Annotated in this window: 51 protein-coding genes and 1 riboswitch (2 of these 52 only partly in view); of the genes, 26 read left to right on the plus strand and 25 right to left on the minus strand. The window is 72.1% G+C overall.

The window, feature by feature from the left end; translation table 11 throughout:
* Nucleotides 1-113, plus strand: partial view of a TetR/AcrR family transcriptional regulator gene (locus LIV37_RS28125; RefSeq protein WP_020870474.1) — the 3' portion only. The gene continues 484 nt to the left of window position 1, outside the view; the window shows 113 of its 597 coding nt (coding positions 485-597); its start codon lies beyond the left edge, outside the window; it ends in the stop codon at nt 111-113.
* A 69-nt stretch (nt 114-182) separates the two neighbouring features.
* Nucleotides 183-773: a Uma2 family endonuclease gene (locus LIV37_RS28130; protein ID WP_020870475.1), complete on the plus strand. Its 591-nt coding sequence runs from the start codon at nt 183-185 to the stop codon at nt 771-773.
* Nucleotides 774-866: 93 nt separating this feature from the next.
* Here the strand turns inward: LIV37_RS28130 and LIV37_RS28135 are convergent, their stop codons facing one another.
* Nucleotides 867-1442 carry a TerD family protein gene (locus LIV37_RS28135; protein WP_020870476.1) on the minus strand — a complete coding sequence of 192 codons (576 nt, stop codon included), beginning with the start codon at nt 1440-1442 and terminating at the stop codon, nt 867-869.
* 174 nt (nt 1443-1616) lie between these two features.
* On the opposite strand from LIV37_RS28135, the gene arfB reads away from it, so the two are divergent.
* Nucleotides 1617-2054 (plus strand): alternative ribosome rescue aminoacyl-tRNA hydrolase ArfB, encoded by a 438-nt coding sequence (gene arfB / locus LIV37_RS28140; RefSeq protein ID WP_121824417.1) that lies wholly within the window; start codon nt 1617-1619, stop codon nt 2052-2054.
* Between the two features lie 155 nt (nt 2055-2209).
* On the opposite strand, the gene LIV37_RS28145 is transcribed toward arfB, so the two are convergent.
* The gene (locus LIV37_RS28145; RefSeq protein WP_020870478.1) at nt 2210-2710 is read right to left on the minus strand and encodes a flavin reductase family protein; all 501 of its coding nucleotides are present in this window, start codon (nt 2708-2710) and stop codon (nt 2210-2212) included.
* Nucleotides 2711-3115: 405 nt separating this feature from the next.
* Between LIV37_RS28145 and cdgB the strand changes: the two genes are divergently transcribed.
* Together cdgB and LIV37_RS28155 are read left to right on the plus strand one after the other, a co-directional pair.
* Nucleotides 3116-4807 (plus strand): diguanylate cyclase CdgB, encoded by a 1692-nt coding sequence (cdgB, locus tag LIV37_RS28150; protein WP_020870479.1) that lies wholly within the window; start codon nt 3116-3118, stop codon nt 4805-4807.
* A gap of 186 nt (nt 4808-4993) precedes the next feature.
* Nucleotides 4994-5989: a CBM35 domain-containing protein gene (locus LIV37_RS28155; protein ID WP_020870480.1), complete on the plus strand. Its 996-nt coding sequence runs from the start codon at nt 4994-4996 to the stop codon at nt 5987-5989.
* A gap of 617 nt (nt 5990-6606) precedes the next feature.
* On the opposite strand, the gene LIV37_RS28160 is transcribed toward LIV37_RS28155, so the two are convergent.
* From LIV37_RS28160 to LIV37_RS28170, 3 genes are all read right to left on the minus strand, one after another.
* Entirely contained in the window at nt 6607-7569 is a 963-nt protein-coding gene (locus tag LIV37_RS28160) for a 1-phosphofructokinase family hexose kinase (RefSeq protein WP_020870481.1), read from the minus strand.
* A 285-nt stretch (nt 7570-7854) separates the two neighbouring features.
* Nucleotides 7855-9153 (minus strand): N-acetylglucosamine-6-phosphate deacetylase, encoded by a 1299-nt coding sequence (gene nagA / locus LIV37_RS28165; protein WP_020870482.1) that lies wholly within the window; start codon nt 9151-9153, stop codon nt 7855-7857.
* A complete protein-coding gene (locus LIV37_RS28170) occupies nt 9153-10085 on the minus strand; it encodes an ROK family protein (protein WP_121825226.1) in 933 nt (310 codons plus the stop codon). The genes nagA and LIV37_RS28170 overlap by 1 nt, the downstream gene beginning before the upstream one ends.
* 291 nt (nt 10086-10376) lie before the next feature.
* On the opposite strand from LIV37_RS28170, the gene LIV37_RS28175 reads away from it, so the two are divergent.
* The 3 genes from LIV37_RS28175 to otsB all read left to right on the plus strand — a co-directional run bounded on the left by LIV37_RS28175 (nt 10377) and on the right by otsB (nt 13178).
* Complete coding sequence (locus LIV37_RS28175; RefSeq protein WP_121824415.1) at nt 10377-11660, plus strand: extracellular solute-binding protein; 1284 nt, start codon at nt 10377-10379, stop codon at nt 11658-11660.
* A 218-nt stretch (nt 11661-11878) separates the two neighbouring features.
* The gene (locus LIV37_RS28180; RefSeq protein ID WP_121825225.1) at nt 11879-12097 is read left to right on the plus strand and encodes a DUF3263 domain-containing protein; all 219 of its coding nucleotides are present in this window, start codon (nt 11879-11881) and stop codon (nt 12095-12097) included.
* A gap of 217 nt (nt 12098-12314) precedes the next feature.
* The gene (gene otsB / locus LIV37_RS28185) at nt 12315-13178 is read left to right on the plus strand and encodes a trehalose-phosphatase (RefSeq protein WP_121824414.1); all 864 of its coding nucleotides are present in this window, start codon (nt 12315-12317) and stop codon (nt 13176-13178) included.
* Nucleotides 13179-13230: 52 nt separating this feature from the next.
* On the opposite strand, the gene LIV37_RS28190 is transcribed toward otsB, so the two are convergent.
* A complete protein-coding gene (locus tag LIV37_RS28190; RefSeq protein WP_020870487.1) occupies nt 13231-14739 on the minus strand; it encodes an alpha,alpha-trehalose-phosphate synthase (UDP-forming) in 1509 nt (502 codons plus the stop codon).
* A 256-nt stretch (nt 14740-14995) separates the two neighbouring features.
* The gene (locus LIV37_RS28195; RefSeq protein ID WP_121825224.1) at nt 14996-15943 is read right to left on the minus strand and encodes a glucosyl-3-phosphoglycerate synthase; all 948 of its coding nucleotides are present in this window, start codon (nt 15941-15943) and stop codon (nt 14996-14998) included.
* 214 nt (nt 15944-16157) lie between these two features.
* Nucleotides 16158-16299: riboswitch (SAM riboswitch) on the plus strand.
* Between the two features lie 18 nt (nt 16300-16317).
* Here LIV37_RS28195 and thrC point away from each other — a divergent pair.
* From thrC to groL, 4 genes are all read left to right on the plus strand, one after another.
* Nucleotides 16318-17610 (plus strand): threonine synthase, encoded by a 1293-nt coding sequence (thrC, locus tag LIV37_RS28200; protein WP_121824413.1) that lies wholly within the window; start codon nt 16318-16320, stop codon nt 17608-17610.
* Nucleotides 17607-17885, plus strand: coding sequence for a MoaD/ThiS family protein (locus LIV37_RS28205; protein ID WP_020870490.1), 279 nt, complete (start codon nt 17607-17609; stop codon nt 17883-17885). The genes thrC and LIV37_RS28205 overlap by 4 nt, the downstream gene beginning before the upstream one ends.
* Nucleotides 17886-18293: 408 nt before the next feature.
* Nucleotides 18294-18500: a cold-shock protein gene (locus LIV37_RS28210; RefSeq protein ID WP_009716982.1), complete on the plus strand. Its 207-nt coding sequence runs from the start codon at nt 18294-18296 to the stop codon at nt 18498-18500.
* Between the two features lie 360 nt (nt 18501-18860).
* Entirely contained in the window at nt 18861-20486 is a 1626-nt protein-coding gene (gene groL, locus LIV37_RS28215; protein ID WP_020870491.1) for a chaperonin GroEL, read from the plus strand.
* 280 nt (nt 20487-20766) lie between these two features.
* Here the strand turns inward: groL and murQ are convergent, their stop codons facing one another.
* Nucleotides 20767-21699, minus strand: coding sequence for an N-acetylmuramic acid 6-phosphate etherase (murQ, locus tag LIV37_RS28220; protein WP_020870492.1), 933 nt, complete (start codon nt 21697-21699; stop codon nt 20767-20769).
* Nucleotides 21700-21824: 125 nt separating this feature from the next.
* Nucleotides 21825-22799, minus strand: a complete 975-nt coding sequence (locus LIV37_RS28225; protein WP_373920661.1) for a MurR/RpiR family transcriptional regulator — start codon at nt 22797-22799, stop codon at nt 21825-21827.
* 175 nt (nt 22800-22974) lie between these two features.
* Between LIV37_RS28225 and LIV37_RS28230 the strand changes: the two genes are divergently transcribed.
* Both LIV37_RS28230 and LIV37_RS28235 read left to right on the plus strand, forming a co-directional pair.
* Nucleotides 22975-23331 carry a hypothetical protein gene (locus LIV37_RS28230; RefSeq protein WP_020870494.1) on the plus strand — a complete coding sequence of 119 codons (357 nt, stop codon included), beginning with the start codon at nt 22975-22977 and terminating at the stop codon, nt 23329-23331.
* Complete coding sequence (locus tag LIV37_RS28235) at nt 23331-23603, plus strand: DUF4031 domain-containing protein (protein ID WP_020870495.1); 273 nt, start codon at nt 23331-23333, stop codon at nt 23601-23603. Before LIV37_RS28230 ends, LIV37_RS28235 begins: the two co-directional genes overlap by 1 nt.
* A gap of 58 nt (nt 23604-23661) precedes the next feature.
* On the opposite strand, the gene LIV37_RS28240 is transcribed toward LIV37_RS28235, so the two are convergent.
* On the minus strand, nt 23662-24321 hold the full coding sequence (locus LIV37_RS28240) for a response regulator (protein WP_020870496.1): 660 nt from the start codon (nt 24319-24321) through the stop codon (nt 23662-23664).
* Nucleotides 24322-24726: 405 nt separating this feature from the next.
* Between LIV37_RS28240 and LIV37_RS28245 the strand changes: the two genes are divergently transcribed.
* On the plus strand, nt 24727-25065 hold the full coding sequence (locus LIV37_RS28245; RefSeq protein ID WP_020870497.1) for a DUF3040 domain-containing protein: 339 nt from the start codon (nt 24727-24729) through the stop codon (nt 25063-25065).
* 240 nt (nt 25066-25305) lie between these two features.
* The gene (locus tag LIV37_RS28250) at nt 25306-26649 is read left to right on the plus strand and encodes a cation:proton antiporter (protein WP_020870498.1); all 1344 of its coding nucleotides are present in this window, start codon (nt 25306-25308) and stop codon (nt 26647-26649) included.
* 269 nt (nt 26650-26918) lie between these two features.
* Here LIV37_RS28250 and LIV37_RS28255 read toward each other — a convergent pair whose 3' ends face one another.
* On the minus strand, nt 26919-28361 hold the full coding sequence (locus LIV37_RS28255; RefSeq protein ID WP_243146152.1) for a Cmx/CmrA family chloramphenicol efflux MFS transporter: 1443 nt from the start codon (nt 28359-28361) through the stop codon (nt 26919-26921).
* A 228-nt stretch (nt 28362-28589) separates the two neighbouring features.
* On the opposite strand from LIV37_RS28255, the gene LIV37_RS28260 reads away from it, so the two are divergent.
* Nucleotides 28590-30092, plus strand: a complete 1503-nt coding sequence (locus tag LIV37_RS28260; protein WP_243146288.1) for an HNH endonuclease signature motif containing protein — start codon at nt 28590-28592, stop codon at nt 30090-30092.
* Here LIV37_RS28260 and LIV37_RS28265 read toward each other — a convergent pair.
* A complete protein-coding gene (locus tag LIV37_RS28265; RefSeq protein WP_020870501.1) occupies nt 30086-30412 on the minus strand; it encodes a hypothetical protein in 327 nt (108 codons plus the stop codon). The genes LIV37_RS28260 and LIV37_RS28265 overlap by 7 nt on opposite strands.
* Nucleotides 30413-30584: 172 nt before the next feature.
* Here LIV37_RS28265 and LIV37_RS28270 point away from each other — a divergent pair, with 172 nt between their 5' ends.
* Both LIV37_RS28270 and LIV37_RS28275 read left to right on the plus strand, forming a co-directional pair.
* Complete coding sequence (locus LIV37_RS28270) at nt 30585-31415, plus strand: helix-turn-helix domain-containing protein (protein WP_020870502.1); 831 nt, start codon at nt 30585-30587, stop codon at nt 31413-31415.
* Nucleotides 31412-31636 carry a DUF397 domain-containing protein gene (locus tag LIV37_RS28275; RefSeq protein WP_020870503.1) on the plus strand — a complete coding sequence of 75 codons (225 nt, stop codon included), beginning with the start codon at nt 31412-31414 and terminating at the stop codon, nt 31634-31636. The genes LIV37_RS28270 and LIV37_RS28275 overlap by 4 nt, the downstream gene beginning before the upstream one ends.
* 149 nt (nt 31637-31785) lie before the next feature.
* Here LIV37_RS28275 and LIV37_RS28280 read toward each other — a convergent pair whose 3' ends face one another.
* A complete protein-coding gene (locus LIV37_RS28280) occupies nt 31786-32457 on the minus strand; it encodes an HD domain-containing protein (RefSeq protein ID WP_020870504.1) in 672 nt (223 codons plus the stop codon).
* A 144-nt stretch (nt 32458-32601) separates the two neighbouring features.
* Here LIV37_RS28280 and LIV37_RS28285 point away from each other — a divergent pair, with 144 nt between their 5' ends.
* A complete protein-coding gene (locus LIV37_RS28285) occupies nt 32602-33324 on the plus strand; it encodes a copper homeostasis protein CutC (RefSeq protein WP_121824411.1) in 723 nt (240 codons plus the stop codon).
* 154 nt (nt 33325-33478) lie between these two features.
* On the opposite strand, the gene LIV37_RS28290 is transcribed toward LIV37_RS28285, so the two are convergent.
* The 3 genes from LIV37_RS28290 to LIV37_RS28300 all read right to left on the minus strand — a co-directional run bounded on the left by LIV37_RS28290 (nt 33479) and on the right by LIV37_RS28300 (nt 38354).
* Entirely contained in the window at nt 33479-35671 is a 2193-nt protein-coding gene (locus LIV37_RS28290; protein WP_020870506.1) for a HelD family protein, read from the minus strand.
* Nucleotides 35672-35974: 303 nt separating this feature from the next.
* On the minus strand, nt 35975-36511 hold the full coding sequence (locus tag LIV37_RS28295; protein WP_020870507.1) for a hypothetical protein: 537 nt from the start codon (nt 36509-36511) through the stop codon (nt 35975-35977).
* A gap of 193 nt (nt 36512-36704) precedes the next feature.
* The gene (locus LIV37_RS28300) at nt 36705-38354 is read right to left on the minus strand and encodes a DNA repair helicase XPB (protein WP_020870508.1); all 1650 of its coding nucleotides are present in this window, start codon (nt 38352-38354) and stop codon (nt 36705-36707) included.
* Between the two features lie 538 nt (nt 38355-38892).
* Between LIV37_RS28300 and LIV37_RS52150 the strand changes: the two genes are divergently transcribed.
* The gene (locus tag LIV37_RS52150) at nt 38893-39741 is read left to right on the plus strand and encodes a VanZ family protein (protein ID WP_020870509.1); all 849 of its coding nucleotides are present in this window, start codon (nt 38893-38895) and stop codon (nt 39739-39741) included.
* A 93-nt stretch (nt 39742-39834) separates the two neighbouring features.
* On the opposite strand, the gene LIV37_RS28310 is transcribed toward LIV37_RS52150, so the two are convergent.
* Nucleotides 39835-42876 carry a helicase C-terminal domain-containing protein gene (locus LIV37_RS28310; RefSeq protein ID WP_252505808.1) on the minus strand — a complete coding sequence of 1014 codons (3042 nt, stop codon included), beginning with the start codon at nt 42874-42876 and terminating at the stop codon, nt 39835-39837.
* 318 nt (nt 42877-43194) lie between these two features.
* Here LIV37_RS28310 and LIV37_RS28315 point away from each other — a divergent pair, with 318 nt between their 5' ends.
* Nucleotides 43195-44481 carry a hypothetical protein gene (locus LIV37_RS28315; RefSeq protein WP_020870511.1) on the plus strand — a complete coding sequence of 429 codons (1287 nt, stop codon included), beginning with the start codon at nt 43195-43197 and terminating at the stop codon, nt 44479-44481.
* 25 nt (nt 44482-44506) lie between these two features.
* Here the strand turns inward: LIV37_RS28315 and LIV37_RS28320 are convergent, their stop codons facing one another.
* From LIV37_RS28320 to LIV37_RS28330, 3 genes are read right to left on the minus strand one after another with little or no spacing between them, the layout of a single operon-like run.
* Nucleotides 44507-45439 (minus strand): ABC transporter ATP-binding protein, encoded by a 933-nt coding sequence (locus LIV37_RS28320; protein ID WP_373920662.1) that lies wholly within the window; start codon nt 45437-45439, stop codon nt 44507-44509.
* The gene (locus LIV37_RS28325; RefSeq protein ID WP_020870513.1) at nt 45436-46581 is read right to left on the minus strand and encodes a FecCD family ABC transporter permease; all 1146 of its coding nucleotides are present in this window, start codon (nt 46579-46581) and stop codon (nt 45436-45438) included. The genes LIV37_RS28320 and LIV37_RS28325 overlap by 4 nt, the downstream gene beginning before the upstream one ends.
* Complete coding sequence (locus LIV37_RS28330; protein ID WP_020870514.1) at nt 46578-47702, minus strand: FecCD family ABC transporter permease; 1125 nt, start codon at nt 47700-47702, stop codon at nt 46578-46580. The genes LIV37_RS28325 and LIV37_RS28330 overlap by 4 nt, the downstream gene beginning before the upstream one ends.
* A gap of 66 nt (nt 47703-47768) precedes the next feature.
* On the opposite strand from LIV37_RS28330, the gene LIV37_RS28335 reads away from it, so the two are divergent.
* Entirely contained in the window at nt 47769-48410 is a 642-nt protein-coding gene (locus LIV37_RS28335; protein ID WP_020870515.1) for an HAD family hydrolase, read from the plus strand.
* Nucleotides 48411-48668: 258 nt separating this feature from the next.
* On the opposite strand, the gene LIV37_RS28340 is transcribed toward LIV37_RS28335, so the two are convergent.
* The gene (locus tag LIV37_RS28340) at nt 48669-48977 is read right to left on the minus strand and encodes a hypothetical protein (RefSeq protein ID WP_020870516.1); all 309 of its coding nucleotides are present in this window, start codon (nt 48975-48977) and stop codon (nt 48669-48671) included.
* 168 nt (nt 48978-49145) lie between these two features.
* On the opposite strand from LIV37_RS28340, the gene LIV37_RS51815 reads away from it, so the two are divergent.
* Nucleotides 49146-49529, plus strand: a complete 384-nt coding sequence (locus LIV37_RS51815) for a cold-shock protein (protein WP_014177506.1) — start codon at nt 49146-49148, stop codon at nt 49527-49529.
* A 189-nt stretch (nt 49530-49718) separates the two neighbouring features.
* Here the strand turns inward: LIV37_RS51815 and LIV37_RS28350 are convergent, their stop codons facing one another.
* The 4 genes from LIV37_RS28350 to LIV37_RS28365 all read right to left on the minus strand — a co-directional run bounded on the left by LIV37_RS28350 (nt 49719) and on the right by LIV37_RS28365 (nt 53983).
* Nucleotides 49719-50585 carry a 1,4-dihydroxy-6-naphtoate synthase gene (locus tag LIV37_RS28350; protein ID WP_121825218.1) on the minus strand — a complete coding sequence of 289 codons (867 nt, stop codon included), beginning with the start codon at nt 50583-50585 and terminating at the stop codon, nt 49719-49721.
* 20 nt (nt 50586-50605) lie between these two features.
* Nucleotides 50606-51433, minus strand: coding sequence for a futalosine hydrolase (gene mqnB / locus LIV37_RS28355; RefSeq protein ID WP_020870518.1), 828 nt, complete (start codon nt 51431-51433; stop codon nt 50606-50608).
* Between the two features lie 295 nt (nt 51434-51728).
* Nucleotides 51729-52235 carry a hypothetical protein gene (locus LIV37_RS28360; protein WP_020870519.1) on the minus strand — a complete coding sequence of 169 codons (507 nt, stop codon included), beginning with the start codon at nt 52233-52235 and terminating at the stop codon, nt 51729-51731.
* Nucleotides 52236-52408: 173 nt separating this feature from the next.
* A complete protein-coding gene (locus tag LIV37_RS28365; protein WP_121825217.1) occupies nt 52409-53983 on the minus strand; it encodes an MFS transporter in 1575 nt (524 codons plus the stop codon).
* Nucleotides 53984-54403: 420 nt separating this feature from the next.
* Between LIV37_RS28365 and LIV37_RS28370 the strand changes: the two genes are divergently transcribed.
* The gene (locus LIV37_RS28370; RefSeq protein WP_020870521.1) at nt 54404-55309 is read left to right on the plus strand and encodes a DUF3027 domain-containing protein; all 906 of its coding nucleotides are present in this window, start codon (nt 54404-54406) and stop codon (nt 55307-55309) included.
* An 822-nt stretch (nt 55310-56131) separates the two neighbouring features.
* A protein-coding gene (locus LIV37_RS28375; protein WP_214663870.1) for a sacsin N-terminal ATP-binding-like domain-containing protein crosses the window boundary here: on the plus strand, nt 56132-57119 show its 5' end (the start). It continues 2657 nt past the right edge of the window; only the first 988 of its 3645 coding nucleotides appear in the window; it begins with the start codon at nt 56132-56134; its stop codon lies off the right edge, out of view.

Consider the following 57119-nt stretch of genomic DNA (forward strand, 5'->3'; position numbering starts at 1 on the left):
CCACCGCCGCCCCCGACGACCCGCCCAAGACCCACACCCGCCGCAAGCAGGCCCTGGCCCAGGCGGTCTCGGGCGCCTTCCGGGCAAGCGCTGATCGTCATCCGGAAGGGTGACAACGGGACCAACCGCCCGAGGCGGCTCGCCTACGCTGGAAGCATCGCTCCGTACGAAGGAGGTCCACCGTGGCACTGACGGCCCCCGAGCGCGAGGCGCGCACGGACAGTGGCGAGAGCACCGCTTCATCGGTCGAGGAAGCCTTCGTGGCGTTGAGCGCGGCAGCCCCCGAGGGATGGCGCGTGGAACTGATCGAAGGGGAAATCCACGTGGTGCCTCCCGCTAATGGTGAGCACGAAGAGATTGTGTCGGAAGTGACGGGGCAGGTGCGCGACCACAGGAAGGACCTGGGGCGCTACACCGGCATCGGGCTCCGCGTTCCGGATGCGTCACCAACCGGCAAGGTCGTTCCTGATTTCGTCATCGCGCCCAAGGGAAGCTTCGGCGACTCGCTGGAGTACCACGATCCGGAAGCGGTGATGCTCGTCGGCGAGGTCACGTCACATTCGACCGCCGACAACGATCGGGGCCCCAAGCTCCGCGGTTACGCGACGGCGGGCATTCCGTTCTACCTGCTGATCGACCGGGAGCGGAACCAGGCCGTCCTGCACTCCCTGCCCGCGGGGAAGAGGTACACCCGCAAGGTCGAGGTCGACATCTCCCAGCCGCTGTCGCTGCCCGAACCCCTCGGGTTCGACCTGGACACCAGCGAGTTCTGACCCCGTTCCCCTTTAAGGGGGGCATGGCCGTGGACACGGCGAGGGCCGCCCCGGGTGCGGGGCGGCCCTCGGTGGTGGTGCGCTGGTGGAACCTCAGACGTTGACGCCGAAGTCCTTGGCGATGCCCACCAGGCCGGAGGCGTAGCCCTGGCCCACGGCGCGGAACTTCCACTCCGCCCCGTTGCGGTACAGCTCGCCGAAGACCATGGCGGTCTCGGTGGCGGCGTCCTCGCTCAGGTCGTAGCGGGCGATCTCGGTGCCGCCGGCCTGGTTGATGATGCGGATGAACGCGTTCCGCACCTGGCCGAAGTTCTGGCTACGGGACTCGGCCTCGTAGATCGAGACCGGGAAGACGATCTTCTCCACGTCGGCCGGCAGAGCGGCCAGGTTGACGTTGATCTGCTCGTCGTCGCCCTCGCCCTGGCCGGTGACGTTGTCACCGGTGTGGACGATGGTCTGGTCCGGCGTGGACTTGTTGTTGAAGAACACGAAGTGCTGGTCGGAGTAGACCTTGCCCTGCGTGTTGACGGCGATGGCGCTCGCGTCGAGGTCGAAGTCGGTGCCCGTGGTGGTGCGGACGTCCCAGCCGAGGCCGACCGTGACGGCGGTCAGGCCCGGTGCCTCCTTGGTGAGCGAGACGTTGCCGCCCTTGGACAGGCTTACAGCCATGGGGAGTCCCTTTCGTGGTCTCGATGGTCCGAGGCGACGGGCGAAGCCGTCGTCACCCTCCACAACGCCATGAATGGCCCGACAGGTTCCAGCTCTCTTTACTTTCTTTGCCAAACCCTGATGTCCGGGTACGACGAGATAACAAGATGACGCCGCCGGGGTCGGCAGGCGACCATGGGGGACATGCCCGCGCCCTATGTCATCCGAGGTTCGGTCTTCTTGCCGGAGGCCGAGTTGATGTGGCGTTTCTCGCGGTCCTCCGGACCCGGCGGACAACACGTCAACACCAGTGACAGCCAGGTCGAGCTGCGCTTCGACCTCGCCCGCACCGAGGCGCTGCCGCCCGTATGGAAGGAGCGCGCCCTGGAGCGGCTGGCGGGCCGGCTGGTGGACGGGGTGGTGACCGTACGGGCCTCCGAGCACCGTTCGCAGTGGCGCAACCGCGAGACGGCCGCCGTAAGGCTCGCGTCACTGCTCGCGGAGGCGACCGCGCCACCGCCCAAGCCGCGCCGCCCCACCCGGATCCCCCGGGGCATCAACGAGCGGCGGCTGCGCGAGAAGAAGCAGCGGAGCGACGTCAAGCGGGGCCGCACGGGGCGGGGCTGGACATAGCCCGTCCGGCCGCCCGGGCCGACAGGGCCGACGAGACCCACCGGGCCGACGAGACCCACCGGGCCGACGGGACCCACCGGGCCGACGGGGCCGCCCGCCCGGACCGCCCGCACCGCCCGGTCGCCGTTCCCCGGTCGCCACGCTTTCGGCGCCCCTCACCCCAGTGTCCGGTAGCGCCCCCTGAAGTGCGTCAGCGGCCCGCCCTCCGCGGCCGGTGCCGCCGCGGCGAGCACCCGGGCCACCACGAGCGTGTGGTCCCCGGCCGTCACCCGCTGCTCGGTGCGGCACTCCAGCGTCGCCAGCGCGCCCACCGCGAGCGGGGCGTCCGTATGCTCGCCCCGCACCACGGACATGTCCTCGAACAGCAATCTGTCGCTGATGCGCCCCTTCATGGCGAATCGTCCCGCGATGTGCCGCTGACCTTCCGACAGGACCGATACCGCCCAGTGGGGCTGTCGCTCGAGGAGCTCGTCCATCCGGGACCCGTTGCGAACGCTCACCATCACCAGGGGCGGGTCAAGTGACACTGACATGAACGCGGTGGCCGTCATACCGACGTCCTCGCCGCTCGGCCCCTCCTCCGGGTCGTGCGCGGTCACCAGCACCACACCCGCGGTGAACCGCGACAGCGCGATGCGGAACTCGTCCTCGCTCACCCCACCAGCATGGGGGACGGCGGGCTCGGCTGGGCTGGAAGGAGTCGTCGGGAACACCCTTCGACGCTAACCGCCCCCGGCCGGTCCCCGCATCGGGCCGGGGGACCACTCCGGGCGTAGGCCGCGGGCCGTAAGCCCGGTGCCGGGCCGGGGGGTGTCCGGGCTTCCCGGGCGGCCGCCTTGCATGGCCAGGCGCCGTCGTTCCGGGATTTGCGATCACAAAAACTAGGAGCGCTCCCACCCGCCCTGTTGAAGAGGTGAACACGGTCTGTGACATGAGTCACAGCAGGCAGTAATTGTTGACCCTGTGTACCGAGTGGGCAGCTCGCTGTGATTCAGTGGCCGTGGCAATCGGACGACAAGACGCCAGGAGTTTGCTGTCGAGGTCTCGGGGGAGTGCGATCGATGGAGACCGAGTCGGAGCCGTACATCCGCCTTGCGACACTGCGGCAGCTGCACCAGGTGGTCGCCGATCTGAACACCGCCCGCAGCCTCGCCGACACGCTTCAGGCCGTCGCCGACGGTGTCATCGCCGGGCTCGGCTTCGAGCTGTCGGCCGTCAACCTCGTCCGCCCCGACGGTGACCTCGTCGTCGCCGCGGTCGGCGGCAGCGCCGGGGCCGAGGCGCTGATGGCCGGGCGGGTCGGCTCCCGCTGCTCCTGGGAGCGCCGGCTGTCCATGGGCGAGCGCTGGGGCGATCTGCGCTTCATCCCGTACAGCGAGGGCTGGGTCCTCGACGACGACGACGTCCCGCAGTGGCACACCCCAGGGCCCGCGCCCCGCTTCCCCGACGAATGGCATCCGATGGACCGCCTGTTCGCCCCGCTCTACGCGGCGGGCGCCTCCGGCGGCGAGCTCATAGGCGTGCTGTCCGTCGACAAACCGCGCAACGGCCGCCACCCCGGCGCCTGGGGCCGCGAGGCCCTCCAGATGTACGCCTTCCACGCCGCCGTCGCGATCGGCAACGCCCGGCTGCGCGGCAACATGCAGCGCGCCCTGCTGCGCCTGGAGCGCGAGCAGCAGGCGCTGCGCGCCAGCGAGGAGTCCTTCCGGCAGGCGTTCGAATACGCGCCCAGCGGCATGGCCATCGCCGAGATGGGCGGCGATCAGCACGGCCGGCTGCTGCGAACCAACGACGCCCTGTGCCGGCTGCTGGGCCGCCCCGCCTCCGCGATGCGCCGCTTCTCCTTCTCCGACCTGGTCCACCCCGAGGACATCGGCACCCTGCTGCGCACCTCCGCCGAGGGCGGCCGCGCCGAGCTGCGGCTGGCCCGCCGCGACGGTTCGTACGTCTGGGTCTCGTTGCGCAACTCGGTGGTGGCCGACGCCGCCGACGGCCCGCGCTTCCTGCTCACCCATGTCGAGGACATCGAGGAGCGCAAGCGCCATGAGCTGCAGCTCGCCCACCGCGCCAGCCATGACTCCCTGACCGGCCTGCCCAACAGCGCCGAGCTGCGCGCCCGGCTCGCCGCCCGGCTGTGCGCCACCCCGCCCCGGCCGGGCGGAGGGTACGAGGACGGGACCGCGTCGGACGGCGGTGTCCCGGGCGCCGGTGGGGTCTATGTGGACGCGGCGGGGCATCTGCACGGCTTCGACGAGTTCGAGTTCTTCGGCACCCCGCCGCCGGTCGAGACCGCCCCGTTCGACGGCCATGTGCACACCGTCCCGCCCAACGAGGACTCCGACATCGACGACGGCCACAAGGGGCTCGCGGTGCTCTTCTGCGACCTCGACGGCTTCAAGTCCATCAACGACCGGTTCGGGCACCACGCGGGCGACGCCGTGCTCATCGAGGTCGCCCGCCGGCTGACCAACGGAGTGCGGGAAGGGGACACCGTCGCCCGCCTCGGCGGTGACGAATTCGTCGTCCTCGCCGACGGCCTCGGCCAGGCCGACGCGGCTGACCTGGCGGTACGGCTGCGGAACGCGATCACTCCGCCCATCCGGGTGGACGGCAGGGCCGTCCGGGTCGGTGCCAGCTTCGGTATCGGCTGGGCAGGCTGCGGAATGTCGGCCGAAGAGGTGCTGCACTCCGCTGACCAGCGGATGTACATCGAGAAGCGGTCCCGCTCCAAGGAGCGCCGCCGGGCGGGATGAGGTAGGGAGGCGGTCGGTCGCGGTAGGCTGCGCCGATGCGGCCCTGCCGCCGACAGTGAACCGATCATGAATATTGGCCATCCGGACAGCACACGCCCTGTTGAGGCCCTCTCGACCCTGATATGAGCTGTCGTGGCGCGTTCTGATCCCGCGCCGATGGCCATATGCATAGGGGAGTGACGAGGGATGACGGCCGGCAACAACGGCTCGGGCACACCGGAGAACGACGATCCGTTCGCCTACCTGTATCGCTCGGAGGGCGATCAAGGGAACGAGGGCGGTCAGTCGGGCCAGCCGGGTGCCGCCCCCCGCACCGGCGGCTATGGCTACCCGGGCCCGGCCCAGCCAGGGGTTCCCCGCACCTCGTACAACCAGGTCCGCGCGGTGGGTGAGCGCAACTACGGCCAACAGATCCCGAACCAGCAGCCGCAGCAGGGGTACGGCCAGCAGGGCGGCCACGGCCGGCAGAACGCCCACTACGCCGCCCCCGAGACCCTGCCCGGCGGCGCACCCCGCCAGCCCGGTGCGGACGCCCCGCGCGGCGGCCATGGCGGAGGCGGCCGTGGCCCCAACAACAAGGGGCTGCTCATCGGCGCCATCGCGGTGGTCGCGGTGGTCCTCGTGGGCATCGGCGTTGCCATGATCACCAACGGTGACGACAACAAGGACGACCAGGCCGACCCGACCGGCCAGCCCACGGCGGGCTCCAGCGTCCGGCCCCGCGAGCCCTCCGGGCCCGCCAAGGGCCCGGGCGACGAGAAGCTGCCCACCGAGGACGCCGCGAAGATGAAGCTGACCGGCGGCGCGGCCGCCGCGAGCGACATCAAGGGCGCCAAGGCCGCGGGCGGCACCTACGTCGGCGGGCTCAACACCCCGGGCTCGTCCGCGACCTGGAACCTGGACGTGGCCAAGGCGAAGTCCTACCGGCTGTACGTCACCTACGGCGTGCCCGGCGAGGACCAGAGCATGTCGCTGACGATCAACGGCAAGAAGGAGACGCGGCCGCTCAACATGAAGAACTTCTCGGGCGCGCCGAAGGGTGACTACGAGAAGGGCTGGACCGAGACCTGGTCGATCGTCCAGCTCACCAAGGGCACCAACACGATCACCTTGTCGTGTGACCCCGGCGACAAGTGCGACGCCAACATCGATCAGATGTGGCTCGCCAAGGCCAAGGGCTAGCCTAGGGCTGGCCAGGGCTAAGGGCTGGCCAGGGGCAAGGGTTAGCCAGGGGCAAGGGTTAGCCAGGGGCAACGGTTAGCCAAGGCCAAGGGCTGGCCAGGGCCAGGTGGTGTCCGGCGGATCGTGACGCCTGCGGCGGGCTGCTTTCCCCTACCCGCCCCTTCCCGCAACTGGGGCTCCGCCCCAGACCCCGGGGTCCGGGGCGGAGCCCCTGCCACGTGGAGCTTCGGCCGCGTGGAGCTTCGGCCGCGCGGAGCTCCGGCCATGCGGAGCCCCCGCCGCGCGGAGTTCCTGCCGCGTGGAGCTCCTGCCGCGTGGAACTCCGGCCATGCGGAGCCCCCGCCGCGTGGAGTTCCTGCCGCGTGGAACTCCGGCCATGCGGAGCCCCCGCCGCGTGGAGTTCCTGCCGCGTGGAACTCCGGCCATGCGGAGCCCCCGCCGCGTGGAGCCCCCGCCGCGCGAAGCCCCCGCCACGTGGCGGCGCCGCGTATCGATGCCGGAGGGAAGGGCGGGAGGGGGAGGTATCGATACGCGGCTCCGCCACGTGAACGGATGTGCGGCTCTGCCGTGTGGCCCGCCGGACACCCCGTAGGGCCTGGGCGGCACTCGGCGGTTGCTCACGCCGCCGCCGGGTGCTCCGTCACCTCGACCCGCGCCAGCGCCTCGTCGTAGACCGCACGGTCGAACTCGCCCGCCACCGGGGCCCTTACGGCGGCCGCCGACAGGGCGACGGCGCGGGCCAGCCGGTCCGGCCACGGCACCTCCTCGACCAGCCCGGACAGCAGCCCCGCGACCGCCGCGTCCCCGGCGCCCGTCGGATTGCCCGTCAGCCGGCGCGGCGGGTTGGCGCGCCAGGCGCCATGGGCGGTGACCATGAGCATGCCGTCGGGGCCGAGCGAGGCGGCCACCGCGCGCGCCCCGCGCCGCCGGGCGTCGCGCGCGGCGCGCAGTGGGTCGGTGGAGCCGGTGAGCCCGGCGAGCTCGTCGGCGTTGGGCTTGACGAGATGGGGGCGGGCGGCGATGCCCCGGCGCAGCGGTTCGCCGCTGGTGTCCAGCAGCGTGGGCACGCCCGCTGCATGCGCCTCCCGGATGAGCTGGGCGTACGTCCCGACGGGGACCCCGGGCGGCAGGCTGCCGCACAGCGCGACCGCCGACGCCTCGCGCAGCAGCCGACCGTAACCGTCCATGAAGGTGGACCACTCGGGGGTGGTGACGATCGGGCCCGGCTCGTTGAGCTGAGTGGTGTCGCCCGTGGCGGCGTCCACGACACCGATGGTGCGCCGGGTGGTACCGGCGATCGGGACCAGCGCGTCGGTGATCGTGCCGCGAGGTGCCTTGTGGCCGCCGCCGGGGGTGGCGATCCCGGCGAGCAGCTGCCGCAGCACCGCGCCGGTGACCCCGCCGACGAAGCCGGTGACGACGGTGTCATGGCCCAGCGCGGCCAGCACCCGGGCCACGTTGAGGCCCTTGCCGCCCGGCCGTTCGGTGACCTCGGTGACGCGGTGGGTGGTGTGCGGGCGCAGCTCCGGCACCCGGTAGGTGACGTCGAGGGCGGTGTTGAGCGTGACCGTGAGGATCACCCTGGCATCCCCTCTCCCGTCCCCCCGCCGGACGGAGACTCCTGTGCTGAATGCGACTGTGTGCCGGGCGATGCCCGTGCCCCGGCCGTACCCGTGCCCGTGCCCGTGCCGTACCCGCGCCCGAGCCGTGCGTACCCGAGCCGTGCGTACCCGAGCCGGACGTGCCCGTTCCCGTGCCCGAGCGATCATGCCAAAACGAGTGGCTTCGGCCCAGACCTCCGCGTCGTTGCGGACAGCGTCGGACCGTGTCGACGCACCGTCACCCCCGCCTGAAATCAGGGCATTTCAGTCCAGTTCGGGACGGACAACCCAAGTGCCCCGGCGCATCACGCCCCGCAGCCGGAAGTCGTCGTCGAGCACGACGAGATCGGCGTCCTTGCCGGGCTCGAGCGAACCCACCCGGTCGGCGATGCCCAGCACCCGGGCGGGGGTCGCGGACAGCGCCCTTACGGTCGCCTCGACGCCGAGCCCGTCGATCGTGACGGCTCGCCGGAAGGCCCGGTCCAGGGTGAGGGTGGAGCCCGCGATGGAACCGGCCGTCGGCCCGTCGCTGATCCGCGCGACACCGTCCTTGACCTCGACCTCCATGGGGCCGAGCGGATAGCGGCCGTCGCTCATGCCCGCCGCGCCCATCGCGTCGGTGATGAAGGCGACCCGGTCCGCGCCCGCCCGGTGGAAGGCCAGCCCCAGGACGGCGGGGTGCAGATGGGTGCCGTCGTTGATCAGCTCCACCGTGATCCGCTCGTCCTCCAGCAGCGCCGCCACCGGGCCGGGGGCGCGGTGCAGCAGCGACGGCATCGCGTTGAACAGGTGGGTCGCCACGGTCGCGCCCGCCTCGACGGCCTCCAGCGTCGCCTCGTACGTCGAGTCGGTGTGACCGACGGCCGCGAGGACCCCGCTCTCGGCCAGCAGCCGTACGGACTCCAGCCCGCCCGGCAGTTCGGGGGCGAGGGTCATCATCCGCGCGGTGCCGCGCGCCGCGTCCACCAGCTTGCGCACATCCGCCGGATCGGGCGCGCGCAGCAGCGAGGGCTGGTGGGCGCCGCAGCGGTGGGGGGAGATGAACGGCCCCTCGAAGTGGATGCCCGCCAACTCGCCCTGCTCCACCAGCTCCGAGAGGGCGGCGGCCTGCCGGGCGAGGTCGTCCAGGTCGCCGGTGACGGTGGAGGCGAGCATCGTGGTGGTGCCGTGCCGCCGGTGCGTACCGATGGCGGTCAGGGCCTGCTCGGGGGTGCCCGCCGAGAACGAGGCACCGCCGCCGCCGTGCACATGCAGGTCCACGAAGCCGGGGACGATCCAGCCGCCCGCCAGGTCGAGCGCCCGCTCGCCGCCGCCGCCGGACGCGGAATCCACCGCGCGCCCGGCTCTCGGTCCCGCCGCGGCCCTGGCCGCCGGTCCCGCCGCGTGTCCGGTCGCCGGTCCTCCCGCCGGTCCCCCCGCGGCCCTGGCCGCCGGTCCCGCCGCGTTCCCGGCCGCCGGTCCCGCCGCCGTGATGCGCGTGCCCTCGACCGTCACCCGCCCGTTGTCGACCACGCCGTCCGGCAGGACCACCCGGGCGCCGGTGAGATGCGTTCGCTGGACCATCAGGCGGTTACCTCCGTGGAGAGTCGGTCCCAGGCGAGCAGACCCGCGCCCAGGCAGCCGGCGGTGTCCCCGAGGGCCGCCGGGACGATACGGGGGATCTGCTGGAAGGTGAGCCGCTCCTCGACCGCGGTGCGCAGCGGCGCGAACAGCGTCTCCCCGGCCTCGGCCAGCCCACCGCCGACGATCAGCACACCGGGGTCCAGCAGGGTGAGGGCGGTGACCAGGCCGTCGGCGAGTGCGCCCACCATCTCGCCCCACACGGCCACGGCCCTGGGATCGCCGGACCGGACGGCCTTGGCGCAGTCGGCGGCGTCCGCGGCCGGGTCGCCGCTGGCGTCGGCCCAGGCGCGGCCCACCGCGGCCGCCGAGGCGAGCGTCTCCAGGCAGCCGGACTGACCGCAGCCGCAGGCGGCGCCGCCCGGCCGGACGACGATGTGGCCGATCTCGCCGGAGGAGCCGTGGGCTCCGGGGTCGATGCGCCCGTCGACGCCGATGGCGCCCGCGATGCCGGTGCCGACGGAGACGAACAGGAAGCGCCGGGCGCCCTCGCCCGCTCCTATGCGCCCCTCGGCCAGCCCGCCCAGCCGGACGTCATGGCCGAGCGCGACCGGGATCCCGCCCAGCCGCTCGGTGAGCAGCGCCCGCAGCGGGACGTCGCTCCAGCCGAGGTTGGCGGCGAAGACGGCCACCCCGCGGTCCTCGTCCAGGACCCCGGGCACGCCGACCCCCGCGGCCAGCGGGGGCCCGCCGAACCGCCGCTCGCCGATCGTGCGCAGCTCGGCGGCGAAGTCGAGGATCGCGGCCACGACCGCCTCGGGCCCGCGCTCCCGCTCGGTGGGCCTCCTGGCCTCGTGGAGGAGTGTGGTGTCCGCCCCGACCAGGGCGGCCTTCATACCGGTGCCGCCCACATCCAGGGCGATGACGTGTTTCACATGGAACAGTCTCGCGCGATCCACCATGAGAGGTCTAGTCCACTCGCCGCTTCTCGTCGGGAGATCACGCCGTCGCCGGTAGCGGAGTTGGTGTGAACCAGCCCCTCCGTTTGTGACTGGGTGACACATCCCACTTACGCGTGTAGCGCCGCGCTCACCTGGGCATTTGAGCTCCGATACCGAAGCGATATGCCCATGGTGTAGACCTTGTGGAGGTTTGCAAGGCAGACTCGCTCGACCTCGGGGGAGGACCCTTGAGGATGAAACAAGCCATAGGGTGGGAAAACAGCGGTGCAGCGGCGACGGTTCTTGGGTCTGACAACGGCGGGTGTCGCTGCGGTGGCGACGGCACCAGGACTCACGGCCTGCGGCAGCGGCGGCTCCGGCTCCGACGGTGATGTCACCTTGAAGGTGGTCGCGGCCGACTACGGCGACAGCACAGCCAACGGCTCCCAGAAGTACTGGAACAAGGTGGCCCGGGCCTTCGAGGCCAAGAACGGCGGCCTTAAGGTCGACGTCAAGGTCTACGGCTGGACCGAGGTGGACCGGCGGGTGGCCGAGATGGTCAAGAACGGTCAGACCCCGGACATCGCACAGATCGGCGCGTACGCCGACTACGCCGCGCAGGGCAAGCTCTACCGCGCCGACGAGATGCTCTCCATCCCCACCCAGGCCGGTTTCATCACCTCGATCGCCCATGCGGGTGAGGTGCGGCGGGTGCAGTACGGAGTGCCGTTCGTGGCCAGCGCCCGGCTGCTCTTCTACAACAAGAAGCTCTTCGACCGGGCCGGGATATCCTCCGCCCCCGCCAGCTGGGACGAGCTCAAGGAGGCTGCCGTCCGGCTCAAGGCCAACGGGGTGAAGATCCCGTACGGGCTGCCGCTCGGCCCCGAGGAGTGCCAGGCCGAAACCATGATGTGGATGCTCAGCGGCGGTGGCGGCTACACCGACGCCAACGGCAGCTACACCATCGACTCCACCGAGAACATCGAGGCCTTCGAGTGGCTGCGGGACGAACTCGTCGGCGCGGACCTCACCGGCCCCGGCTCCCCGGCCCGCACCAACCGCCAGGACACCTTCGACGCCTTCGCCCGCGGCGAGGTCGGCATGCTCAACGGCCACCCCACCCTGATGCAGCAGGCGTCCGGCCACGGCATCACGTACGGCACCGCGCCGCTGCCCGGCCGCAGGGGCAAGTCCCCGTCGACGATGGGCGTCGCCGACTGGCTGATGGCCTTCAAGCAGAACGGCCACCGCAAGGAGATCGGGAAGTTCCTCGACTTCGTCTACACCGAGGACAACGTGCTGGACTTCGTCACCGAGTACGACCTGCTGCCGGTGACCACCGCCGTCGAGCAGACGATGCTCGGCGACCGTGAGTACAAGCGGCTGTGGCGGTTCCTGGACGAGCTGGAGAGCGCGGAGTTCTACCCGGCCGACAAGACCTCCTGGGCGGAGGTCAGCAAGCTGATCAAGCAGAAGATCGGCTCGACCGTGGCCAAGGGCGGCGACCCGGCGAGCGTGCTGGGCCAGATCCAGCGGGAGGCCGACGCCATGGAGAATGCGGGGGCATGACAGTGGACACGCCCGGCCCCGGCCCATCCGACGACCCCGCCGACCAGGTCGGGGAGCAGGACCAGAAGCAGGTCGAGGGCCAGGGGCGGGCCAAGGACCAGGCCGAGGACCAGGCCGAGGGCCAGGGCCAGGGCCAGGGTCAGGGCCAAGTTGAGAATCAAGGTCAGGTCGAGGACCGAGATCAGCTCGAGGGGCAGGAGCCGGGCCCGGATGCCGGGCTGTCGGAGCGCGACCTGGCCGTGCTCGCCGTGGAGCGGCGCGGCTGGCCGGGCCCCGGCGCCAAGGAGCGGGCGATACGGGAGCGGTTGGGCCTTTCCCCGACCCGCTACTACCAGCTGCTGAACGCGCTGCTGGACGACCCCAGGGCCCTGGAGCACGACCCGGTGACCGTCAACCGGCTGCGTCGGATCAGGGACGAGCGCCGCGAACGCCGCTGACGCACATCGTCGGCGGGACGGCCGGGGCGCGTTCCTCAGCCGGGCGCGCGAGCCTTCACCGGCCGGGCGCGCGCGAGCCGTTCACCGGCCGGGCGCGCGGGTGCGTTGACCGGCCGGGTGCGCGGGTGCGTTGACCGGCCGGGCGCCCGTGGGCCGTTCACCGGGGGGACGCCCGGGCGAAGCCCGCCGTGCCGCCGGGCCCGGTAGGGTCGCCGCCATGGGCAGCGCTATGGGAAGTCACCCCGTCCCCGTACCCACCACCTCCGCCGGCCGTGAGGGCCTCGCCGCCCTCCTCGAACGGCCCGGCCGCGCCGTCGTCGGACTCGACTTCGACGGCACCCTCGCCGAGATCGTCCCCGACCCCGACCAGGCCCGCGCCCACCCCGGCGCCGTCCCCGCGCTCTCCCGGCTGGCCCCGCGGATCCGCTCCGTCGCGGTGATCACCGGACGCCCGGCCGAGATCGCCGTACGGTACGGCGGCTTCGCCGGGGCCGAGGGGCTGGACGGGCTCGTCGTCCTCGGCCTCTACGGTGCCGAGCGCTGGGACGCGGGCAGCGGCGAGGTCCAGGCGCCCGAACCACACCCCGGCGTCGCCGCCGCCCAGGCCGAACTCCCCGCCGTCCTCGAGGAGCACGGCGCCTCGCGCGGCACCTGGATCGAGGACAAGGGCCGAGCCGTCGCCGTCCACACCCGCCGCGCCGAGGACCCCCAGGCCGCGTTCGAGCGGCTGCGCGTGCCGCTGCACGCCCTCGCCGAGCGCCATGGGCTGATGGTCGAGCCCGGCCGCTTCGTCCTGGAGCTGCGCCCGCCGGGCATGGACAAGGGTGTCGCGCTCACCGAGTACGTACGGCGGACGGGCGCGGAAGCCGTGCTCTACGCGGGCGACGACCTTGGCGACCTGGCCGCGTTCGCGGCGGTGGAGCGGCTGCGCGAGGAGGGGGTGCCGGGGGTGCTGGTGTGCAGCGGCAGCACGGAGGTGACCGAGCTCGCCAAGCGGGCCGACCTGGTGGTCGACGGCCCGGCGGGCGTGGTGGACCTGCTGTCGGCCCTGGCCGCCGCGGTCAGCGGCGAAGCCGCGTAGGGCTCGCCGGTACGGCGGCCGCTACCCACCGGACCCACCGGACAGCGGCGGTCTACAGCGCCCGCAGCTGCGCCAGGAACCATGCCTGTGGCGGGAGCGCGGTCGCCGCGGCGGCGAGCCGCTTGGTGCGGTCCGCGCGCTCGCCGTCGCTCATGCGCAGCGCCTCGTGCAGCGCGCGGGCCGTGCCCTCCACGTCGTACGGGTTCACCACCAGCGCGTCCTCGCCCAGTTCGGCGTACGCGCCCGCCTCCCGGGACAGCACCAGCGCGCAGCCCCGCTCGGAGACCACCGGGACCTCCTTGGCCACCAGGTTCATCCCGTCCCGGATGGGGTTGACCAGCGCCACGTCCGCCAGCCGGTAGGCCGCGAGGGACCGGGCGAAGTCGTCCTTCACATGCAGGGCGACCGGGGTCCAGCCCTCCGTGCCGTACTCCTCGTTGATCTCGTCCGCGATCCGCCGCACCCGCTCGGTGTAGTCGCGGTAGACCGCGAGGTCCTGGCGCGAGGGGTAGGCGAAGGCGACGTGCACCACGCGCTCGCGCCACTCGGGGCGGGTCTCCAGCAGCCGCCGGTAGGCCAGCAGCCCGCGCACGATGTTCTTGGACAGCTCGGTACGGTCCACCCGGACGATCGACTTCCGGCCCGGCCCGATCTGCGCCCGCAGAGTGCTCAGCCGTTCGTCCACATCGGCCTCGCGCGACCGCTGCCGCAGGAAGTCCGCGTCCGCGCCCAGGCCGTGGACGCCCAGCCGGGTCTCCCGGCCCTCGAAGCGCACGGCCGTCGCAATGCCGCCACCGCCACCGTCCCCGTCGCCACCGTCCCCGCCGCCACTGCCACCGCCACCGTCGCCGTCCCGGACGATCTCCGCGCCCAGCACCGCCGCGCAGCAGTCGGCGAAGGCGGTGGCCCAGCGCTCGGTGAGGAACGCGGCGCGGTCGCCGCCGAGGATGCCGCGCAGCACCCCCGCCGCGACGTCGTCCGGCAGCAGCCGGTAGTAGTCCGGCGGGGCCCAGGGGGTGTGGGAGAAGTGACCGATCCGCAGGTCGGGGCGGCGCTCGCGGAGCAACGCGGGCACCAGCGCCAGGTGGTAGTCCTGCACCAGGACGACGGCCTCGTCCACCGCCTCCTGGGCGAGCGCGTCCGCGAAGGCCGCGTTATAGCTCTCGTAGGCCGCCCACTGCTCGGCGAACTCCGCGTCGAAGACCGGCTCGACGGGGGTCTGGTAGAGCAGGTGGTGGACGAACCACAGCACCGAATTGGCGACGCCGTTGTACGCGGCGGCGAAGACGTCCGGCGCGATGTCGAGCATCCGCACCTGCTGGCCGCCGGTGTCACCGGGGTTCAGATGGCTGTCCCCGGCCCGCCGGGCCGCCTCGCGGTCGCCCTCGCCGAGCGCCGCGCACACCCACACCCCACCCGACTCGGGGCCGATCGCGCTGAGCCCGGAGACCAGCCCGCCACCGCCGCGCCGGGCGGTGAGCGAGCCGTCCTCGCCCAGGGTGTACGAGACCGGGCCGCGGTTGGACGCGACCAGGATCGGGGCGGTGCGCGGAACTGCCATGTCGCGAGCCTAGCCAGGCGCGGCCCCGCGCAAACGTACGTACGGTTTCTTGCCCCGTAGGTGCTATTCCGGTTCCGGCCACGTAAGCGCCAGGACGCTGTCCCTCCGTGGGGGCCAAGGTTCGGCCCCCGCCGTGGGTGCCGAGCCGCAGCCCGGCGCCATGCCGCGCGTCACGCCATGCCGCCCGTCACGCGTCACGCCATGCCGCGCGTCACGTCGCGCCGTGCCGCGCTGTGCCACGCGTCCCGCCGTGCGTTCACGCCGCGCGGCGCGCCGTGTACTCCGGGATCTCGATCATCGGCGGCCGCTCCTCGGTGTCCACGGGCGTGGTGCGCGGTTCGAAGCCGTTCTCGCCCCGGTCGAACTGGGTCAGCCGCGGCCGCACCAAGTGGCCCCGGGCCAGCCGCAGCTGTGCGGTGCGGTAGATCGCGGCCGCCATCCGGCCGAGCGCCTGCCCGTCCTGGTGGCGGTGTTTGCGCACCCCGATGTCCACCTGGCCGAGCGCGTCGAGCCCCACCGTGTGCAGCGCGTCGACCAGCAGCCCGAGCTCGACGCCGTAGCCGACCGGGAAGGGCAGCCGCTCCAGCAGCGAGCGGCGCGCCGCGTACTCCCCGCCCAGCGGCTGGACGAATCCGGCCAGCTGGGGCCAGTGCAGATTCAGCAGCGGGCGGGCGACCAGCTCGGTGACCCGGCCGCCCTGGCCCGCGACCTCGCCGAGCGGGCGGTCGTACATGCCCTTGACCAGCTCCAGCGTGGGGTCGGTCAGCAGCGGACCGACGATCCCCGAGACAAAGCGCGGTTCGAATTCCCGCAGGTCGGCGTCGATGAAGCAGACGATGTCGCCGCTCGTGGCGAGCAGGGACCGCCACAGCACCTCGCCCTTGCCGGGCAGCGCGGGCAGCCGGGGCAGCAGCGAGTCGCGGGGGACGACGGTGGCGCCCGCCGCCGCGGCGACCTCGGCGGTGCGGTCCGTGGAACCGGAGTCCAGCACCACCAGCTCGTCCACCAGCGGCGTAGCCCCGCCCATCAGCTCACGCCGGATCGTGTCGGCGATCTCACCGACCGTGGCCTCCTCGTTCAGGGCGGGCAGGACCACGCTCACCGTCGTCCCCGCGGCCCGCTTCGCGGCCGGCAGGCGATCCAGCGGACGGTCGTCGGCAGACCAGGAGCGACGCTTCAGCCAGCGCTCCACCTCATCCAGCACCTGTGTGTCTCCCCTGTTGTGATCGGGCCTGTTGTGATCGCTGTGATCCATCTCGCGCATCGGACGGCTAGCTCAACCATCCGGGCCTTCGGTTACAGTCTTGAACAACGCACATGGCCGTCGTATGTCGGGGTCGACCTCGGTGTTTACCGAGGTACCGAGGTACCGACGAGGCCCGTGCCGACAAACGCCCCGGGTCCGCCCGGTGCCATACCGCTCATCCAGAGGGGCAGAGGGAACGGCCCGTTGAAGCCCCGGCAACCCTCCAGCTGATCTCGCATTCCGCAGCGAGGCTCCCAGCTCGGGAAGGTGCCAATTCCGTCTCGTGGCGAAATGCGTCGCGAGGAAGATGAGGAGAAAGGGCCTCGCCATCCATGGCTGTGCAGTCAGTAGAAAGCTCAACCACTTCCTCCGCCTCCGGTGCCTTCGGCCCCGCCGTCGCATTGTCCTGCCGGGAGTGCGGTGAGCGGTTCGAGCTGGGTCCGATCTTCGCGTGCGAGGCCTGTTTCGGGCCCCTCGAGGTCGCGTACGAGCTCCCGGCCGGCGACCCGGAGGGGCTGCGCCGGCGGATCGAAGCCGGCCCGAACAGCATCTGGCGCTACGCCCCGCTGCTGCCCGTCCCGGCGGACGTGGCGGATCTGCCGAGCCTGAACCCCGGCTTCACCCAGCTGGTCAAGGCCGACAACCTCGCCCGTGAGCTCGGCGTCACCGGTGAGCTGCACATCAAGGACGACTCCGGGAACCCGACCCACTCCTTCAAGGACCGGGTCGTCGCCATCGCCGTCCAGGCCGCCCGCACCTTCGGCTTCACCACCCTCTCCTGCTCCTCCACCGGCAACCTCGCCGGCGCGGTGGGCGCCGCGGCCGCCCGTGCGGGCTTCCGCTCCTGCGTCTTCATCCCGCACGACCTGGAGGCGGGCAAGGTCGTCATGGCCGCGGTCTACGGCGGTGAGCTGGTCGGCATCGAGGGCAACTACGACGACGTCAACCGCTTCTGCAGCGAGCTGATCGGCGACCCGGCGGGCGAGGGCTGGGGCTTCGTCAACGTCAATCTGCGGCCGTACTACGGCGAGGGCTCCAAGACCCTGGCGTACGAGATCTGCGAGCAGCTCGGCTGGCGGCTGCCGGACCAGATCGTCGTCCCGATCGCCTCCGGCTCCCAGCTCACCAAGATCGACAAGGGGCTGAAGGAGCTGATCGCGATCGGTCTGGTCGAGGACAGGCCCTACAAGATCTTCGGCGCCCAGGCCGAGGGCTGCTCCCCGGTCTCCGCCGCCTTCAAGGCCGGCCATGACGTCGTCCGGCCGCAGAAGCCGCGGACCATCGCCAAGTCGCTGGCCATCGGCAACCCCGCGGACGGCCCGTACGTCCTGGACATCGCCCGCCGTACGGGCGGCGCGGTGGAGGACGTGAACGACGAGCAGATCGTCGACGCCATCAAGCTGCTGGCCCGCACCGAGGGGATCTTCGCGGAGACCGCGGGCGGCGTGACCGTCGGCGTGACCAAGAAGCTGATCGAGGACGGGTTGCTCGACCCGTCCCTGACCACCGTCGTGCTCAACACCGGCGACGGCCTCAAGACCCTCGACGCGGTGGCCCCCACCACGGGTCCCTCCGCCATCATCCGCCCCACCCTTGACTCGTTCCGAGAGGCTGGACTCGCATGAGCGTCAACGTCCGAATCCCGACCATCCTGCGCACCTACACCGGCGGCCAGGCCGAGGTTTCCGCCGAGGGTGCGACCCTGGCCGAGGTCCTGGCGGACCTGGAGAAGAACCACGCGGGCATCTCGGCCCGCGTTCTGGACGACACCGGCAAGCTCCGCCGCTTCGTGAACGTCTACGTCAACGACGACGACGTCCGCTTCGCCGATGGCCTGGCCACGGCGACCCCGGACGGCGCCGGGATCTCGATCATCCCGGCGGTCGCGGGCGGCTGCTGACCCCGCGTCCCCCTCCTCACCTTTGGCATCGCCCCGTCCGGGGACAACCGGACGGGGCGATTCCGTCTGTGGAATCGCGATACAGTTGGCCGGATTCCCCGACGGCTCCGGGGTCGGAGCCACATATGAGAACTCGTCAAGTTGTGCGTAAAGTGTGAGCGCGAATTGTCGGGTTGGTGTGCTATGTCCGGCCCGGCTTGCCCGAACTTCACATAATTTCTCACTTTTAACCGTTCGGCCGTGCCCAGAATTCTCGTCCGATTGACCTGTTGCAGAGGGCGTTGGGACGGATACATTCAGCGGCGGTCGACGCGTTCCGGCGCACACCCCCCACATCCGGGGGGTGAGGTCTGACCCGGGTCCGCGGAGTGCGGTCCTGCGCAAGGGCCAGCAATAGGGGAGTTAGGAATGGCTCAGGGCACCGTCAAGTGGTTCAACGCGGAGAAGGGGTACGGCTTCATCGCGGTCGACGGTGGTGCGGACGTGTTCGTCCACTACAGCGCGATCCAGATGGACGGGTACCGCACCCTCGAGGAAGGCCAGCGGGTCGAGTTCGAGATCTCGCAGGGTCAGAAGGGCCCGCAGGCCGACATGGTCCGCGTGGCCGTAGGCTGACGCGCCGACGCGACGCAGCTGAAACGAATAAGTCCGTAGGGTCCGTGTCCCGAACAGGATACGGGCCCTTCGGCATGCCTGGTGCCATGGCTCCCCGGGCCCTGCCGCCCCTTCGGGCGCTTGCGCCCACCCGTCGCCCGGCCACCACCCCTTGAGGATGCCCTATGGGCGCTTGCACTCTATAGGTCCGAGTGCTAATCATTGGCGTTAGCACTCTGACGTTGAGAGTGACAGAAGGACCGGGTCGGTGAGGCCCGCCAGGCCGTGCGGGGTAAGGAACCGCGCGGCAGGTAGGCCGTCCGTCGCGGGCGCCAGCGCGGTCCGGAGCAATCCACCCCGTCTCTGGGAGGACCACTTCACATGGCCAAGATCATCGCGTTCGACGAGGAGGCGCGGCGCGGCCTCGAGCGCGGGATGAACCAGCTCGCCGACGCCGTCAAGGTCACCCTCGGCCCCAAGGGCCGTAACGTCGTCCTCGAGAAGAAGTGGGGCGCCCCCACGATCACCAACGATGGTGTGTCCATCGCCAAGGAGATCGAGCTCGAGGACGCGTACGAGAAGATCGGCGCCGAGCTGGTCAAGGAGGTCGCGAAGAAGACGGACGACGTCGCCGGTGACGGCACGACGACCGCGACCGTCCTCGCCCAGGCGCTGGTCAAGGAGGGCCTCCGCAACGTCGCCGCGGGCGCCAACCCGATGGCGCTCAAGCGCGGTATCGAGAAGGCCGTCGAGGCCGTCTCCGCCCAGCTGCTCGAGCAGGCCAAGGATGTGGAGACCAAGGAGCAGATCGCCTCCACCGCCTCCATCTCCGCCGCCGACACCCAGATCGGTGAGCTCATCGCCGAGGCGATGGACAAGGTCGGCAAGGAAGGTGTCATCACCGTCGAGGAGTCGCAGACCTTCGGGCTCGAGCTCGAGCTCACCGAGGGCATGCGCTTCGACAAGGGCTACATCTCCCCGTACTTCGCGACGGACATGGAGCGTATGGAGGCGTCGCTCGACGACCCGTACATCCTGATCGTCAACTCCAAGATCAGCAGCGTGAAGGACCTCCTCCCGCTGCTCGAGAAGGTCATGCAGTCGGGCAAGCCGCTGCTGATCATCGCCGAGGACGTCGAGGGCGAGGCCCTGGCGACCCTGGTCGTCAACAAGATCCGTGGCACCTTCAAGTCCGTCGCCGTCAAGGCCCCGGGCTTCGGTGACCGCCGTAAGGCCATGCTCGGTGACATCGCCATCCTTACCGGTGGCACCGTCATCTCCGAGGAGGTCGGCCTCAAGCTGGAGAACGCCGGTCTCGACCTGCTCGGCCGTGCCCGCAAGATCACGGTCACCAAGGACGAGACCACGATCGTGGACGGCGCCGGCGACACCGAGCAGGTGCAGGGCCGCGTCAACCAGATCCGCGCCGAGATCGAGTCCTCGGACTCGGACTACGACCGCGAGAAGCTCCAGGAGCGCCTGGCGAAGCTGGCCGGCGGCGTGGCCGTCATCAAGGCCGGTGCCGCCACCGAGGTCGAGCTCAAGGAGCGCAAGCACCGCATCGAGGACGCGGTGCGCAACGCCAAGGCCGCCGTCGAGGAGGGCATCGTCGCCGGTGGTGGCGTGGCCCTGCTCCAGACCGTCTCGGTCTTCGAGAAGCTGGAGCTCGAGGGCGACGAGGCCACCGGTGCCCAGGCCGTGCGCCTGGCCCTGGAGGCCCCGCTGAAGCAGATCGCGGTCAACGCCGGTCTCGAGGGCGGCGTCGTGGTCGAGAAGGTGCGCAACCTGACCCCGGGTCACGGCCTCAACGCCGCGACCGGTGAGTACGTGGACCTGATCGCCGAGGGCATCATCGACCCGGCCAAGGTCACGCGCTCCGCGCTGCAGAACGCCGCGTCGATCGCCGCGCTGTTCCTCACCACCGAGGCCGTCATCGCCGACAAGCCGGAGAAGGCCGCCCCGGCGGGCGCTCCGGGCGGCATGCCGGGCGGTGACATGGACTTCTGATCGATTCGGCGCGTTCGTTCGCCGGTCGGTCCGTACCGTCCAAACGTCGGGGCGGCACCCTCTCCCAGGGGTGCCGCCCCGACGGCGTATGCGGGTGCGGGTGCGTGCGGGTCCGTGCGGGTGCGGGTGCGTACGGGTGCGTGCGGGTGCGGGTGTGGGTCCGTGCGGGTGCGTGCGGGTGCGGGTGTGGGTCCGTGCGGGTGCGTGCGGGTGCGGGTGCGTGCGGGTGCGGGTCCGCGCGGATGCGGGGTCCGTGCGTATCCGGGAACCAGTCCCGGGCTCACCCCGTGGCCGACTCCAGGGCGGCGCGCAGATGGCCGTGTGTCTCGGCGAGGAGCTTCTCGGCGGTCGGGGCGTCGACCCCGCCCAGGATGGTGAGGATCGCGTTCTTCACCTCGCCGTCCGTGGCCGCCAGCGCGCTCTCGATCCGCTCGTCGGAGGCGCCGGTCGCCAGGAAGACGATCCTCCGCGAACGGGCGCGCAGCTTGTCGTTGGAGGCGCGCACATCGACCATCAGGTTCCCGAAGGTCTTGCCCAGCCGGATCATGGTGATGGTCGAGATCATGTTGAGCACCAGCTTCTGGGCCGTGCCCGCCTTCAGCCGGGTCGAGCCGGTGAGCAGCTCCGGCCCCACGATGATCTCGATGCCGTGGTCGGCCGCCTCGGCGAGCGCCGACCCGGAGTTGCAGGACAGCCCTACGGTGAGCGCGCCGCGTCGCCGGGCGTGCTCGACCGCGCCCACGGCATACGGGGTGCGGCCGGAGGCCGAGACGCCGACCACGGTGTCGTCGGGCCCGATGCCGAGCCGGTCGAGGTCCCGGGCGGCCAGCTCCGCGCTGTCCTCCGCGCCCTCGACCGAGGTCACCACGGCGTCCGGGCCGCCCGCGATCACCCCGACGACCTGCTCGGGCCGGGTGTTGAAGGTGGGCGGGCACTCGCTCGCGTCGAGCACCCCGAGCCGCCCGGCGGTGCCCGCGCCCGTATAGAGGAGGCGGCCGCCACGGGACATCCGTACGGCGATGGCGTCGATGGCGGCGGCGATACGGGGGAGCTGACCGGCGACGGCGGTGGGGACGGCGGCGTCCTCCGCGTTCATGATCCGGGCGATCTCGAGGGTTTCCAGCCGGTCGATCTCGGCGAGCTCGGGGCGGAACGCCTCGGTGGTCAGGGTGTCGAGCTGGGCGCGGAGCCGTGCGGAGTCGGCGGTAGTCATGGCGAAGCGGCTCTTTCCGGTACGTCAGCGTGAGGGTGGGGGTGACGGTGACTTGGAAGGGCAGCCACCGGGCGAAACAGCGACCGGTATCGGGGGTGGGCGCGTGCGGGCGGGACCGGCCCGGCTCAGCGGTGCCCGGGACGCGGATCGTGGCGGTGCGCGAGCGCCTCGTACGACGCGGAGAGCGCGGGCGCCGCCGATTCGTACGTCCGCTGGGCGACCCCTATGAACAGGCAGTCCACCACCAGCAGCTGGCTGGTCCGGCTGGACATGGCCGCCGGGCGCAGCTCGCTCTCGCGGGCCGTGGAGGTGGTGAGCACCAGGTCCGCGTACTGCGCGACCTCGCCGTTCGGCCGTCCCGTGATCGCGACGGTGGTCGCCCCGTGTTCGAAGGCCACCCGTAGCGGTTCGATGACGTCCGTCGTACGCCCGGAATGGGTGATCGCGATGGCGACGTCGCCGGAGTGCAGCTGGACCGCGTTGGTGACCGCGAGGTGCGGATCGGCGTGGGCGTGGGCTATCAGCCCGATGCGCAGCAGCTTCTGGACCAGGTCCTGGCCGACCAGGCTGGACGCCCCGACCCCGTACACATCGATCCGGCGGGCGGCGGCCAGCGCCGAGACGGCCGCCTCGACCTGGCTGGTGTCCAGCCCGGCGGCGGTGTCGGCGAGACACTGCTGCTCCTCCCGCGCCAGCTTGGTGACCACGTCGGCGATCGGATCGTCCACCGCGATATCCGCGGTGACGGCCGGGGCCCGGCCGGCGGCCTGCTGGGCGGCGAGCGCGGCGAGCGCGAGGCGCAGATCCCGGTATCCGGGGTAGCCGAGCAGCCGGGAGGTGCGGACCACGGTGGCCTCACTGGTGCCGGTCCGCTCGGCGAGCCCGGTGACGGTGAGCGCCGCGCAACCGGCCGGATCGCCCGCCACGGCTTCGGCGACGCGGTGCATGGAGCGGGTCATGGAGGGAGCTAACGTGCGGACCTTGGCGGCGAGGGCGGCCGGGGCGGGTGGGGCCGGTGTGACCGGTGAGACCGGGGGGATGGGGGGTGTGGCATCGGGCTGTGGAGGAGGCATGAAAGTTTCCTTCAGGTCGCTACTCACCAGCGAAAACTATTTCCGGCCACGATGCCCGTCAACCCTCCGGACGACGACGCGACGGGTCGGCGAGCGGGCGCGGGGCGAGTCGGACGGACCGTGCCAGCGCGCCCACGGCGGCGGCGTGGCCGCGGATGAAGCGAACAGGCGCCGGGAGGAAGCAAAGGTGACAATGGGACCCATGAAGCTCGAACAGGCACTGCACGCGGCCCGCGCCCTAGTCCTGGCCGACCTCGCGGCGGGGGAGGTCGCCCGCGCCGACATCGTCTCGCTGGTCGAAGACGCGATCGCGCACCGGCGGTGGTGGGTCGAGCAGTGGCCGGAAGGCGTCGCGTACGTGGCCGGTCTGGTCGCCCAGGACGTCCAGGACGCCCTGCTGGAACGGTACGGCCGCTGGCCGCTGTGCCCCGTCTGCACCCAGGGCGGCGACCTCCACGCCCTCGACGTGGAGCCCGAGTTGGGCCCCGACCCGCACTGGGTCTGCGGCAAGACGGCGGTCGCGGTGGCGCCCGTGGGTTCGCTGGGCACCACCCTCTGATGGCCGTCCTGATCGACCCGCCCTCGTGGCCGGGCCACGGCCGCCTGTGGTCCCACCTCGTCAGCGATGTCTCCTACGCCGAACTCCACGCCTTCGCCGCCCGCATCGGTGCCCCGCGCCGAGGCTTCGACCGCGACCACTACGACGTGCCGAGCGAGCTGTACGCGAAGGCGGTAGGGGCGGGCGCGGAGGAGGTCGGCAGCAAGGAACTCCTCCGCCGCCTCAAGGCCGCGGGCCTCCGCCGCCCCAAGCGGGCCGCGGGCGCGGAGTGATGCGGTTCCTACGGCTCCTACGGCCGACGGCTCCTACGGCTCCTACGGCCGACGGCTCCTAGGGTTCGATCAAGCCGACGCGGATGGCGTAACGGGTCAGCTCCAGCCGGTCCTTCAGGCCGAGTTTCCGCAGCAGGTTGGCGCGGTGACGCTCGACGGTCTTGACGCTGATGACGAGCAGTTCGGCGATCTGCTGTGAACTGTGCCCCTCGGCGACCAGCTTGAGGATCTCCTCCTCACGGCCGGTGATGGGACGTCCGGGGATGCTCTCGCCCTCCTGGAGGCGGCCCAGGTAGCTGTGGATGAGCGCGTTGACGGCACCGGGATAGAGGAAGGGCTCGCCGCGCATGGTGGCGCGGCAGGCTTCGACGAGGTCGCGGTCGGCGACGGACTTCAGGACGTAGCCGGAGGCGCCTGCCGCCAGCGCCTCGAAGAAGTACTGCTCGTTGTCGTACATGGTCAGAATGAGGATGCGCGTCTCCGGTTGGCTGCGGGCCAGTTCCCGGGCGGCCTGGAGACCGGTCAGGCGGGGCATGGCGATGTCGAGGATCGCCAGGTCCGGCCGGTGGGCGCGGGCGGCCTCGATGGCTTCGGCACCGTCTCCTGCCTCGGCGACGACGGTGAGGTCGGGTTCGCCTTCGAGGATGAGTCGGACTCCGCGGCGGACCAGAGCGTGGTCGTCGGCGAGCAGGATGCGGGTTTCGGTCGCCTCGGGCATGGTCACTGGCTCCGGCGGGGGGGGGGGGGCGGGGACGGGGGGGGGGGCAGGGACGGTTGACGGGAACGGGAACGGGGGCGGTTCACGGGAACGGGGACGAGGGCGGTTGACGGGGACAGTCAGGCGTACGTCGGTGCCGCCTCCCGGAGCGGACCCGAGGGCGAGTTCGGAGCCGATGAACAGGGCTCGTTCGCTTCTTCTCTATCACTCGCGCCCGTTGTCCCGGCCGGAGGAAGGGGCCGGGGCGGACAGGTGTCGGGCTGCGGGCCGCAACGGATGTCGGGATGGGGCCGGATGGGGGTCGTCCACCGGCGGACATGGGTGTCGGCACCGATGGTGGGGCGCACGGTCGCCATGTGACCGTTGCAGTGACGCCGTGCAGGCCGGTCCGTGGGAGGAGCAGCGATGGCACAGCCCGGAGACACCCAGCTGCGCGAGCTCGAGGAGCGGATGGCCCGGAGTGACCCGCGCTTCGCCCGTGGCCTGGGGGAGGGGCGGCCCTGTCGGCCATGGGAGTACCGGCGCGGACCGGGGTGGGCGCTGCTCACCGTCTCACTGATGATGCAGGTGGTCGGCATGCTGCTGCCGCAGGGCCTGCTCCTCGCGGCGGGTCTGGTGGTGGCGGGTATGGCGACACACCTGTTCGTATCCCCGCGCGGCCACCGGTCCGGTCGGTCCTGGCCCCGGCTGCCGCTTTCCCGGCACGGGCACGGCGCGAGTGAGCCGGGGCCGAGGCACGGATGAGCCCACATCGCGGCACGTCGCGCCCGGGCCGTAGCGGGTCCGAGCCCGAGCTGAAGGTCGACTTGCCCTTTGACGGAGGACGTATCCACCCCGTACGCCGCGACGGTGACACCCCGGCCCGGTTCCCGCTGACGAAGCCCGACGAAGCCCATGAAGCCCGACGAAGCCCATGAAGCCCGACGAAGTCAACGAAGCCAACGAAGCCAATGCAGCCGACGAAGCCGACGAGGGTGGTGACCCGTGGGACATGCCGACACCCTGCTCGCTCTGGGCGGCGCCTTCCTCGCCGCCGCTGTCCTCGCCCGCCTCGGCAGCCGGATCGGGCTTCCGACCATCCCGCTGTTCATGCTCGCCGGGATACTTCTGGGCCCTCACACCCCGGGCCTGGTCCTGGTCGAGGACGCGCGTGACTTCGAGATGCTCTCCGCCCTCGGGCTGGTGCTGCTCCTGTTCTACCTGGGCCTGGAGTTCCACCTCGACGATCTCCGAAGCGGCGGCCGGCGCCTGCTGGCCGCGGGCGGTATCTACCTGCTGCTGAATGTCGGCGCGGGCCTCGGGTTCGGGTTCGCCCTTGGCTCGGGTGCCAGGGAGGCCCTGGTGCTCGCGGGCGTCCTGGGCATCTCGTCCTCCGCGATCGTCACCAAGATCTTGATCGACTTGGGCCGGATCGCCCGCCCGGAGACGCGTCTGATCCTGGGCGTCATCGTGGTGGAGGACGTCTTCCTCGCGCTCTACCTCGCAGCACTCCAGCCCGTCATCAGCGCTGCCCAGGGCGTTCAGGAGACAGTTCTGCAGGCGGGCAAGGCATTCGGATTCCTGCTGGTGCTGGCGGCCGCGGCCCGCTACGGCACTCGGCTGATCGCACGTCTGATCGCGGTCCGGGACAACGAACTGCTGGTCATCAGCTTCCTCGGCACCGCGGTCCTCGTGGCCGGAGTCTCCGAAGTCCTCGGAGTCGCCGATGCCATCGGCGCCTTCATGGCCGGGCTGATCCTGGCGGGCACCCCCTCCGGGCCGCGGATCCGCGAACTGGTGCACCCGCTGCGCGACGCCTTCGCGGCCATCTTCTTCTTCGCCTTCGGATTGGCCATCGACCCCGGCGACATGGCGTCCGTCGCCGCTCCGGTGGCCGCCGCCGCGGCGCTGACCATCGTCATGAACGTGATCGCCGGACTGCTCGTGGCACGCCTCTACCACTACGGCCCCGAGCCCGCCGCGGACATCGCCACCACGCTCCTGGCGCGCGGGGAGTTCGCCCTGATCCTGGCCGCCATGGCAACCAGCGCCGGACTCGATGCCAGGCTGGCGCCGTTCATCGCCGGTTACGTCCTGGTCCTCGCCGTCCTCGGCCCCGTCGTCGCCGGGCGCGCGCACTTGCTGGCCCGCGCGCTGCGGTCGGCACGCGCGGCCCTGCCCGGCGGGCGACCGGAGCTCGCCCCTGCCCCTGCCGCTCCCGCCCCTGCCCCGGCACCGGACTCGCCCGGTGCCACCGGGCCCCGGGCTCCCGGTGCCGGGGCGCGGTCGGTGTCATCCGTACGGTGGCCATCCCCACCCGTGTCATCCGCGCGGGAAGCGGAGCGGTGACGCCGGGCTGCCCAGGCTCTGGCGGGCTGGCGGCCGTCGCCAGGCCGCCACGCTGTCGCGCCGTCGCGGCTTCACCGAAGCCCGGTGGCGGTGCCAAAGCCCGGTGGAGGTGTCGGAGCCCGGATGAGATGCCGAAGCCCGATGGAGGTGCCAAAGCCCGGAGGAGGTACCGGAGACCGGAGGAGGTAGCGGAGACCGGCGACGCACTCAGGCTCCGCCCGGCGACCCACCCAGCCTCCACCGGGCGACGCGCCCGGCCCCGGGCTCCGCTACCGCGTCTCCGAGCCCTTCGACGGCCGGGACTCCGGAGCGTACGAGGCAGCCGACGCTGCCCCCGACGCCGACGCCGACGCTGCCCCCGACGCCGACGCCGACGCCGACGCCGACGCCGACGCCGACGCCGACGCCGACGCTGCCCCCGACGCCGACGCCGACGCTGCCCCCGACGCCGACGCCGACGCTGCCCCCGACGCCGACGCCGACGCTGCCCCCGCCCCCGCCCCCGATGCCGACGCTGAAGCTGAAGCCGACGCCGAGGACGCGATGACGCGGGACGCGCCCTCCGCCCGGTGCATCCGCATTGCGGCCACCGTCGTGACCGCACCCGTACCGGCGAGGGCCGCCCCCGTCCAGGCCACGGCCGGGTAGCCCCAGCCCGCGTCGATGACGAGGCCGCCGAGCCATGGGCCCACCGTGTTGCCGATGTTGAAGGCGGAGGTGTTCGTCGCGCCCGCGAGCGTGGGCGCGGCGTTGGCGAGGTTGAACATCCGGGCGTTGAGCGCGGGCGCGGTGAAGAAGGCGGTGAAGCCGAGCATCAGCGCCAGGCTCACGGCCGCGACCGCGCTGTGCGCGGTCAGCGCCAGGGCGCTCAGCACGACCGTCGAGGCGATGATGCCCCCGAACATCGTGCCGAACAGATGCGCGTCCGCGATCCGCCCGCCGATCACCGTACCCAGCAGCGCGCCGACGCCGAACAGCGCGAGCACGGTCGGCACCCAGCTCTCGTCCAGCCCCGCCACGTCCGTCAGCAGCGGCCCGAGGTAGGAGAACAGGCAGAAGACGGCGCCGCCGCTCAGCGCGGTGGCGGCCAGCGCCAGCCACACCTGCCGGTCGCGGTAGATACGCAACTCGGCCCGCAGCCGCGGCTGGTCGTCCCCCGTCGGCACCTCCGTACGCGGTACGAGCGCGACGACCCCGGCCAGCCCGAGCACCGACAGCCCGGCCACCGCCCAGAAGGCGGCCCGCCATCCCGCGTGCTGCCCTAGGAAGGCCCCGGCCGGGACCCCGGCGATGTTCGCGATGCTCAGTCCGCCGACCATCACCGCCATCGCCCTGGCCCGGGCGTTCCCCGGCACCAGCGACACCGCCACCGCGGCGCCCACGGCCCAGAACCCGGCGCACGCGAGGGCGCTCACCACCCGGGACGCGAACAGCACCCCGTACGACGGCGCCACCGCCCCCGCGATCTGCCCGAGCCCGAACACCGCCAGCAGCGCCATCAGCGTCGTCCGCCGCGGCAACCGCAACGTGGCCGCCGCCAGCACCGGCGCCCCGACCACCATCCCGATCGCGAACGCCGATATCAGCAGCCCGGCCGTGGGGATCGACACCCCCATGTCCCGCGCGACGGGTTGGAGCAGCCCGGACAGCATGAACTCGGAGGTACCGAGGGCGAACACGGACAGTCCGAGGACGTAGACCGCCAGGGGCATGCGGGAGCGAGCGGAATCCGCTGGGGAGGAGGAGGGCATGGCAGGCACAACGTCGCGGAACGACGTCGGAATTCCTGCGCGAAACATCGGGATGTGCGCTTCTCGAACGTTCACTCGATGGTGTGGACTGACGGTTGTGACCTGGATTCGTCACGCTGAGTGAGGAAGGATGGAGATGTGAGCCCGCTGGGGGAGGCGGGTCGAGGAGATCACTGGGGGGTGATCGACATGACGGAGGAGACGACCAGCGAACTGAACGGCCCGGGCGCACCGGACGAATGGGCCGCCTATCTGGCAACAGCGGCACCGGGGCCGGAGACCGCATCCGTACTGCCGGTCCTGGATGCGGAGAAGCTGTCCCGCACCGGCCGGATCGACGCACTGAAAGCTCTGGAGCGTCATACGGGGTGGATCCAGGCACACCAGGCCCAGATCCTGGCCGCGTTGGAAGCGGACGCCGAGGCGGAGCTTCCGGCGGCAGTACGGGATCGTGACGCTGAGGCCGCCTGGAACTTCACTTGCGAGGAAGTCGCCTGTGCGCTAAAGCTGTCCGGCACGACGGCCGCGAAGCGTTTGGAGGTCGCCCGCGAACTCGACCGGCACTACCCCACCACGCTGGGGATGCTGGAGCGCGGAGAGATCTGCTACATGCAGGCAGTAGCCATCACCGAGGCATGCGCAGTCCTGGACCCGGAGGTGGCGGGACAGGTCGAGGCCGCCTTGGTGGAGAAGATGCCAGGCATGGCCACCGGCCAGACCCGCCGCGCTCTGGCCCGCGAGATCCTACGAGCCGATCCGCGCGGCGCCGAGCAGCGCCACCAGGCCCGTAAGCGCGAGCGGCAGATGGTCCACTACCCGAAGGACGACGGCATGGCGCTCTGGGGCGCCACCCTCCCGGCCGAACAGGCCGCCGCGATGAACGCCGCCGTGGACGCCCACGCCGCCACCCTGCCCGACGAGGGCCGCAACCTGGAACAGAAGCGGGTGGACGCACTGGTCGAGCTGGTGCTCAACCGCACCGACCCGGGTGCGGCGACTTCAGGCGTGCGGGCTTCGGGCGAACCGGCCTCGGGCGAGCCAACCCCGAGCGGGTCGGCCCCGGACAGGTCGATCACAAGTGGGCCGACCGCAAGTGGGCCGATCACAAGTGGGCCGACCGCAAGTGGGCCGACCGCAAGTGGGTCGATCACAAGTGGGCCGATCACAAGTGGGCCGACCGCAGGCGGCCGCTCGGCGACGGTGGTCCAGGTCACCGTCCCCTTGGACGTCCTGATCGGCGACAGCGACGACCCGGCCCAGCTCAAGGGCTACGGTCCGATCACCGCAGGGCAGGCCCGGAGGATCGCGTTCGCCAAGGGCACGGTCTGGCACCGCCTGATCATCGAACCGAAGACGGGGATGCTGATCAAGACCGACCCCACCACCTACAAACCCACCGCCGAAACCGAGCGTCATGTCATCGCGCGTGACGCCCACTGCACCTTCCCGGCCTGTCGCATGCCCGCTCGCCGCTGCGACCTGGACCATGTCGAGCCGTTCAACCACCACGACCCGGCGGCGGGCGGCCAGACGGTTCCGGAGAACCTCGGGGCGCTGTGCAGACGCCACCACCGCATGAAGACCCACCACCCCGGCTGGGCGGTGAAGCGCGACTCCCGGACCGGCACCACCACCTGGACCGCCCCCACCGGCCACACATACACCAACCGGTCCCATGACTACCGTCACTGATCGGTTCGGTTCCGCTCGTCGGCGCCGCGCTCGCCATGGACAAGGAGCCGTCCACCCCTGCTCTCTGCGACGCGCAACACGTCTGTCAGCGACTCGGTCAACCGCCGGGCCAGAAAGCGGAGTTCACCACTTGTCGCGTTGTCCTCGTCGAGCAGAGCGCTGGCATGGGCGAGCAGTTGGGCGCCCATGGCGAGTTGGAGTGCCTCGATCTCGTCTGCTTTCCGGCTCAACTGGCTGTTGCTGTCGTCCGTCGCCAGATAGCAGGGCTTGCCCTCCGGGCTGGGCCATGGCAGGGGGCGCAGACCGTTCATGTCGTTCATGTCGTCAGCTCCACTCGGCTGTTTCCGGCGACGCCGAGGTACGCACCGCCTGTAGTCAATTGGTCACGCGGGTAACGCGGATGCCAATAGAATGAGACGCCTTGAACGGCAGTGCGCAAGTCCGTGACCTGCCGAAATGCTGATCCTGATCACATAGCGAGAGGTCACGGCATTGGACGAGACCACCCCACCCGCCCACTTGAACCCGCTCCAGCGCTTCGGCCGTGACGTGAAACAGGTACGCCTCGCCCGCAAGCTCACGCAGAAGCGCCTGGGCCGGGCCGCCGGCTACTCGGAGGCGTACGTCAGCAGGGTGGAAGCCGGGAAGCTTCTGCCCAGACCCAGCGGCAAGTTCGCGAAGGGCTGCGACATCGCCTTCGGCACGGGAGAGTTGTTCGCGGGGATGCTTCGGCGGATCGATGTGGGCGATCACCCCTCGTGGTTCACCCCGTACCTCAACCTGGAACGGAAGGCGTCGCGGGTACTGGACTACTCGGCGAACCTCGTGATCGGCATCCTTCAGACGAAGGACTACGCGTGGGCCATCTTCCGGTCATCTCATCCGCGGGAAGAAGCCGAGGTGATCGAGGGCAAGGTCGCAGCACGTCTGAGCCGACGCGAGGTATTCGAGTTGGAGACTCCGCCGCTCCTCTGGGTCATCCTGCACGAAGCGTGTCTGCGAACGGTGGTTGGTGGCGCCGACGTCATGACCGGGCAGCTTGAGTACCTGTTGACGGCGGCGGAGTCACCACACGTCAAGCTTCAGGTCATGCCGTTCTCGGCAGGAGCTCCCGCGGCACACGCGAAGCCCTTCACCTTGTTGCGCTTCACGGATGCTCCCACGGTGCTCTACACCGAGACCCGGGTGGGCGGCAGAATGCACGACTCCGCACAGACGGTCGCCAGTGCCCTGGATGACTATGATCTGCTCAGGGCGCATGCGCTGTCCCCGGATCGATCACTGAGCCTGATCAAGACCGTGTCGAAGGAGTACCGCGAATGAGCGCCGACTTGGATCTCACGGCTGCCCGATGGGTCAGGTCTTCTTACAGCGACGGCAGTGGCGGCCAATGCGTCGAGTTCTCCCGCACCTTCGCCCAGACCCACGGCGCCATCCCGGTCCGCGACTCCAAGCACCCCGACGGACCGGCACTGATCGTCTCGGCAACGGGCTGGTCGTTGTTCATATCGACCCTCATACGCGGCGAGTTCCGCGCAACCTGATCCCCAGCGCTCTTAACCGAACCAGTCCTCAGCCTCATGCCGGAGGCCGATGCGGGTGGCGGTGAGTGCCGCTTCCCGTGTTGTCGTCCATGCTGCCCCCCTGGCGTGCGCGGATGGTCCGTCAACTTTAGAGCCGCGAACGGCACATGTTACGCACCGAGCAGCTCCAGCTCAGTGGCCATGTTGTGGCGGGCGGCGGCCTCCCAGCGGTCGTGGGCGACGGGCGTACGGAACAGACGGGACAGGCCGAGCAGATGGCGGAGGACGTTCGCGCGGCCTTCGCGGAAGGCGTCGTCGGGGACGAATCCGTACTCCTCGCGGACCGCCGCCGCGTAGGCGCCGTAGGCCTCGGGGGAGCCCGCCAGGACGGCGAGATCGGCGTCGCAGAGGATTTCGCCGTTGGTGTCGCCCTCGGCGGGGTCGTGGTCGGTGGTGACGAGGACGAGGCGGACGGTTTCGGCTACGCGGGGGTCCGGGACGTTGGCTTCCGGGAGGGCGCGTTCGGCGAGGCGGGCGCTGCGTTCCTCGTTGGTGGAGCGGTCGGGGAGGTAGACGGCGTCGTGGAACCAGGCGGCGAGGCGGATCGCGGCGGGGTCGGGGGCCTGGACGTGGGGGAGCAGTTCGTCCACCCGGTCCAGGACCGCGAGCAGGTGATCGGTGGTGTGGTAGCGGCGCTGGGGCTCGGCCCAGCGGGCCAGGAGGTCTTCGCCGTAGGGAACGGGAGACGGGGTCGTGGCGTCGCGGGCGCTGGTGAGGAGGTCCGTCCAGCGGGTGAGCAGCGCGTCATGGGCCGGATGGCGGGTGGTCGCGGATGCGGGCATGGGCCAATTGTGGGGTAGCGGTTTGCAGCGCGTCATGGGCCGGATGGCGGGCGGGTGTGGGTGTGGGTGTGGGTGTGGGTGTGGGTGTGGGCCAATTGTGGGGTAGCGGTTTGCCCTCTTGCGCGGTGTGGCAAGCTGTCCTGCATGTCTAGACCATTGCTCGAGGTGATCGCCCTGACCCCTGCGGACGCGATCGCCGCACAGGCCGGAGGGGCGGACCGCCTCGAACTGGTCACCGACATGGCCGCCGACGGGCTCACCCCATCCCGTGAGACCTTCGCCGCCGTTCGTTCGGCCGTCGATCTGCCGGTGCGGGTGATGCTCCGCGCATCGGACGGCTTCGCGACCGGAAACGCGTTCGACGCGCTGTGCGAGGCAGCCGCCGCGCTGCACTCGGAGGGGGCGGACGAGTTCGTCCTGGGCTTCCTGACCGACGACGGCGGGGTCGACCTCGCAGCCGTGACCGCGCTGACCGAGGTCGTGGGCGCGGGCGGCGGCGTGGACGAGAGCCGGTGGACCTTCCACCGGGCCATCGACCGTGCCGCCGATCGCGACGGTCTGCGCAAGCGGCTCGCCGACATCCCCGGCCTCGACACGTATCTCACCGCCGGGTCGGCGCGCGGCGTGGACGACGGTCTGCCCACCCTGCTCGCCGAGGCCGAGCGGGCCGGTACCCCGGGCTACGAAGCGCGCGTCATGGCGGGCGGCGGCCTGCGCCTCGACCACCTGCCCACCCTGCGCGCCGCCGGGATCAACGCCTTCCACATCGGCGGCGCGGCCCGCCCCGGCGGCTGGTCGGGCCCGGTGGACGCCACTGCGGTCGGCCGGTGGCGCACGGCCTTGGACGCGCCGGTTCCGGTGGCCTGACCGGGAGGTCGACCACCGAACCGCACGCTCACCCTCGTCAGGCCGCGGGCGGCACGCTTGCCTTTGTCAGGCCGCGGGCCGCACGCTCACCCTCGTCAGACTGCGGGCCGCACGCCCATCCCCGTCAGGCTGCGGGCCATACCCCCCATCCCCGTCAGGCCGCGGGCCGCTCCGCCAGCTGTTCCGGCAGTGGTGCTCCATGGACCACCGCCAGTCCCGAGACCGCGCGGGTCAGGGCCACGTACAGGCGGCGCAGCCCCGTGCGTTCGTCGGGTTCGCCGTCGACCACGGCGGCCGGTTCGTCCAGTACCACGTAGTCGTACTCCAGACCCTTGGCCAGCGTCGCCGGGACGAGGGTGAGGCGGGACTCGGCGCTGGTCTCCTCGCCGGGGGTGAGGTGGGTCAGGCCCGCCGTGTCGAGGGCCTGGGCCAGGGCCGGGATGCGGGCGTCGGCCGCGATCAGCCCGATCGAGCCCTCGTGCCTCAGTGCCTCGTGGCAGGCGGCGATCACGGCCGTGTCCAGTTCCGCCGGGTTCACGGCCCGTACGGAGAAGTCGCCCGCCGCCTCGCGGATCGAGGTGGCCTCCGACAGGCCGGGGGCGATCGCGGGCAGCAGCCGGGAGGCGTACGCGATCACCTCGCGCGGCACCCGGAAGCCCTGGGTCAGCTCTTCGATCCCCGCCCCCTCCTTGCCGAGGTGGATCAGGGCCTCCTCCCAGCCGGCCGTCGCCCATGGGGTGGTGCCCTGGGCGATGTCGCCGAGCACGGTCGCCGAGCCGGTGCTGCAGCGGCGGCCGACCGCGCGGTACTGCATGGGGGAGAGGTCCTGCGCCTCGTCCAGGACCACATGGCCGAGGGACGGGGTGCGCTCGATGAGGTCGGCGGCCTCGTCGATCAGCACCAGGTCCGCCGGGGACCACTTAGCGGACTTCACCCCGCGCACCGGCTTCGCCCACAGGACGGTCTTCTGCTCGTCGGCGTCGAGGACGCCGTCCGCGTGTTCGGTCAGGAAGTCGGGGTCGGAGAGCAGCCGCAGCACCAGCTTGGCCGGGTCGACCGGTGGCCAGATCGCCTTGACTGTCGATTTCACGGCGGGGTTACGGGCCACCGCGTCCTGGACCCGGTCGTCGGGCGCCTCGCCCGCCTGCTCCATCCGGACGAGCACGGCGTGCGCGATGCGCTGCGGAAGCGCCTCGCGGGCCGCGCCGTAGCGGATGTCGCGGGTGAGCAACTCCTCGACGATCTCCTCCAGTTCGTACCCGGGCACCCGCCAGCGGCGTGAACCGCGCACCACGACGCACGGCTCGGTGGGCCGGGTGACGTACGAGCGCAGGGCCCGGCGCAGCACCTCGGCCAGCCGTGCGTCGCCCTTGATACGGGCCGCGTCGGCGGAGTCGGCGCCCCGCGCCACCGCGCCCAGGGACGGCCGGGTCACCAGATCCTCGACGGTCGCCTGCGCCACCTGCAACTCGCCGAGCGCGGGCAGAACCTGCTCGATGTAGTGGAGGAAGGAGCGGTTCGGGCCGATGACCAGGGTGCCGGAGCGGGCCAGCCGCTCGCGGTGCGCGTACAGCAGATACGCCACCCGGTGCAGCCCCACGGCCGTCTTACCGGTGCCCGGCGCCCCCTGGACGCAGATGGTGCCGCCGATCCCCTGGCGGACGATCTCGTCCTGCTCCGGCTGGATCGTCGCCACGATGTCGCGCATCGGGCCGACGCGCGGGCGCTCGATCTCGGACTGGAGCAGCTTGCTGGTCTGCGTGCCCCCGGCGGAGCCGGAAAATGTCTCAGTGGTGGGGTCGGAGAGCCGTTCGTCCTCATACGCCGTCAACTCGCCGCCCGTATAGCCGAAGCGGCGGCGCAGCCCGACGTCCATCGGCGCCTTCTTGGACGCCTGGTAGAAGGGCTCGGAGACGGGGGCACGCCAGTCGATGACCATGGGGTCGCCGTCCGCGTCGTGCACATGGCGGCGGCCGATGTAAAAAGTGTCTGTTGAGCCGCCCCCGGCGGCGGGGCGCTCCCCATCGGCGCCCTCCGGTGTCTGCGCGCCCGGCGCGTGCAGATAGTCGAGGCGGCCGAAGAAGAGCGGGGTGTCGGCGAGGTCGGCGAGGGCCTTGATGCGCTCGCTGACCTGGTGGTGCAGGGCTTCGGCGTTGACCCAGTTCGCGGTGACGTCCCGGAGGTCGAGGGCCTCGACGTCGGCGCGCATGGCGCGCAGCGCGGCGCGGGATGCGGTCAGATGGGCGCGCTCCCGCGAGAGGGGGTTCGGGTTCGCGAGGGGGTCCGAGACGGATGCCGAGACGGATGCTGAGAGCGGATCTGGGTGGTCAGGGGCGTGCGAGGGCACGGCGTAGCCTCCGGCGAGCGAGTACACACAGGTGAGTACAGAAACGGATGCGCGGGTGCGCGGGTACGGACGCGGACGCGTACGGACGCGTACGGACGCGCGATACGAGATGCCGACCGGTTTCCGTCCGGGCGGCGGCTCTCCCGTACGGAACGCGGGAGGCGGCAAGACCGGCGATTGTAGCCAGGGCATGTCGGGGAGGCGAATGAATTATGACGGGGCCGGGGGAGCCGCCGCGGAGGCGGCTCCCCCGGCCCCGTCAGGGCCCTCGGACCAGTCAGACGAGCCAGTCAGGCGGTCCAGTCAGGCGAGCCGCAGCGCGCGGAAGGTCACGCGCTGGTTGAACCACATCAGCGTCACCGTCGTCGCGCCCATCAGGCCGGCGACCGCCAGATGTCCGGCGACCGAGTTGACCGGGGCGCCGAGGGCGGCGAGGACGAGATGGAGGCCGGCGCGGAGCGCGACCATCCCGATGGCGATCTTCCGGGTGTGGGAGTTCTTGAGCATCGCGCGCATCAGCTTCATCCGGCGGCGCAGTACGGTCGCCCCGACGACGATGTTCACCAAGGCGATCCCGATGAGCACCATCCAGGCGTCGTCCCACGCCTTGGTCAGGTCGTACGCGGCCCCCATGACGCCCTCGAAGCCGAAGAACCACAGCGGCAGCGGCTTGATCCCGCTCAGGTCGATGTCGGCGGTCCCGCCCTTGGCCTTGGCCTTGGTCCCGCCCCTGGCCTTGGCCTTGGTCTCGCCCTTGGCCTTGGCCTTGGTCGCGCCTTCGGTTTCGCCCTTGGCCGTCGCCTCGGTCTCGGCCTTGCGATCGCGGATGCTGATGCCCATGTCCCCCGCCCTTTCGGCGTCATGTGGTGCCGTGTCCTGCTGACACCCACGATCCTTCCGGGTGGGGAACGCCCCGGGCAGAGCCGCCAATCACCGGCCTCTCATGACAGAAGTCATGGGGTCATGGGGGCGGTCATGGCGGTATGGAGTTATGGGGGTATGGGGTCACGGGTGACCGGTGAGGGCCCGAACGTCAGACGTCCTCGTCCGCGAGCAGCTCGCTCGCGTCCACGATCCGGTACGCGTACCCCTGCTCGGCCAGGAACCGCTGGCGGTGTGCCGCGAAGTCCTGGTCGATCGTGTCGCGCGCGACCACCGAGTAGAAGACCGCCGGGTGGCCGTCGGCCTTCGGGCGCAGCACCCGGCCGAGCCGCTGGGCCTCCTCCTGACGGGAGCCGAAGGTGCCGGAGACCTGGATGGCGACCGTGGCCTCGGGGAGGTCGATGGAGAAGTTGGCGACCTTCGAGACGACGAGTACCGACAGCTCGCCCTGCCGGAAGGCGTCGAAGAGCTTCTCCCGCTGGGCGTTGGTGGTCTCGCCCTTGATGACGGGCGCGTCCAGGTGCTCGCCCAACTCGTCGAGCTGGTCGATGTACTGCCCGATGACCAGCGTCTGCTGCCCCTTGTGCCGGGCGACCAGCGCCTCGGTGATCCGCCGCTTGGAGTCGGTCGTGGCGCAGTAGCGGTACTTCTCGTCGGTCTCGGCGGTCGCGTACGCCAGCCGCTCGGTCTCGGTCAGGTTGACCCGGACCTCGACACAGTCGGCGGGCGCGATGTAGCCCTGCGCCTCGATCTCCTTCCAGGGGGCGTCGAAGCGCTTCGGCCCGATGAGGGAGAAGACATCGGACTCCCGGCCGTCCTCCCGGACGAGCGTCGCCGTGAGCCCGAGCCGCCGCCGCGCCTGGAGATCGGCGGTGAACTTGAAGACGGGCGCCGGGAGCAGATGCACCTCGTCGTAGACGATCAGGCCCCAGTCGCGGGAGTCGAACAGCTCGAGGTGCGGGTAGATGCCCTTCCGCTTGGTGGTGAGCACCTGGTACGTGGCGATGGTGATCGGGCGGATCTGCTTCCGCGTACCGCTGTACTCACCGATCTCCTCCTCGGTGAGCGAGGTGCGGCGCACCAGCTCGTGCTTCCACTGGCGGGCGGAGACGGTGTTGGTGACCAGGATCAGCGTGGTCGACTTGGCGGTGGCCATCGCACCCGCGCCGACCAGCGTCTTTCCGGCGCCGCAGGGCAGCACGACGACGCCCGAGCCACCGTGCCAGAAGCCCTCCACGGCCTGCGTCTGATACGGCCGCAGCGCCCAGCCGTCCTCACACAGCTCGATGGGGTGCGCCTCGCCGTCCACATAGCCGGCCAGATCCTCGGCGGGCCAGCCCAGCTTCAGCAGCGTCTGCTTGATCTGGCCGCGCTCGGAGGGGTGGACGACGACGGTCTCCGGGTCGATCCGGGCCCCGACCAGCGGCTGGATCTTCTTCGACCGCAGGATCTCCTCGAGGATCGGGCGGTCGCTGGTCTCCAGGACCAGCCCGTGGGTGGGGTGCTTGAGCAGCCGCAGCCGCCCGTAGCGGGCCATGGTCTCCGCGACGTCCACGAGGAGGGCGTGCGGGACGGGGTAGCGAGAGTACGCGACGAGGGCGTCCACGACCTGCTCGGCGTCGTGCCCGGCGGCGCGGGCGTTCCACAGCCCGAGCGGGGTCACCCGGTAGGTGTGGATGTGCTCGGGCGCTCGCTCCAGCTCGGCGAAGGGCGCGATGGCGCGGCGGCAGGCGCCCGCCTGCTCGTGATCCACTTCGAGCAGGAGCGTCTTGTCGCTTTGGACGATGAGGGGTCCATTCACGCGCCTGGGTCCTTTCGTGCTGGCCGGCCAAAGAACCAGTGTCCCCCATCGAGAAGGCGTGGCGGAGGGGGAGAGGGATACGAGGCGCAGCGCGGCTGGGACATGTGGCGGAGAGCCACAGGGATACTCCGGGCGGCTACGGGCAAGCGGCGAAGACGGAGAAGGAAGACGGAGAAGGAAGACGGAGAAGGAAGACGGAGAAGGAAGACGGAGAAGGAAGACGGAGAAGACGGATACGGACCGACTGAGCGGCCACAACGGAGCCATGGGCGGGAGGCGAGTCCCTGTGATCAGCATCGCTGGATGGGAGATCCGGCGGACGGCGGAGAAGAGGTCGGGGGAGAAGAAGAGGACGACGGTAAAGCGGACGGCGGAGAAGAAGCCGCAGGGGGGTTCCCGGACGACGGGGGGCCAGAAGAAGGCGGCCAGTGGTCGGACGGCCGGTGGTCAGAAGGCCGGTGGTCGGACGGCCGGTGGTCAAGAGACCGGTGGTCGGAAGAAGGGGCCGCGGACGGGCGGGGGCCTGACGAAGGGGCGCGTGACCGCGAAGAAGGAGAGCGCGAAGTCGTCGACGGCGAAGGCCCGGACTGAGAAGGGCCGGACTGAGAAGGGCCGGACTGAGAAGGGCCGGACTGGGACGGGCCAGCCGGCGAAGGGCCGGGCCACGAAGGGCCAGTCGGCGAAGACGCCGACCGCGAAGAGCCGGTCCACGCAGGTCCAGCCCACTCAGGCCCAGCCCACTCAGGCCCAGCCCACCAAGGCCCAGCCCACCAAGGCCCAGCCCACCAAGGCCCAGCCCACTCAGGCCCAGCCCAGCAAGGGCCGGACCGTCGAGCCCGGCGAGCCCCAGGGCGCCCCGGAGAAGGCTCTGCTGCAGCGCACCTCGTTCGGCGCGCGCCTCGCACGGGCGATGGTGCTGCTCCTGGCGTTCGTCTGCATGGTCGGCTTCGCGGCGGCGCTCGCCAAGGCGACGCTCGTGCCCTCGCCCGGCTCCGTCGACCTCGTCCACACCAATCTGCATCCGGGACGCTCGCTGCGCGCCTACGTCGACCAGCCCGCCTTCCAGGACACGGTGAAGCAGATCGGCGGCAATGTGCTGCTCGGCGCGCCCTTCGGGGTGCTGCTGCCGATGCTGGTGCCGAAGGCGCGGGGCGCGGTGCGGGTGGTCGTGGTGACGGCCTTGGTGATGGTGGCCGTCGAAACCGTTCAGGGCCTCATCGTCGAGGGCCGGGCCTTCGACATCGACGACGTCATCCTCAACACTTCGGGCGCGCTGATCGGCTATGTCGTGGCCGGTCGCTGGCTCGGCCACGCCCTGCACCCGCGCCGCCGCCACTGGTGGCACCGGTGGACCCGGCGAGGGACCGAGGCACCGCCCGCGGCGTGAGCTGCCCCCTCAGGTGTACACAAGCGGAGGTGTACACAAGCGGAGGTGTACACAAGCGGAGGTGTCCGAAGCTCCGGACGGGCTGATCGCAGCCTATGTGGCGTCCTCGGCCAGCTCGGCGGCGCCCGTGATGCGGTGCAGGGGGTACGTACGGACCTCGTCGGCCGTGTGGTCGTACGCCGTGACGAAACCGCCTTCGACCCGGACCGGGGCGATCACGCGCTGGGTGGCCGCGCCGTTCGCGTTGACGTAGCCGATCCAGACGTTGGAGCCGGTCAGGGCCGCGGCCTGCATGGTGGCGAGGGTGTCGGCGGAGGTGGTGCGGGGCAGCCGGTCACCCCTGGCGGCGGTCCCGGAACCGGCCCCGACCCCGGAACCGGCCCCGACCCTGGAACCGGCCCCGGCCCCGGATCCGGCCCCCACCCCGGCCCCGGATCCGGCCCCCACCCCGGCCCCGGATCCGGCCCCGGGCCGTGAGCCGGAAGCGGTCTCCGGGCCGGAAGCGGTCTCCGGCCTTGCCCCGGCCGCGGCGGTCGGTTTGTGGGGCGCGGTCGCGGCGAGGTCCCCGGCGCGGATGGCGCGCACCGCCGCGCCCAGCAGGGTGGCGTCGGGCACCGGCGGGCCCTCGGGGACCGGGGCGGGCGGCTTACGGGGCGGGGTGCGCTGGGCTTCGGCCCGGCTGACCAGCACATCGCCCTCGGCGGACTCGGCGGCCGGGGCGTACCCCATGGCCCGCAGCCCCTCCAGCAGCGTGTCCGGCGGCGCCTGGGCGGCCAGCACGGTGGGGGCGAGGCGGCGCAGCCGCAGCCCGGCCGAACGGCGGTCGGCGAGGATTTCGGCGAGCAGCGTGTCGTCGTCGCAGCGCAGATACGCGGAGGCGGCGCCGATGCGCAGTCGGCCGTGCTTACGGGCCACGTCGTCCACGAGGTAGGCGAGCGGCTGGGGCACGGGGGTGCGGGAGTGCGCGGTGAGGAAGGTGTGCACATCGTCGGCGGTCCGCCCGGCGTCGAGTGCGCGGCGTACGGACTCGGGCGTGAAGCGGTAGACGGTCGCGCCGCCCTTGGACTCGACGTCGGCGAGGATGCCCAGCGTCTCGGCGAGCGGCCGTTCCAGCGGGCCGGGCGCGACGGCGGTCAGGTCGGCCTGGAGCAGGACGTGGTCGAGGGGGTCGGGGAGCAGCGGCGCGAGCAGCCGGGCGGCCTGCGCCGACGCGAGTTCGCTCTCGGCGGCCGTCGGCTCGTCCGGGTGGCGTTCCAGCAGGGCGCGGCCGTGGGCGGAGAGCGCGCCCCGGCCGGTGACCCCGAGCATTTCGGCCTCGGTGACGGCCCAGCGGGCCAGCCGCGAGCGCAGGTCCTCGCCGGTGGGCGAGGCGGCGGTGGGCGAGGCGGCGGTGGACGCGGCCCCGGGGACGGCCGCGGAAGACCAGGTGGCGGCGTACGAGGTGGCCCCCGGGGCGGACCCGGAAGGGGCGGCAGCGCCTGGGGTGGTCGCGCCTGGGGTGGCAGCGCCTGGGGTGGCCGCGGTGGGGGCCGGGGCCCCGCGGTGGCCGGTCGGCCGCTCCCACCGCAGCCGGGCCAGCAGGACGTCGGGGGCGGCCGCGGCACCGTGCGGGAGGGTGGCCAGGAGTTCGAGGACCCGGCGGCGGACCTCGGGGGCCGGGGAGCGGTCCAGTTCCGGGCCGAGCGCGGCGAGGGTACGGCCCCTGCTGTCCCGGCCGCCGACCAGGCCCGACGTACGGGTCGCGGGCAGCCAGGCGGCGGCGAGCCGCGCCCAGCGCTCCTCGGTGGGCAGCCGCAGCCAGTCGTCGTAGGCGGGGGTGGGGGCGTAGCGCTCGTTGGTCTCGCCGTCGGAGGCCACCAGCCCGGCCGCGTACGCCAGCTCGATCCAGAAGGCGGCCACCGGTTCGGACACGTCGAGCGCCACGGCGGTCCGCTTGAGGTCGCGGACGCTCAGCCCGCCCGCGCGCAGGACGGTCGGCCCGGCGGTCTCCCACTGCCCCAGCAGCTCCTCGACGGTGGCCAGAGCGGTGAAGGTCTGGCCCGCCGCGGTGTTGTCCACAACCTGTGGATCGTGTTCGGCGGTGGGCGAGAGCGGCGGGGCGAACGGCTCGGGGGCGCGGTGTGCCCGGCCGTGGCGCAGATGCAGGGCGACCTCGCGGGGCAGTACGACATTGCGCGGGCCGGACGGCAGCAGCAGGCCGTGGTCCAGCAGCCAGCCGACGGGCGGAGTGGGCGAGGCGACGGATGCCTCCCCGTACGGCGGCCCCCAGGTCAGCTTGGCCAGCACGGCCGCCGCGCCCGCCGGCGCCCCGTCGAGCAGCGCCGACATCCGGGCGCGGTCCCGGAACAACTCGGCCAGGGCCGCCGCCGCCGTGACGGGATCGTGCGTGGGCGACTGCCCGGCCGCCGCCAGCAGCTCCTGAAGCCGCCCCGGCGACATCCCGGACGTGGCCTCCTGCACGGTCGGGCCGAGCCCGGTGGGGGAGGGAGAGGTGGACGAGGGCGCGAGCAGCTCCCGAGCGGTCCGGACGAGCCGCAGCCGATCGTCCCCACCCCAGATCAGGGCCTGCTCGCGCAGCGTGGCCACGGCCCGCGGCAACTCGGCGACGATCGCGGCACGTTCCTCGGCGCGCAGGGGGGCGCCGACGCCCGAGGTGGGCCCGGCGGGCGAGCCATCCCCTGGGGGCTGGGTGGCCCCGGCTGTCCGGGCGTCCTCGGAACCTCGGGCGTCCCCGGCGCTACGGGCGTCCTCGGAACCCCGGGCGTCCGTGGCACCTCCGGCGTTCCCGGCACCTCCGGCGTTCCCGGCACCCCCGGGACCCCGGAGTTCCTGCGCGCCCCGGGGGTACCCGCTAGCCCCGGCCTCCTCAGCGCCCTCAGCGTCCTCGTCGCCCTCAGCGCCCTCGTCGCCCGTCAGCAGGTCCCGCAGGGTCTCGTACGGGCAGGGGCCGGGGGCGACGGCCAGGGCCTCGGCGGTCTGTTGCGCGAATCGGTCGAGACGCTCCACGGCTCGTACCACCGAGGCGCGGGTGCCCGCGCGGGTGGCGAGCTGGGTGAGGTCGTTCGGGACCGGGGAGAGCAGATCGGGGCGGGCGCGCAGCAGGGCGGCGAGGGCGTCGTCGGGCCGGGTGCGCAGCTCCTCGGCGAGGGTGCGCGGCACCCCGCGGCCACGGTCGCCGTGGCGGCCGTGGCCGCCGTCTCGTGGGCCGCCGCCCCGGGGGACGCGATCCTGCGGACCGCTGTCCCCGCGGCCGGTGTCTGCGGGCAACTCATGCCTCCCGGGTGCGCGAGCTGGTCTCTTCGGGCACGTCAGCCCTCTCGATTCCATGAACTGCTCATTCGATCCACAGTACCCGCGGGGTGCGGGACGGAGGGGATGCGGCGGGATTCCGGTTCCGCGCGGTACCGTCGGAGCCGATTGATACGCCGACGGTGCGCATTCTCAGGGGTCTTGGTGGGGATCGAGAGCGAGAAGCTCGTCTACGACTATCTGAGCCGTGTCGGTGACCTGGCTCAGCAACAAGGTCTGTCGTCCGGTGAACGTATGCGGCTGGTCTCCGGGCTCCGTGCCGATATCGACCATCGCCGGGCCACCGGAGGGGCGGACAGCCCGGCCGGGGTGAAGCGGATCCTGTCCAAGCTGGGGTCACCGGCCGATGTGGTGGCCGCCGCGGGTGGCCGAGGCCCCGACCCGGGATCGGGGGGAATGGGTGGTGAGCCCAGTACGGAGGGCGGCGGCGCGGGCGGCGGTGCGTCGCAGCGAGGGGCCGCCGGGGCGGCGCGGGCGGCCCGCGACAAGTTGGCCGGGCTCGCCAAGAGCAGCGGTCTCACCGGTAAGGTGCCCGCCCCGCGCGAGGAGGGCGCCCCGGGGGTGCCCGGCACCGGCCGGGACGGGGACGGCCGCGCGAATCGCACCCCGGGCGACGGCGCCCACTCCCTGATCAAGCCGAGGCCCGCCACGCCCGCCACGCCCCCGTCCAACGCCGCCTCGCCGCCGCATCTCGCGGGCGAGGACGAACTGGGCCCGCGCGAGTCCGACATGGACTGGTGGCATGTCGAGCCGGGCCCCTTCGCCCAGCCCGAGCAGCGGGACGCGCAGTACGGCGCGGTCGAGGGGTTCACCGGCGGGATCGAGATCCCCGAACTGCTCGGTAAGGGCAAGTCGGCCGAGCAGGAGCGCCAGGAGCGGCGCGAGGCCGAGGAGAAGGCGGCGGCCGAGGCTCAGGCCGCCGAGGCCGAGGCCGAGGCGGACGCGGAGGCGAAGGCGAAGGCCGAGGCCAAGAAGGCGGCGGCCGGGGGCAAACCGCGCAGCGGGCTGCGCCGCGTACTGCTCGGGCCCGGTAAGGCGGGTAAGGCGGCCGATCAGCCCGCGGGCGGAGGCGGCGTCCCCACCTGGCTGTCCGGACTCGGCCCGGTGCTGCTGGTGGCGGTCGGACTCCTCGTGGCGGGCGCCGCCCTGGGCAACATCATCCTGATCGCCTTCGGCTGGGTGATCGCGTACTACAGCACCTACCGCCGGTCCCCTGCCGAGGCGAAGTGGGCGGCGCTGGGCATGCCCGGCCTGGTCGCGGCCGGGGCCGCGATCTGGCTGTATGGCCGGGCCGACGGCAAGTGGGGCGAGCCGATCCCCGAGCACGGCTGGAAGGACGCCCTGACCGAGACCTGGCCCTACGTCGTCCGGGGCGCCGCAATCGCCTCGGTGCTGTTCCTCCTCTGGCGCGCCGGGAGGCGCAAGGGCTGACGTCGGGTGCGTAAGTCTCTTGCGCTCAGCCCCGCTGGGCCTGCCAAGGCGTGCCCGGGACGACCAGGGGGCTGCCGGTAACCGGGTCCGGGACGACCACCGAGTCGAGGCCGAAGACCTCGTGCACCAACTCCGCCGTGACGATGCCCGCCGGGCGGCCGCGTGCCACGATGCTGCCGCCCTTCATCGCGATCAGGTGGTCGGCGTAGCGGGCGGCCTGGTTGAGGTCGTGGAGGACGGCGACGACCGTACGGCCGCGTTCGTGGTTGAGCTGGCGCACCAGGTCCAGCACCTCCACCTGGTGGGAGATGTCCAGGTACGTCGTCGGCTCGTCCAGCAGCAGCAGATCGGTCTCCTGCGCGAGCGCCATCGCGATCCATACGCGCTGCCGCTGCCCTCCCGACAACTCGTCCACCGGGCGGTCGGCGAGCGCCGTCACGTCCGTGCGCTCCATGGCGTCCGTGACGGCCCGTTCGTCCTCCTCCGACCACTGCTGCCACCACCGCTGATGCGGCTGGCGGCCACGGGAGACGAGGTCGGCGACGGTGATCGCCTCGGGTGCGACCGGGGTCTGCGGGAGCAGCCCCACGGACTGGGCGATCTTCTTCGTCGGGATGCGCGCGAGATCCGTGCCGTCGAGGAGCACGGCGCCGCCGCGTGGCCGAAGCAGTCGCCCGAGGGCGCGCAGCAGGGTGGACTTGCCGCAGGCGTTGGGGCCGACGATGACCGTGACCTCGCCGTCGGGTATCTCCAGGTCCAGCCTGTCCACGACGGTGCGGTCCTCGTAGGCGAGGGTCAGCTCGCGTGCGGTGAGCCGGTTCGGCGGGTTCGGCGGGTTTGGCGGGTTTGGGTAAGCGGCCTCCGTCGGACCGGCCTCTTTCGGACCGGCCCCCGTCGGACCGGCCTCTTTCGGACCGGCCCCCGGGCCCGTTCCCGTTGTGGACGCCGAAGCGGTCATGCGGCGGTGCCTCCCTTACGGCCGCGTCCCCCGGAAGACAGCAGCAGGTGGATCAGATACGGGGCGCCGACCGCCGCCGTCAGCACACCCACCGGCAATTCGGTCGGCGCGAACAGCTTGCGGGCCAGCAGATCGGCGGTGACGACGATGAACGCTCCGGTCAGGGCCGAGCACAGCAGCGGGATCTGGGCGGTGCGGGTCATCCGGCGGGCGATCTGCGGGGCGAGCAGCGCCACGAAGTCCACCGGGCCGGCCGCCCCCGTCGCCATCGACGCGAGTACGACGCCGAGGGCCACCAGGCCCAGCCGCGCCCGCCCGAGCCGTACGCCCAGCGCGGTGGCCGTGTCGTCGTCCATGGACACCGTGCGCTGAGCCCGCGCCGCCCACAGCACACCGGGCAGCAGCACCAGCAGCGCCCAGCCGAGGGGAGTGGCCTCGCCCCAGCCGCGTCCGTTGAGCGAACCGGTCATCCACACCTTCGCCTGCTGGGCCACGAGATAATCGCCCTTGGTCAGGAAGAGCTGGGTGATCGAGCGCAGCGCGACGGCGAAGCCGATGCCGATGAGCACGAAGCGGGCCGCCTGGAGCCCGCCGCGCCAGGCGAAGACGTACACCAGCGCGGCGGCGGCGAGACCGCCCGCGACGGAGAGGTACGGCAGGACGGTGTAGGAGCTGACCCCGTAGGTCATCGCGCCCACGGTGACCGCGCTCGCGCCCTGGCTTACGCCGATGATGTCGGGGCTGGCGAGGGGGTTGCGGGCCACCGTCTGGATCAGCGCGCCCGCGATGCCGAAGGCGGCGCCGACCATCAGGCCGAGCGTCATCCGGGGCAGCCGCAGCGTGCCGACGACGAGGTCGTTCGGGGTGGCCTGGCCGAGGCCCCACTGGGTGTGCAGGACGGCCTTCACTGCGTCGCCCGGAGCGACGAAGCTCTCGCCGACGCACAGATACGTCACGCAGGCGGCGGCGGTGGCCAGGGCCAGCCCGATCGCGACGAGGGCCGAGCGGCGGTGCAGCAGGAACGATCCGCCACGTCCGCCACGTCCACCACGTCCAGCATGACCTTTGCTCCTGATACGGATCAGGCCGTACCCGGCCGGGCGGACCCCCGGGTGGGCGGTGTGGCTCTTCGTCGCGCTCACGCGGCCACCGCCTTCCGGCGCACCAGCGTGACCAGGAAGGGCACTCCGATCAGCGCGGTCATCACGCCGGCCGGGACCTCGCTCGGCGGGAACACGACCCGGCCCACCACATCCGAGACCAGCAGCATCACCGGGCCGATCAGGGCGGCCATCGGCAGCACCCAGCGGTGGTCGGTGCCGACGATCGCGCGGGCGATATGGGGGACCGCGAGGCCGACGAACGCGAGCGGACCGGCGGCGGCGACCCCGACGCCGGTCAGGATCGTGGCGCCGAGGGCGGCGACGATCCGTACGACCGCCACGTTCTGGCCGAGCCCCTTCGCGACGTCCTCGCCGAGCGCCAGCGCGTCCAGACCGCGTGCCACCGCGATCACCAGCACCGTGCCGACCAGCAGGAACGGCCAGATCTGGCCGACGATCCCGGTGTCCCGCCCGGCGAGCGAGCCGATCTGCCAGAAGCGGAACTCATCCAGGGCCGCCGCCTTCGTCGTCAGCACGCCCGTTGTCACGGACACCAGCAGGGCGTTGATCGCGGCGCCGGAGAGCGCGAGTTTGACCGGGGTCGCGCCGCCCCGCCCGCTGGTGGCGATGGCGTAGACGGCGACTGACGCCAGCCCCGCGCCCGCGAAGGCGAACCAGACGAAGCCGCTGAGCGTGTGCACCCCGGCGAAGGCGATCGCGAGCACCACGCCCACCGAGGCCCCCTGGCTGATGCCGAGGATGCCGGGGTCGGCGATCGGGTTGCGGGTGACGCCCTGCATCACGGTGCCCGCCATGGCGAGCGCCGCGCCGACCATCAGCCCGACGAGGGTGCGCGGCAGCCGCAGGGACCGCACGATGTCGGCGGCGTCGCTCGAACCGCCGTGCAGCAGCGCGTCCAGGACCGCGCTCGGCGCGATCTGGCGGCTGCCCACGGCGAGGCTCAGCAGGACGGCGAGCAGCAGGGCGACCACGGCCGCGGCCGTCCAGCCGAGGCGGCGGCGGACCAGGGAGGCGCGGGCCGGGGAGGCGCGGGCCGGGGAGGCGGGGCCCGGAGAGGTGGGGCCCGGAGAGGTGGGGGCCGGGGAAGCGCGGACCAGGGGGGCTCTGGGAGGGCGGTGGCTGGTCCGGTCGGCGGTCATCGCGTCCGTTCGCTCGTCGGCTACGAAGTTAGGCGAGGCTAAGTGTATGGGGTGGGTGGAGGCACAATGGCGGGCATGTCTTCGCACTCCGCTCTCACCGTCGGCTTCGACCTCGACATGACCCTCATCGACTCCCGGCCGGGCATCAAGGCGGCGTACGAGGCGCTCTCGGCCCGGACCGGCACCTACATCGACACCGACCTCGCCATCACCCGGCTCGGCCCGCCGCTGGAGCAGGAACTGGTGCAGTGGTTCCCCGATGAGCGCGTCGAGGAGATGGGCGAGCTCTACCGCGAGCTCTACCCGGAGTACGCGATCGCGCCCACCCCGGCCATGAAGGGGGCGCGGGAGGCGATCGAGGCCGTGCGGCGGGCGGGCGGCCGGGCCATCGTCGTCACCGCGAAGCACGAGCCCAACGCCAAGCTGCACCTGAGCCACCTGGACATCGAGGCGGACGCGGTGATCGGCTGGCTGTGGGCCGAGGCCAAGGCGGAGGCGCTGCGGGAGTACGGGGCGACGGTGTACGTCGGGGACCATACGGGTGACGTACGGGGCGCCCGTACGGCCGGTGCGCTGTCCGTGGCGGTCGCCACCGGGCCCTGCGCGATGGACGAGCTGCTCACGGCCGGCGCGGATGTCGTGCTGGACGATCTGACGGCGTTCCCGGCCTGGCTGTCGGGCTACATAGGCGACCGCACGGCGGGCTGATCCGCCCAGCTCACGAGCTCAGCAGCTCACCCAGCTCACCCAGCTCAGCCGGTTCATCATCAGTTCAACAGCTCACCAGAGTTCACCAGCTCACCAAGCTCCTCGGCTCACGAGCTCATCAGAGTTCACCAGCTCACCAAGCTCCTCGGCTCACGAGCTCATCAGAGTTCACCAGCTCACCAAGCTCCTCGGCTCACGAGCTCATCAGAGTTCACCAGCTCACTCGGTTCATCTGATGCATCCGGTGATGCACCCGGTTCACCCGGACGGCGGTACGGGTGGCCGTGACACCCGGGCGGCGGCCGCGGCCTCCCGCCGCTGTGCCGCGATGGAGCGCAGTAGCCCGACGGCGGCGAGGGCGAAGCCGACGCCCATCAGCATGCAGACGAAGTACGCCACCGAGGGCAGCGGATCCGCGCCCAGGAAAAGCGGCGCGACGGTGACGAGCGTGGCAACCGCTCCGATGGCGAAGACGATGACGCCGGACCGGATGAGCCGATCGCCGGGAAGGGGCGCCTCTCGAGGGTGGCCGGGGGAGCCGCCGCGGTGCGGGGTTTCATTACTCACCGGACCAGGGTAGATCCGTGCCAGAGCGCGCATAGGAACCACCCGGGTACGTCTTGTCACCAGGCTCGGGACCATTAGCCTTGGTGGTGGCGGGTCTTACGACCCGCTGTAGTGCTATCGAGAGCTGTTTTTCCGTGTTTTCCGACGAGCGACGAGGACGAGACAGACGTGCCTACCGGCAAGGTCAAGTGGTTCAACAGTGAGAAGGGCTTTGGCTTTCTCTCCCGCGATGACGGTGGCGACGTCTTCGTTCACTCGTCGGTGCTTCCGGAAGGCGTCGACTCACTGAAGCCGGGGCAGCGCGTGGAATTCGGCGTGGTGGCCGGAAATCGCGGGGATCAGGCATTGTCCGTCACCGTTCTCGATCCGACTCCCTCCGTGGCGGCCGCCCAGCGCCGCAAGCCGGATGAGCTGGCGTCCATTGTCCAGGACCTGACCACCCTGCTGGAGAATGTGACGCAGCAACTGGAGCGCGGCCGCTATCCGGACAAGGCACACGGCCACAAGATCGCGGGCATGTTGCGGGCGGTGGCCGACCAGCTCGACGTCTGACCTGAGGCCGGTTTGAATCTGGGGTGAGTCCGGTCTGAGCCTGGGCTGGATCTGGGCTGAGTCCGGTCTGAATCTGGTCCGAGTTCGACCTGAGCGGCCCGGCGCACATCGGCACATACGACATCCCGTCAGCGGAGCCGGATGGATTTCCATCCGGCTCCGCTTGGCGTGTGACCACTTGCCGAAGCGTCAGACCGCGTCCAGCGCCCCGGGACCGAGTGGCGGTACCAGCCCCTCGGCCGCCGCGCGGGTCAGCAGCCCGCGCACCGCGGCGTAGCCGCTCTCGCCGAGGTCGGCGGTGAACTCGTTGACGTACAGCCCGATGTGCTGATCGGCCACGGCCGGGTCCATCTCCTGGGCGTGGTCCAGGACATACGCCCGCGACGCCTCCGGGTCGTCCCAGGCCATCCGTACCGACGTCCGGGCGGCGTCGGCGAGCTCCCGCAGCCGCTCGGCGCCCAGTGAACGCTTGGCGATGATCGCGCCGAGCGGGATCGGCAGACCGGTGGTCTGCTCCCAGTGCTCGCCCATGTCAGCCAGGCAGTGCAGTCCGTAATTCTGATAGGTGAACCGGGCCTCGTGGATGACGAGCCCCGCGTCGACCTCGCCGTCCCGCACCGCGGGCATGATCGCGTGGAACGGCAGCACCTTGATCTCGCCGACCCCGCCCGGCACCTCGGCGGCGGCCCACAGCCGGAAGAGCAGATACGCGGTCGAACGCTCGCTCGGTACCGCGACCGTCTTCCCCGCCAGATCCTTGCCGGTGAGCTGCTGCCCCTCGCCGGACTGCCGCGAGAGCACCAGCGGACCGCAGCCGCGGCCGAGCGCGCCGCCGCAGGGCAGCAGCGCGTAGTCGTCCAGCACCCATGGCAGTACGGCGTACGACACCTTCAGTACGTCGAACTCACCGCGTTCGGCCATCCCGTTGGTGATGTCGATGTCCGCGAAGGTGACATCGAGCGCGGGCGCGCCGGGGACGCGGCCGTGGGCCCAGGCGTGGAAGACGAACGTGTCGTTGGGGCACGGGGAGTAGGCGATCTTCAAAGGCTCAGTCAGGGAATCGCGCAGGGGCTCAGTCACTGCCGGGTTCCTTCCGGGTCAAAGGTCCAGGTGCCGAGGAGGGGGGCGACGGACGCGAAGGCGCCCGTGAGCGCTTCGAGCGCCTCCCCGATCCGCCAGGCCGCGCGGTCACGCGGTCCGACGGCGTTGGAGACCGTCCGTACTTCCAGGGCGGGCACGGACTGGGCCGCGGCGGCCTCCGCGACGCCGAAGCCCTCCATGGCCTCGGCGACGGCGCGCGGATGGCGGCGCAGCAGCTCGGCGGCCCGTTCGGCGCTCCCGGTCACGGTCGACACGGTGAGCACGGTGCCGCGCACGGCGTCCGTCGCCTCGGCGACGGCGGCGACGAGCGGGGCGGGCGGGAGGTGTTCGACGGTTCCGAAGCCCAGATCGGTGACGGCGGCGAAGCCGTCGGGGGTCTCGGCGCCCAGGTCGGCGGCGACGATGGCGTCGGCTACGACGACGGAGCCGAGGTGCGCGGCGGCGGGCCGCTCCGTGGCCGTTGTGGCGGGCCGCGCCGTGGCCGTCGTGGCGGGCAGCGTGGCGACGGGGCGCGCGGTGGTGAAGCCACCGCCGATACCGGCCGATACGGCCAGGTCATAGGGGGTGCGGGCGACCGCGGCCGCGGTCAGGGCGGCGGCGGTTCCGGCCGCCGCGGCCGCCGGGCCGACCCCGGCGGCCAGGACGTCCACGGTGAGCGGCGGCCCGCTGGGTGGCGCCGGGCTCAGCCGGTGGAGCACCCCGCCGGGGACGGGGAGTTCGGCCAGCTCGGGGGCCGTGGCGCCGACGCCCCGTACGACGGCGTCCCGCTCGGCGGGTACGGCCGTGACGATCAGTACGCGCATGGGTGACTCCCCCTTGTCACACACAACCCTGTCACGGCGCGGCCGGTTGCCCGGTGCGACCGGGCCCTGTCCCGCGGAGCGGTTCCACCCGTCAGGTGTCCCGTCGGGAGTCCAGTCAGGTGTCCCGTCGGGAGTCCAGTCAGGTGTCCCGTCGGGAGTCCAGTCAGGTGTCCCGTCGGGAGTCCAGTCAGGTGTCCCGTCGGGAGTCCAGCCGGGAGTCCTGTCGGGAACCGCGTCAGGAGTCCTGTCGGGAACCGCGTCAGGAGTCCCGTCGGGAGTCCCGTCCGGAAGCCCGTCAGGAGTTCCGTTCCAGCGTGAAGCGCCAGATGCCCTTGACGCCCTGGCTGCTCTTGCCGAGCTCGGCGACCGTGATCGTGACCTTCTTCTCGAGCGTGGTCTGGCCGGTCTGCGGGTTCTGCCGGGCGAAGAGCGTATCGCTGTCGAAGCTGCGGTACGTCTCCTTGCTCGCCTCGGCCATGACCGGGTTGTTGGCGATCAGGCCCCAGCTGGACTTGGCGATCTCGGGGTCCACCCCGAGCCGAACCTTGTCCCCGGGAGTCACCTTGATCGTCTTCTCGGGCTTGGCGGACAGGCAGTCCTTGAACTTCTTCGAGCTCAGGTCCTTGCCGTCGCCGTAGCAGCCGTTGCTCGCCTCGGCCGTCACGGTGTTCGAACCGACCGTCACCGTTGCCAGCGGGGTCGGCTTGTCGCAGGCGGAGAGGGCGACGAGCCCGAGGGACACAGCACAGGCGGCGGTGACGGCGCGGCGGCCCTTGCCCCTGGAAAACAGCGCAGCGGTCATGCGGGCAGGCTATCTGGCCCCGCTGATCGCCTCGCGCGCGGGTACGACTCGCAGACGGCGGTCCCGCCAGGGACTCACGCCTCCGGTAGTCCCCGGAACTCATGCCACCGGTAGCTCCCGGAACTCGCGCCTCCGGTAGCCCCCAGGACTCGCGCCACCCGTAGCCCCGGAACTCACGCCACCCGCGGATACGGCGCCCCCTGCCGGGAGGCGCTCAGCAGGCCGCGGACGCTCAGTGCGGTGCCCAGCGCGATCACCGCCGCGGCGACCGCCATCCCCAGCACCCCGTGGAGCGGCAGCACGATGCCGATGGCGCCGCCGAGGACCCACGCCATCTGGAGCGTTGTCTCGGAGCGCGAGAACGCCGAGGTGCGGACCTCCTCCGGGACGTCACGCTGGATCAGCGCGTCCAGCGACAGCTTGCCCAGCGCCTGGGAGATCCCGGCGGTGGCGGCCACGGCGGCCACCGTCACCGCGCCGTAGAGGGCCGCCGACACGATGAGCACGCCCAGGGCGGAGCTCAGCACCACCGCGATGATCAGTTCCGGGCCGCGCGCCCGCAGCCAGGCGCCGATCGCGGTGCCCAGCGCGTTGCCGCCGCCCGCGCAGACCGCCGCGAGGCCGAGCGAGATCTCGGGGCCGAGTCCGCCCAGCGGCTGGTCGCGGAGGAGGAAGGCCAGAAAGAGGGTGAGGAACCCGGACAGGGTCTTCAGCGCGGCACACGCTTGCAGGGCGTGCAGCACGGAGGGACCGACCGTACGGAGGCCGGGCCGCCGGGACCGGCCCCTCCAGAAGGCGACCCGGGAGAAGCCGGACCTGGGGAGCGTGATCCGGGAGAAGCCGGTCCTGAAGAAGCCGGACCTGGGGAAGGCGATCCGGGAGAAGCCGGACCTGTCCCCGCCGCCGAAGGCGGCTCCACCGGCCGGGGCGGCCCGGGCCCCGCCGACCCTGGCCTTGGGCTTGCGCACCGTGACCGGCAGATGCAGATGGCGCTGTCCCGAGGTCAGCTGCGCCCTGGCCTCGCCCTTCGAGGAGTCCACCTTGTGCGGCAGGGTGAACGACAGGAATCCGCCCAGCAGGAAGATCACGGACGCCCCGTACAGCGGCCAGCTCGGCCCGATCTGATGCAGCCCGGCCCCCAGCGGGGCCGCCGCGCCGGTGGCGAGCAGACCGGCCAGGGTGACCCGGGAGTTGGCCTTGACCAGGGAGAAGTGGGGTGGGAGCAGCCGTGGCACGACGGCGGAACGGACGACTCCGTACGCCTTCGACGCCACCAGCACGCCCAGCGCCGCCGGATACAGTTCGAGCCCGCCGCCCGCCACCGCGCCCGCCATCGTCAACGCGAGCACCACGCGGGTCAGCATCGCGCCCGCCATCGCCGCGCGGCGGCCGTGCGGAATGCGGTCGAGCAACGGGCCGATGACGGGGGCGAGCAGCGCGAACGGCGCCATGGTGATGACCAGGTAGAGCGCGACCCGGCCGCGGGCCTCGTCGGTCGGGACCGAGAAGAAGATCGTGGAGGCGAGGGCGACGGTGATCAGCATGTCGCCGGCGGAGTTCACCGCGTGCAGTTCGATCAGCTTGCCGAGCCCCGACTCGCCGGCCCCGTGGGCATGGGTGGCGCGGCGGATGCCCCGCCCGGCCGCGGTGAAAGGGAGGCGGAGCGCGAAGGGGAGACGGAGCGCGTGGACGATCCAGCGGCCCGACCTCCTGGTCGAGCCGTCGCCGTACCACCGCGTTCCTGCCACCTGACCATGGTGCAGCCCAAGCGGCCGAAGCGTCAGACCTTCGACGGCTTTCCGGATGGCGGCGCCGTCGGCGGAGACCGGTAACACCCCGCTGTCCAGCGGAAATGCGCTTTCGCGGGGGCGGGCGGGGAGGGGGCGTACGGCGCCGTGGCGGGAGGTGAGGATGAGACGGGGGTAGGGCCGGTGCGGCCGGACAAGGTAGCGTGCGTAACCGCGCCACCGAGGGTCGTTCCTGGCCGTGTGCCGAGTAGCCATCCCGCAGAATGGGACGTACAAGGTGCGCCCGAAGGCCGGATGGGCGCGGACGTCGACGCGGCCCCATGGTCCGCTCCGTCCGCGGTCCCGCGACGGCCGTACGGCTGGCGCACCAGGTCAGACGGCTGCGACGGCGTGGAAGAGAGAATCGATCCTGTGAGTGCGATGCGAAGCCGTACCCCCGACCGCCTGTGCGCCGAGGCGGTCGAACTCGCCCGCGAGGCGGCCGTGGAAGCCGCCCGTCCGGGGCAGGTGGGCGAGTATCTGGGCGCTGTCGCCGACGGCGACCGCGTGGTCACGCATCTCTTCGAGAGCCCCGAGCCGGGCTATCGCGGCTGGCGCTGGGCGGTCACGGTGACCCGCGCCTCCCGCGCGAAGGCCGTCACCCTGGACGAGACGGTGCTGCTCCCCGGGCCCGACGCGCTGCTCGCGCCGGAGTGGGTGCCCTGGAGCGAGCGGCTGCGCCCCGGTGACATGGGGCCGGGCGATCTGCTCCCCACCGAGGCCGAGGACCTGCGCCTGGAACCCGGCTACTCGGGCGAGGACGCCCCGCCGCCCAACTCCGCGGTCTCGGAGGAGATGCAACAGCTCGCGGCGGTGGAGGAGGCCGATGTGACGGCCGGCGCCCCCGCGGCACAGACCGCCACGCCCGCGACCGGTTCGATCGCGGCCGTCGCCGAGGAACTGGGCATGCGCCGCGCCCGGGTGCTGTCCCGCTACGGCCTCCACGTCGCGGCCGACCGCTGGGACGAGGCGTACGGCCCCAAGACCCCCATGGCGCAGGCGGCCCCCGGCACCTGCGCGAGCTGCGGCTTCCTGGTGGCCCTCGGCGGCTCGCTGGGGCAGGCGTTCGGAGTCTGCGCGAACGAGTTCAGCCCGGCGGACGGCCGAGTCGTCTCCCTCTCCTACGGCTGCGGCGCCCACTCCGAGGCCGCCGTCATGCCCAAGCCCCCCCGCCCGGCCGAACCCGTGGTCGACGAAACCGTCGTCGAACCCCTCCCCCTCCACCCGGACCGCACGAGCGGCTCCGTCGAGCCGGACACACCCCCAGAGGAACTCGGCCACAGCTGAGGCACCCTACGGGGCTCGCCTCGCGCCGCCCCGGCCAAGCCGCTGCATAACGCCGTCCTGGCCGGGCTGCTACGTACCGCCGTCCTGGCCGGGCTGCTACGTACCGCCGTCCCGGCCGGGCTGCTACGTACCGCCGTCCTGGCCGGGCTGCTACGTACCGCCGTCCCGGCCAGGCCGCTACGTAACGCCGCCCCTGGCTGCGTTGCCTGGGGCCCGCCGCTACGGAACGCCGCCCCTGGCCCCGCCACTGCGCAACGGCGGCCCCGGGGCCCGTCACTGCACGACGGCGGCGCCGGGGCCGCCGCCCGGTGCGTGCTCGCCGCGATGGCGGCCGCGCGCTCCCGCCTCGGCGGAGGCGCGTGTTCCAGCGCGCCGCTGCGCCGGGGCCCCGGCCCTCCGGCAGCTGCGGCCCCGCCGAGTGACGGCCGCCTGCCCTGGCTGGGGTCCGGCCGGGGCCGCCCGGGGCCGTCCAGGGATCCCGGGGCGGCAGCCACGACCGCCCCCGGGATCCCGGCCACGGCCGCACCCCGGGTGCCCACCACCGCGGCGTGGAGGGAGCGGCTCCGGCCCGTATGCCGTGCGGGGACCCGGTGGGGCGGGCTCCGTGGGGTTCAAGGTGAGGGGGAGAATCCGGTTGTGTGGGGCCCGGGGCGTCGTTTGGGGGCGGATAGCGGTACGTTCGCGGCTAGCAAGGGCGGCACGTCAGGGAACGGCGAGCGCGGTGGGGTGATCCGCACCGCGGGGGACTCGGCGGTGTGGCGCCGTGGCGCAGGACGGACCCCGACCAGGAACTTCCGGAGGCGAGACGTGAGCAGCACGGCGATGGTGCGAGGCGCGACCGAGGACGCGGACCCGTTCGGGACCGCGCGGCTGCGGCGCGGCGTGCTGGACGCCTGGGCCGCGTCGCCCGCCCGGTTCCGGGAGGACGCCAACGCCGAGGAGGATCTGGCGCTGGGTGGCCACCGGGACCGGCTGGTCGTCGAGATGGCCCAGAACGCGGCGGACGCCGCCGCCCGCGCCGGGGTCCCCGGGCGGCTGCGGCTGACCCTGCGGCCGGCCACCGACGGCGAGCCCGCCGTGCTGGCCGTCGCCAACACCGGGGCGCCGCTGGACGCGGCGGGTGTCGAGTCGCTGTCCACCCTGCGGGCGTCGGCGAAGCGGGACGAGCCGGAGAGCGCGGTCGGGCGGTTCGGCGTTGGCTTCGCGGCGGTGCTCGCGGTGAGCGACGAGCCCGCGGTCGTGGGCCGTACCGGCGGCGTGCGCTGGTCGCTGGCCGAGGCGCGGGAGCTGACCCAGCGCGCCGCCGCCGCAGCCGGCGGCCCCGGCCTCGCCGAGGAGCTGCGCCGCCGCGACGGCCACGTCCCGCTGCTGCGGCTGCCGCTGCCCGCCGAGGGGAGCGCCCCGGACGGCTACGACACCGTCGTGGTGCTGCCGCTGCGCGACGGCGCCGCTTGGGACGTGGCGGAGCGGCTGCTGGCCGGGATCGACGACGCGCTGCTGCTCACCCTCCCCGGCCTGGCCGAGGTCGTGGTCGAGACCGTCGAGGGCACCCGGACGCTGCGCCGTCGCCAGGACGGCCCGTACACCGTCGTCGAGGACAGCGGCGCCCGCGGTACGAGGCGCTGGCGCACCGAGAGCGTCGGCGGGCGGCTGGAGCCGGAGCTGCTGGCCGGCCGCCCGGTGGAGGAGCGGCTGCGTCCGGTGTGGTCGGTGACCTGGGCGGTTCCGGTGGACGCGGAGGGCGCGCCGACGCGGCCCGCGACCGCCCCGGTCGTCCACGCCCCGACGCCGACCGACGAGCCGCTGGGCA

The organism is Streptomyces rapamycinicus NRRL 5491 (genome assembly GCF_024298965.1).
Lineage (GTDB): Bacteria > Actinomycetota > Actinomycetes > Streptomycetales > Streptomycetaceae > Streptomyces > Streptomyces rapamycinicus.

Coding starts and splice junctions, on each gene's coding strand:
- cdgB (WP_020870479.1), top strand. CDS start 3,116: ATGGAGACCGAGTCGGAGCCGTACATCCGCCTTGCGACACTGCGGCAG.
- murQ (WP_020870492.1), bottom strand. CDS start 21,699: ATGACTACCGCCGACTCCGCACGGCTCCGCGCCCAGCTCGACACCCTG.
- LIV37_RS28265 (WP_020870501.1), bottom strand. CDS start 30,412: ATGAACGACATGAACGGTCTGCGCCCCCTGCCATGGCCCAGCCCGGAG.
- LIV37_RS28210 (WP_009716982.1), top strand. CDS start 18,294: ATGGCTCAGGGCACCGTCAAGTGGTTCAACGCGGAGAAGGGGTACGGC.
- LIV37_RS28240 (WP_020870496.1), bottom strand. CDS start 24,321: ATGCCCGAGGCGACCGAAACCCGCATCCTGCTCGCCGACGACCACGCT.
- LIV37_RS28235 (WP_020870495.1), top strand. CDS start 23,331: ATGGCCGTCCTGATCGACCCGCCCTCGTGGCCGGGCCACGGCCGCCTG.
- LIV37_RS28335 (WP_020870515.1), top strand. CDS start 47,769: ATGGCGGGCATGTCTTCGCACTCCGCTCTCACCGTCGGCTTCGACCTC.
- groL (WP_020870491.1), top strand. CDS start 18,861: ATGGCCAAGATCATCGCGTTCGACGAGGAGGCGCGGCGCGGCCTCGAG.
- LIV37_RS28245 (WP_020870497.1), top strand. CDS start 24,727: ATGGCACAGCCCGGAGACACCCAGCTGCGCGAGCTCGAGGAGCGGATG.
- otsB (WP_121824414.1), top strand. CDS start 12,315: ATGGGCAGCGCTATGGGAAGTCACCCCGTCCCCGTACCCACCACCTCC.
- nagA (WP_020870482.1), bottom strand. CDS start 9,153: ATGGTCCAGCGAACGCATCTCACCGGCGCCCGGGTGGTCCTGCCGGAC.
- arfB (WP_121824417.1), top strand. CDS start 1,617: ATGGGGGACATGCCCGCGCCCTATGTCATCCGAGGTTCGGTCTTCTTG.
- LIV37_RS28230 (WP_020870494.1), top strand. CDS start 22,975: ATGAAGCTCGAACAGGCACTGCACGCGGCCCGCGCCCTAGTCCTGGCC.
- LIV37_RS28280 (WP_020870504.1), bottom strand. CDS start 32,457: ATGCCCGCATCCGCGACCACCCGCCATCCGGCCCATGACGCGCTGCTC.
- LIV37_RS28360 (WP_020870519.1), bottom strand. CDS start 52,235: ATGACCGCTGCGCTGTTTTCCAGGGGCAAGGGCCGCCGCGCCGTCACC.
- LIV37_RS28205 (WP_020870490.1), top strand. CDS start 17,607: ATGAGCGTCAACGTCCGAATCCCGACCATCCTGCGCACCTACACCGGC.
- LIV37_RS28255 (WP_243146152.1), bottom strand. CDS start 28,361: ATGCCCCTGGCGGTCTACGTCCTCGGACTGTCCGTGTTCGCCCTCGGT.
- LIV37_RS28275 (WP_020870503.1), top strand. CDS start 31,412: ATGAGCGCCGACTTGGATCTCACGGCTGCCCGATGGGTCAGGTCTTCT.
- LIV37_RS28370 (WP_020870521.1), top strand. CDS start 54,404: ATGCGAAGCCGTACCCCCGACCGCCTGTGCGCCGAGGCGGTCGAACTC.
- LIV37_RS28190 (WP_020870487.1), bottom strand. CDS start 14,739: ATGGCAGTTCCGCGCACCGCCCCGATCCTGGTCGCGTCCAACCGCGGC.
- LIV37_RS28330 (WP_020870514.1), bottom strand. CDS start 47,702: ATGACCGCCGACCGGACCAGCCACCGCCCTCCCAGAGCCCCCCTGGTC.
- LIV37_RS28295 (WP_020870507.1), bottom strand. CDS start 36,511: ATGGGCATCAGCATCCGCGATCGCAAGGCCGAGACCGAGGCGACGGCC.
- LIV37_RS28320 (WP_373920662.1), bottom strand. CDS start 45,439: ATGACCGCTTCGGCGTCCACAACGGGAACGGGCCCGGGGGCCGGTCCG.
- LIV37_RS28135 (WP_020870476.1), bottom strand. CDS start 1,442: ATGGCTGTAAGCCTGTCCAAGGGCGGCAACGTCTCGCTCACCAAGGAG.
- LIV37_RS28285 (WP_121824411.1), top strand. CDS start 32,602: ATGTCTAGACCATTGCTCGAGGTGATCGCCCTGACCCCTGCGGACGCG.
- mqnB (WP_020870518.1), bottom strand. CDS start 51,433: ATGCGCGTACTGATCGTCACGGCCGTACCCGCCGAGCGGGACGCCGTC.
- LIV37_RS28260 (WP_243146288.1), top strand. CDS start 28,590: ATGACGGAGGAGACGACCAGCGAACTGAACGGCCCGGGCGCACCGGAC.
- thrC (WP_121824413.1), top strand. CDS start 16,318: ATGGCTGTGCAGTCAGTAGAAAGCTCAACCACTTCCTCCGCCTCCGGT.
- LIV37_RS28155 (WP_020870480.1), top strand. CDS start 4,994: ATGACGGCCGGCAACAACGGCTCGGGCACACCGGAGAACGACGATCCG.